This is a genomic window from Roseburia sp. AF25-13LB (assembly GCF_003478915.1).
Taxonomy (GTDB): Bacteria; Bacillota; Clostridia; order Lachnospirales; family Lachnospiraceae; genus Roseburia_C; species Roseburia_C amylophila.
The window spans coordinates 230685-288355 of record NZ_QUFO01000003.1 but is presented as its reverse complement, the minus strand read 5'-3'; the positions used below and the strand labels follow the sequence as shown (position 1 = coordinate 288355).

49 protein-coding genes and 1 pseudogene (2 of these 50 cut by a window edge) are annotated in these 57671 nt (G+C 41.0%); 6 read left to right on the top strand and 44 right to left on the bottom strand.

Going from position 1 to position 57671, the window contains the following annotated elements; genetic code table 11:
* The 19 genes from DWY37_RS06635 to DWY37_RS06540 form a co-directional block, all read right to left on the bottom strand.
* Window positions 1-1146 carry the 5' portion of an APC family permease gene (locus DWY37_RS06635; protein ID WP_118544408.1) on the bottom strand. It extends 378 nt beyond the left edge of the window, so 1146 of the gene's 1524 nt are visible here — the first part of the coding sequence; the start codon lies at window positions 1144-1146; its stop codon lies off the left edge, out of view.
* Window positions 1147-1158: 12 nt separating this feature from the next.
* A complete protein-coding gene (locus DWY37_RS06630; protein ID WP_022243674.1) occupies window positions 1159-1764 on the bottom strand; it encodes a cytidylate kinase-like family protein in 606 nt (201 codons plus the stop codon).
* Between the two features lie 212 nt (window positions 1765-1976).
* A complete protein-coding gene (locus tag DWY37_RS06625) occupies window positions 1977-3194 on the bottom strand; it encodes an aspartate aminotransferase family protein (RefSeq protein WP_118541206.1) in 1218 nt (405 codons plus the stop codon).
* Between the two features lie 442 nt (window positions 3195-3636).
* Complete coding sequence (locus DWY37_RS06620) at window positions 3637-4581, bottom strand: GTP-binding protein (protein ID WP_118541208.1); 945 nt, start codon at window positions 4579-4581, stop codon at window positions 3637-3639.
* A 17-nt stretch (window positions 4582-4598) separates the two neighbouring features.
* Window positions 4599-7208 (bottom strand): ATP-binding protein, encoded by a 2610-nt coding sequence (locus DWY37_RS06615; RefSeq protein ID WP_118541210.1) that lies wholly within the window; start codon window positions 7206-7208, stop codon window positions 4599-4601.
* A 245-nt stretch (window positions 7209-7453) separates the two neighbouring features.
* Entirely contained in the window at window positions 7454-8119 is a 666-nt protein-coding gene (locus DWY37_RS06610; RefSeq protein ID WP_117697233.1) for a cytidylate kinase-like family protein, read from the bottom strand.
* Window positions 8120-8134: 15 nt separating this feature from the next.
* Window positions 8135-8875 carry an amino acid ABC transporter ATP-binding protein gene (locus tag DWY37_RS06605; protein ID WP_022243679.1) on the bottom strand — a complete coding sequence of 247 codons (741 nt, stop codon included), beginning with the start codon at window positions 8873-8875 and terminating at the stop codon, window positions 8135-8137.
* 11 nt (window positions 8876-8886) lie between these two features.
* The gene (locus DWY37_RS06600) at window positions 8887-9642 is read right to left on the bottom strand and encodes an amino acid ABC transporter permease (RefSeq protein WP_022243680.1); all 756 of its coding nucleotides are present in this window, start codon (window positions 9640-9642) and stop codon (window positions 8887-8889) included.
* A gap of 49 nt (window positions 9643-9691) precedes the next feature.
* Window positions 9692-10597 (bottom strand): transporter substrate-binding domain-containing protein, encoded by a 906-nt coding sequence (locus tag DWY37_RS06595; RefSeq protein WP_022243681.1) that lies wholly within the window; start codon window positions 10595-10597, stop codon window positions 9692-9694.
* Window positions 10598-10778: 181 nt separating this feature from the next.
* Window positions 10779-11975, bottom strand: coding sequence for a helix-turn-helix domain-containing protein (locus DWY37_RS06590; RefSeq protein ID WP_242988671.1), 1197 nt, complete (start codon window positions 11973-11975; stop codon window positions 10779-10781).
* A 107-nt stretch (window positions 11976-12082) separates the two neighbouring features.
* Window positions 12083-13270 (bottom strand): elongation factor Tu, encoded by a 1188-nt coding sequence (gene tuf / locus DWY37_RS06585; RefSeq protein ID WP_117697235.1) that lies wholly within the window; start codon window positions 13268-13270, stop codon window positions 12083-12085.
* Window positions 13271-13386: 116 nt separating this feature from the next.
* Window positions 13387-15504 carry an elongation factor G gene (fusA, locus tag DWY37_RS06580; RefSeq protein ID WP_117697237.1) on the bottom strand — a complete coding sequence of 706 codons (2118 nt, stop codon included), beginning with the start codon at window positions 15502-15504 and terminating at the stop codon, window positions 13387-13389.
* A 50-nt stretch (window positions 15505-15554) separates the two neighbouring features.
* Window positions 15555-16025 carry a 30S ribosomal protein S7 gene (gene rpsG / locus DWY37_RS06575; protein WP_207659146.1) on the bottom strand — a complete coding sequence of 157 codons (471 nt, stop codon included), beginning with the start codon at window positions 16023-16025 and terminating at the stop codon, window positions 15555-15557.
* Window positions 16026-16216: 191 nt separating this feature from the next.
* Window positions 16217-16636 (bottom strand): 30S ribosomal protein S12, encoded by a 420-nt coding sequence (gene rpsL, locus DWY37_RS06570; protein WP_022242941.1) that lies wholly within the window; start codon window positions 16634-16636, stop codon window positions 16217-16219.
* 853 nt (window positions 16637-17489) lie between these two features.
* The gene (locus tag DWY37_RS06560) at window positions 17490-18044 is read right to left on the bottom strand and encodes an acyltransferase (RefSeq protein WP_117697243.1); all 555 of its coding nucleotides are present in this window, start codon (window positions 18042-18044) and stop codon (window positions 17490-17492) included.
* Window positions 18045-18080: 36 nt separating this feature from the next.
* Window positions 18081-18782, bottom strand: coding sequence for a DNA/RNA nuclease SfsA (gene sfsA / locus DWY37_RS06555; protein WP_117697245.1), 702 nt, complete (start codon window positions 18780-18782; stop codon window positions 18081-18083).
* Window positions 18783-18810: 28 nt separating this feature from the next.
* Complete coding sequence (locus tag DWY37_RS06550) at window positions 18811-19299, bottom strand: GNAT family N-acetyltransferase (protein ID WP_117697247.1); 489 nt, start codon at window positions 19297-19299, stop codon at window positions 18811-18813.
* Window positions 19300-19537: 238 nt separating this feature from the next.
* Entirely contained in the window at window positions 19538-20302 is a 765-nt protein-coding gene (locus DWY37_RS06545) for a hypothetical protein (RefSeq protein ID WP_117697249.1), read from the bottom strand.
* 139 nt (window positions 20303-20441) lie between these two features.
* Window positions 20442-21527, bottom strand: coding sequence for a serine/threonine-protein kinase (locus tag DWY37_RS06540; RefSeq protein ID WP_117697251.1), 1086 nt, complete (start codon window positions 21525-21527; stop codon window positions 20442-20444).
* Between the two features lie 91 nt (window positions 21528-21618).
* Here DWY37_RS06540 and DWY37_RS06535 point away from each other — a divergent pair, with 91 nt between their 5' ends.
* The gene (locus DWY37_RS06535) at window positions 21619-22041 is read left to right on the top strand and encodes a hypothetical protein (RefSeq protein WP_118541212.1); all 423 of its coding nucleotides are present in this window, start codon (window positions 21619-21621) and stop codon (window positions 22039-22041) included.
* 2 nt (window positions 22042-22043) lie between these two features.
* Here DWY37_RS06535 and DWY37_RS06530 read toward each other — a convergent pair whose 3' ends face one another.
* From DWY37_RS06530 to DWY37_RS06485, 11 genes and pseudogenes are all read right to left on the bottom strand, one after another.
* On the bottom strand, window positions 22044-22520 hold the full coding sequence (locus tag DWY37_RS06530; RefSeq protein WP_117697255.1) for a PTS sugar transporter subunit IIA: 477 nt from the start codon (window positions 22518-22520) through the stop codon (window positions 22044-22046).
* Window positions 22520-23389 carry a PRD domain-containing protein gene (locus DWY37_RS06525; protein ID WP_117697257.1) on the bottom strand — a complete coding sequence of 290 codons (870 nt, stop codon included), beginning with the start codon at window positions 23387-23389 and terminating at the stop codon, window positions 22520-22522. The genes DWY37_RS06530 and DWY37_RS06525 overlap by 1 nt, the downstream gene beginning before the upstream one ends.
* Window positions 23390-23428: 39 nt before the next feature.
* Entirely contained in the window at window positions 23429-24379 is a 951-nt protein-coding gene (locus DWY37_RS06520; RefSeq protein WP_117697259.1) for a nuclear transport factor 2 family protein, read from the bottom strand.
* Window positions 24363-25829: a glycoside hydrolase family 1 protein gene (locus DWY37_RS06515; RefSeq protein ID WP_117697261.1), complete on the bottom strand. Its 1467-nt coding sequence runs from the start codon at window positions 25827-25829 to the stop codon at window positions 24363-24365. The genes DWY37_RS06520 and DWY37_RS06515 overlap by 17 nt, the downstream gene beginning before the upstream one ends.
* A complete protein-coding gene (locus DWY37_RS06510) occupies window positions 25816-27195 on the bottom strand; it encodes a PTS transporter subunit EIIC (protein ID WP_117697263.1) in 1380 nt (459 codons plus the stop codon). The genes DWY37_RS06515 and DWY37_RS06510 overlap by 14 nt, the downstream gene beginning before the upstream one ends.
* A 306-nt stretch (window positions 27196-27501) precedes the next feature.
* Window positions 27502-28650, bottom strand: coding sequence for a glycerate kinase family protein (locus DWY37_RS06505; protein ID WP_117697265.1), 1149 nt, complete (start codon window positions 28648-28650; stop codon window positions 27502-27504).
* Window positions 28651-28668: 18 nt separating this feature from the next.
* Window positions 28669-28854, bottom strand: a complete 186-nt coding sequence (locus DWY37_RS16345) for an HAD-IA family hydrolase (RefSeq protein ID WP_330417563.1) — start codon at window positions 28852-28854, stop codon at window positions 28669-28671.
* Entirely contained in the window at window positions 28851-29300 is a 450-nt protein-coding gene (pgmB, locus tag DWY37_RS06500) for a beta-phosphoglucomutase (RefSeq protein ID WP_330417562.1), read from the bottom strand. The genes DWY37_RS16345 and pgmB overlap by 4 nt, the downstream gene beginning before the upstream one ends.
* A 4-nt stretch (window positions 29301-29304) precedes the next feature.
* Window positions 29305-31611: a glycosyl hydrolase family 65 protein gene (locus DWY37_RS06495; RefSeq protein ID WP_118541216.1), complete on the bottom strand. Its 2307-nt coding sequence runs from the start codon at window positions 31609-31611 to the stop codon at window positions 29305-29307.
* Window positions 31612-31620: 9 nt separating this feature from the next.
* Entirely contained in the window at window positions 31621-32667 is a 1047-nt protein-coding gene (locus DWY37_RS06490; RefSeq protein ID WP_117841454.1) for a Gfo/Idh/MocA family protein, read from the bottom strand.
* Between the two features lie 34 nt (window positions 32668-32701).
* Window positions 32702-33424 (bottom strand): annotated as a pseudogene (locus DWY37_RS06485) (sugar phosphate isomerase/epimerase family protein); the annotation flags it as partial.
* A gap of 292 nt (window positions 33425-33716) precedes the next feature.
* Between DWY37_RS06485 and DWY37_RS06475 the strand changes: the two are divergent.
* From DWY37_RS06475 to DWY37_RS06465, 3 genes are all read left to right on the top strand, one after another.
* Window positions 33717-33956: a DUF6061 family protein gene (locus tag DWY37_RS06475; protein ID WP_005604353.1), complete on the top strand. Its 240-nt coding sequence runs from the start codon at window positions 33717-33719 to the stop codon at window positions 33954-33956.
* A 257-nt stretch (window positions 33957-34213) separates the two neighbouring features.
* Complete coding sequence (locus tag DWY37_RS06470) at window positions 34214-34483, top strand: autorepressor SdpR family transcription factor (RefSeq protein WP_015519847.1); 270 nt, start codon at window positions 34214-34216, stop codon at window positions 34481-34483.
* A complete protein-coding gene (locus DWY37_RS06465; RefSeq protein WP_118541220.1) occupies window positions 34480-35166 on the top strand; it encodes an SdpI family protein in 687 nt (228 codons plus the stop codon). Before DWY37_RS06470 ends, DWY37_RS06465 begins: the two co-directional genes overlap by 4 nt.
* Window positions 35167-35251: 85 nt before the next feature.
* On the opposite strand, the gene DWY37_RS06460 is transcribed toward DWY37_RS06465, so the two are convergent.
* Both DWY37_RS06460 and DWY37_RS06455 read right to left on the bottom strand, forming a co-directional pair.
* Window positions 35252-36778 (bottom strand): MobA/MobL family protein, encoded by a 1527-nt coding sequence (locus tag DWY37_RS06460; protein WP_117690970.1) that lies wholly within the window; start codon window positions 36776-36778, stop codon window positions 35252-35254.
* A 349-nt stretch (window positions 36779-37127) separates the two neighbouring features.
* Window positions 37128-37358, bottom strand: a complete 231-nt coding sequence (locus DWY37_RS06455; protein WP_118541222.1) for an excisionase — start codon at window positions 37356-37358, stop codon at window positions 37128-37130.
* Between the two features lie 175 nt (window positions 37359-37533).
* Between DWY37_RS06455 and DWY37_RS06450 the strand changes: the two genes are divergently transcribed.
* Both DWY37_RS06450 and DWY37_RS06445 read left to right on the top strand, forming a co-directional pair.
* Window positions 37534-38154, top strand: coding sequence for a helix-turn-helix domain-containing protein (locus DWY37_RS06450; RefSeq protein WP_118541224.1), 621 nt, complete (start codon window positions 37534-37536; stop codon window positions 38152-38154).
* 83 nt (window positions 38155-38237) lie between these two features.
* Entirely contained in the window at window positions 38238-39536 is a 1299-nt protein-coding gene (locus DWY37_RS06445) for a tyrosine-type recombinase/integrase (protein WP_118541226.1), read from the top strand.
* A gap of 224 nt (window positions 39537-39760) precedes the next feature.
* On the opposite strand, the gene DWY37_RS06440 is transcribed toward DWY37_RS06445, so the two are convergent.
* The 12 genes from DWY37_RS06440 to rplL form a co-directional block, all read right to left on the bottom strand.
* Window positions 39761-40816 (bottom strand): zinc-dependent alcohol dehydrogenase, encoded by a 1056-nt coding sequence (locus DWY37_RS06440; protein WP_118541228.1) that lies wholly within the window; start codon window positions 40814-40816, stop codon window positions 39761-39763.
* Between the two features lie 23 nt (window positions 40817-40839).
* Window positions 40840-41694, bottom strand: a complete 855-nt coding sequence (locus DWY37_RS06435; protein WP_227709594.1) for a carbohydrate ABC transporter permease — start codon at window positions 41692-41694, stop codon at window positions 40840-40842.
* Window positions 41678-42559, bottom strand: a complete 882-nt coding sequence (locus DWY37_RS06430) for a carbohydrate ABC transporter permease (protein WP_118541230.1) — start codon at window positions 42557-42559, stop codon at window positions 41678-41680. The genes DWY37_RS06435 and DWY37_RS06430 overlap by 17 nt, the downstream gene beginning before the upstream one ends.
* Before the next feature lie 80 nt (window positions 42560-42639).
* The gene (locus DWY37_RS06425; RefSeq protein ID WP_118541232.1) at window positions 42640-43974 is read right to left on the bottom strand and encodes an ABC transporter substrate-binding protein; all 1335 of its coding nucleotides are present in this window, start codon (window positions 43972-43974) and stop codon (window positions 42640-42642) included.
* Window positions 43971-45680 (bottom strand): sugar phosphorylase, encoded by a 1710-nt coding sequence (locus DWY37_RS06420; protein WP_117841459.1) that lies wholly within the window; start codon window positions 45678-45680, stop codon window positions 43971-43973. The genes DWY37_RS06425 and DWY37_RS06420 overlap by 4 nt, the downstream gene beginning before the upstream one ends.
* A gap of 112 nt (window positions 45681-45792) precedes the next feature.
* Window positions 45793-46821 carry a LacI family DNA-binding transcriptional regulator gene (locus tag DWY37_RS06415; RefSeq protein ID WP_117841460.1) on the bottom strand — a complete coding sequence of 343 codons (1029 nt, stop codon included), beginning with the start codon at window positions 46819-46821 and terminating at the stop codon, window positions 45793-45795.
* Between the two features lie 242 nt (window positions 46822-47063).
* Window positions 47064-50735 carry a DNA-directed RNA polymerase subunit beta' gene (gene rpoC / locus DWY37_RS06410; RefSeq protein WP_117946054.1) on the bottom strand — a complete coding sequence of 1224 codons (3672 nt, stop codon included), beginning with the start codon at window positions 50733-50735 and terminating at the stop codon, window positions 47064-47066.
* A 20-nt stretch (window positions 50736-50755) separates the two neighbouring features.
* Window positions 50756-54613 carry a DNA-directed RNA polymerase subunit beta gene (gene rpoB, locus DWY37_RS06405; protein WP_118541234.1) on the bottom strand — a complete coding sequence of 1286 codons (3858 nt, stop codon included), beginning with the start codon at window positions 54611-54613 and terminating at the stop codon, window positions 50756-50758.
* Window positions 54614-54992: 379 nt separating this feature from the next.
* The gene (locus DWY37_RS06400; RefSeq protein ID WP_118541236.1) at window positions 54993-56147 is read right to left on the bottom strand and encodes a DUF4179 domain-containing protein; all 1155 of its coding nucleotides are present in this window, start codon (window positions 56145-56147) and stop codon (window positions 54993-54995) included.
* Between the two features lie 4 nt (window positions 56148-56151).
* Window positions 56152-56703 carry a sigma-70 family RNA polymerase sigma factor gene (locus DWY37_RS06395; protein ID WP_117697282.1) on the bottom strand — a complete coding sequence of 184 codons (552 nt, stop codon included), beginning with the start codon at window positions 56701-56703 and terminating at the stop codon, window positions 56152-56154.
* A 207-nt stretch (window positions 56704-56910) separates the two neighbouring features.
* Window positions 56911-57231 (bottom strand): hypothetical protein, encoded by a 321-nt coding sequence (locus tag DWY37_RS06390; protein ID WP_118056678.1) that lies wholly within the window; start codon window positions 57229-57231, stop codon window positions 56911-56913.
* Between the two features lie 162 nt (window positions 57232-57393).
* Window positions 57394-57671: the 3' portion of a 50S ribosomal protein L7/L12 gene (gene rplL, locus DWY37_RS06385; RefSeq protein WP_117697286.1), read on the bottom strand. Its footprint extends 97 nt past the window's final position; the window shows 278 of its 375 coding nt (coding positions 98-375); its start codon lies beyond the right edge, outside the window; it ends in the stop codon at window positions 57394-57396.

Below are 57671 nucleotides of genomic sequence, written 5' to 3'. Positions count from 1 at the left end.
GGCAAGACAGCATCCAAAGTTACCTGCATCACAAATCCATACCATCATGACACGTCCCGCAAACGGTGCTAACATCGTAAGAATTCCCATCAGGATTAATGCATTTAACGGGGTCTTATGCTTTGGATGAAGTTTTGCAAAAGTTCTTGGAATCATATAGGATTCTGCCATGGAATATAAAGCACGGGAACCACCAATCATAAAGGAATTCCAGGAAGTAATGATTCCGCACATTCCACCAACAATAATTACTTTTGCCATGACCGATGTTTTAAACGCTACTGCCATGGCATCTGCGGTTACAAGACCGGTTCCTGTCTGTGATGCTGCAATGGCATCCGGCTTTAATACCAGACCTACTGCAATGATAACCAGCGAGTAAAACAGCACTGCCAGTACAACAGATAATATCAGCATTTTTCCAATTTTCTTCGGTGGAACATTGATTTCCTCTGCCGCCTGTGGGATAACATCAAATCCGATAAAATAAAATGGAGATAACACCGCAACACTGAGTACTGCCTTGATTCCACCTCCGGTTGATGTGCCGGCAAACATCTGTCCGTTAAGATTATCCACACTTCCATTGATGACGGATGCGACAATCAACAAAATCCCTGCTCCACCAATGATAATAGTAAGAATGGTCTGTAAAATAGCTGCTGTTTTGGCTCCAAAAATGTTTATTATCATAATTAAAAATGCAACGATAATTGCTACAATCAGCCAGGAAGCATAGATATCAAATCCAGCTACCGTATAAAGATATCCCTTTAAAAATCCCGGCCAGAGATAGGTCAGAATCGTTGGAAATGCACATGCTTCAAAGCAGGTAACTCCGACATATCCCAGAACGATTGCCCATGTACAGATAAAGGAACCATTTGAGCCCATTGCACGGTAACTGAACACATGCTCACCACCGCACTGTGGCATGGCTGCTGTAAGTTCTGCATAAGTCAATCCCACAAAGAATATCATGATTCCACCAAGAACAAATCCGAGAGCTGCTCCAAGAACTCCGCCTTTCTGAATCCAGCCACCGGAGGATACGACCCAGCCCCATCCAATCATGGCACCAAATGCAATGACAAGAATATCCCAGGCATTAAATACTTTATTGAATTCTGTTTTCTTCTGTTCCATATTTACTACCTCCTATTCCTGAAATACTTTTCCGGCTACTTCTTCAATCAACTGTGCAGTTCCATCCACACCCAGTAAATCACTGTTAATCAGCATATCCCTGTTATGTCTGTCTCCACGATTGCTTCCGGTCAGTGCCATATGTCTTTTGTGATAACGTTTATCTTTTTCCACAATCAGCAATTTTGCATCATCTGCCGAAAGATTGTGGCTTTCCATTACATTCTTTATCCGGATTTCGTCCGGTGCATAAATGAAAATGCGTAATATTGGTTTCTGTTCTTTTAAAATATAATCAGCAGAACGTCCTATAATCACACAGGACTCTCTTGCTGCGAGTTTTCGAATAATTGTTTTCTGGACGTGAATTGCACGTTCTGTCAAATCAGCGTATTTGGAGAAAGAGCCCCTGACATCGCCTTCTGCTCCTTTACCGGCAATGGTCACTCCTTCTTCTACCTTTTCCATAATATCTTTGGGAATTCCTACTTCTTTGATAATCTCATCTACCGTTTCACGGTCATAAAACTTGATGCCCAAATCCTGTGCAACCTTTTTCCCAATCTGATTTCCTTTTGCGCCATATTCGCATCCTATTGTAATAACAAGATGTTCCATTTTGCTTCCCTTCCTTAATGTATATACATGCGTTTTTTCTCATCTGCAGAACCTGCCACTGACAGCTTCGTATGGATGCCTGACAACTATCTGCATAAAAAAGACGAGGGCGCACTTATTTTCTGTGACATCCTCGTCTTTTCTATTTCTTATTTTTATCTTTCTGTTATTCTTCCGGTGCCCGGTTTGAAGGACACGGATTCCTAAATTTCTTACTTTTCCAGTGATTTTACCGTTTCTTCAATGATTGCATATGCCTTGTCGCATTCTTCTGCGGATACGATAAGTGGCGGCACCATACGAATGACATGTGCACCAATGGCTGTAATCAGAAGCTTTCTGTCTAAGCAGCCATGTTTTACATCTACACCGGAAATGGTATCATCAAATTCCACGCCAACTAATAAGCCCTGATGTCTTACTTCTTTTACATGTGGTAATTTTTCTAATTTTGCTGAGAAATAATCTCCCATCTTCTTTGCATTTCCAGCTAAGTCATTGTCTAATAGCTCTCCTACCTCAGCTAAGGCTGCGGCACAGCTGATTGGATGTCCACCAAAGGTTGTTCCGTGGGAACCAGGTGTAAATGCTTTGGCAACCTCTTCTGTTGCACAGATTGCACCGATTGGCATTCCACCACCAAGACCTTTTGCCATAGATACGATATCCGGTTTTACGCCGTAATTCATATAAGACATTACTGCACCGGTTCTGCACCATCCGGTCTGTACCTCATCTAATAATAAGAGCATTCCTTTCTCATCACAGAACTCTCTTAAGCCTTTCATGAATTCCATGGTTGCCGGATGTACTCCGCCTTCACCCTGTACCGGCTCAATCATAATTGCGATTGTATTTTCGGTACATGCATTTTTAAATGCCTCCAGGTCATTGTATGGTGCATAGGAGAATCCGTAAGTCATTGGTCCGAATCCTACCTGGCATCCATTTCCCGGCTGACCGGTTGCTGACATTGCTCCAAATGTTCTTCCATGGAATCCCATTTTTGCAGTTACGATATGATATTTATTTGGACCATATTTTTCAATTCCATATTTACGGGCCATTTTAATCATTGCTTCGTTTGCTTCTGTTCCGGAGTTCTGATAGAAAATTTTATCCATGCCAAGAGTCTTACAAACTTTTTCTGCTAACAGTGCCTGTGGAATGGTATATGGATAGTTGAAGGTATGCATGATATCGTCTACCTGGTCTTTTACTGCTGCAACAACTTTCGGGTTGCGGTTTCCTGCATTGTTAACTGCTATTCCTGCATAGAAGTCAAGATATGGTGTTCCTTTTTCATCATATAAATACATTCCTTCTGCTGTCTCTGCCAGGAAATCGAAACGCTCATATGTTTCAATCATATATTTATTTACTTTATCCTTAATGTCCTGTACGCTTAATCCTGTGTCTTTTAATTTCATAATCGAATCCTCCTTGACATATTCTTTACTCTTTTTTGTTTTCTCTTTAAACCGGTTTGTTTTGTTCAATCGACGGAACAATGAATGTGCCTCGGCACATTCTCGCGCCTGCGTCGGTCGCTTGCGACATCTACCTTATACGCCACAGTGCGCATCCTCGCGGAGCGTTTTTTACTTTACAGGAAAGCAATTTCCTGTAAAGTAAAAAAGGCACTTACCGATTGGTAAGCGCCTTCGCTTTTGTTTGTCTATTATTTTGAACAGTTATACAATATCACGTCTTTTTTGCTCTGTCAATATTTTTTTACAAAAAGTTGTATTTTCCTATTTTTTCTGCTTTTTTCAGTCTGTTCGTTAGAATTAATAGAATATATTGTGTTACTTTGTGTATTATATTGTACATTTGTATTATTCATTCGTACACTATAGTATCGTTTTGTCTTTATACACTCTCTACTCCGATATATGCATCAATTCTTTCCCGACGCAAATGCTCTCCGATTACAATAATGACTTCCTGACCTTCCTGAATCGGTTCCATCCGCACTCCGTTGTGGGTAGCATTGAGTTGTATCCAGGAATTATCTTCTGCTTTTATAAATCCCTTAATCCGAAATACTGCTCCGCAGGAGCTGTCTTCTAAGATTTCTTTTGCGACCTTCTGCAATTTTTCTGCCGTCATAGGTACATTCATAAAATACTGTGACTCAAAGCCGGAGTGTTCCTCCAGATCCATTTTCTCATAATTTTCCATTACATAGCCACTGCTCATAATCCGATGCAAATCTTCCGAAGTAAGCTGCGGTGTACTCTTACGCAGAATCTCTTTTCCCAGTCTTCTCTTACAGTGAATCTTCTCCAAGGCTTCGTTGATGTGTGCAACCGTTGCATCCATTTCTTCTGCTGTAGCTTCATCAGCATGGCTTAATAGAATGCAGCCTGCATCTGCCACCTCTGATGCCAGAATAAAATCTGCCTCATCAGACAGCTCTTTTTCCAGCTTGGCATCTACGATTGCAATTACATTTCCAATCTCATACCACTGATCCAGCGGTTCTTCCCGCAATGCATCAAAGAATTCGTCCACATCAAAAATTCCGGATGGCTCCACCAGCACCCTGTCATATCCGCACATGCCCATGGCGATTAGCTTTGTCTTAAAACGTCTTCTGTGGCAGTCCTTATCACAGCCTCCGGCTACCATTTCCAGCTCACAGTTATCTCCCATCAAATCCTGCAGCAGCATCATGTCCACATTTACTGCGCCATAGTCATTCTCCAAGATTCCAATATTCATGCCCTGTTTCATCAGATACCGGGCATATTTTCTTATAAATGTTGTTTTACCGGAACCTAAAAAGCCGGTAATTAAGTCGATTTTTACCATGTTTGTCTTCCTCCTTCTCAGACATCCCGCTCCAGCCGCCGCAAGAGCTCCTGGTATGCCTCCATTACTTTATCATGATGACTTCGGATATAATCCGTATCCGGAATGTCATGATTCTTGATGGCATACTCTAATCCCTTAAACTGTTCGGACAACTCCATGGCACCGATATTTGCGGACGTATTTTTCAGTCCATGCACATGAATCTGATACTGCACCCAGTCTTTTTCTTCATAATCCTGCTGCAGGGTATCCACCATCTCATCTTTCAGATAAACTTTTAATATCTTAAAATAAAAATCTTCGTCTTCCATGCATACGGACATTCCCTGCTCGGTGTCAAGGTATGGAAAACGCTCCTGCAATAATTTCTTATTTTCTTCTGCTCCACCGTCAGAATTTTTCTTTTCCACTGCCTCTGTCTGCTTATCCGCCAGAAAACGTTCCAGTATCTTCCACATCTTCTCTTCGAAAATCGGTTTGGAAATATAACCTGCAAATCCATGCTGCAGATACATTTCTTTTGCTCCTTTTACCGCATTGGCTGTCATGGCAATTACCGGTGTAGTTTTATTCTGATGATTCATTCGCTTCATTTCCTCAAATGTGGCAATGCCATCCATATCCGGCATCATCTGATCCATGAAAATAAGATCATAGTGCTGCTCTTTCATCAGAGTCAGCCCTTCTTCTCCACTGCCTGCCACATCCACGATTGCACCAGTCTGCAGCAGCATCTCTTTTGCCACAATGCGGTTCATTTCCATATCGTCTACTACAAGAATATGCGCGCCGGCAAACTGGGGTACCGGCATCATAGCACCGACAGAAAGCTCATAGTTTTCGAAAATCTGCTTCATATCACCAATGCCATCTTCGCAGATGACCTTCTGCGGTATGATTGCCGTAAATGTTGAGCCTTCACCATACTGGCTTTCTACCTGTACTTCTCCGTGCATCATATCTACCAGACGTTTCGTCAGGCTCAGTCCCAGTCCGGTTCCTTCGATATTGCGGTTTTTATGCTCTTCTAATCTTGTAAAATTCTGGAAAAGATTCTCCATATCTTTCTTCCGGATTCCCATTCCACTGTCCTTTACATCGATACGCAGATTAATATTTTCCTCATCTATCCTGCTATAAGAAATTTTTAAAATTACATGACCACGCTTGGTATATTTTACCGCATTGGACAGAAAATTATTTACAATCTGGCGGATGCGGACATCATCTCCATATAAAATGGATGGAAGATTCTCATCAATTTCCATATACAGATCAAGATTCTTTTTCTTGCAGTTAGAGGCAACTATCGTATAGCAGTCATTGATGAGGGATGCCAGCTCATAACCCTCGCAAAGCAGCTCCATCTTTCCGGATTCAATTTTGGAAATGTCCAAAATGTCATTTACAATGGCAAGCAGAGTTCTGCTGGCCCGCTGCATATTTCCTGCATACTCTGCAATCTTCTCCCTTGGCAGCGTATCAATCTGCCGGAGCAGGAGACTGTTCATTCCCATAATACCGTTGATTGGCGTACGGATTTCATGGGACATATTCGTAAGGAAATCGGTCTTCGCCCGGTCTGACACCCGGAGCCGCTCTAAAAGTTCTTCTTCGTAAGTAATATCCACCAGCGTTACGATAGTATTCTGCATCTCGCCATATTCATCGCAGACCATCGAAGAAGTTACCGATAAAATCTGATTGCCCTGCAGGCATTTCACCTTGCAGTGCTCTAATTTTCCCTGATAAAGCTGTTCTGCAAATTCTTCCTTATTGCACTCGCAGGTTACCAGTTCTTCAAAAGGCTGTTCCACATCTGCACCAAACAACACTTCTGCATTTGTATTATGTAAAATATGTGTTCTCTGATAATCATATACCATCACACCATAGTCAATCTGATTAAACAGATAATCTGAAACTGTTAATTTTGATATTCCAAAAGTATCATACCGGATACTAAAAAATACAGTCATTAAAAATGAAACTGTTACACCATAAACCGAACTGGGATAAGATTTAATTCCATAAAATGGCAACACCGTATCCGGAATTGCAGAAAGAAGCATAATTGTATTTCCCAGAATGATATATGCCACATATTTTCTCTGACTTTTACGCATAATTTTCTTCGACCAATATAGTACAATATAGATGCAGCACAAAAAGCAAAGCATAATATACAGCCAGTGGTAAAACACGCTGCCATGAAATTCTGTGGTAAAGCAGGTTCTTCCATTGACCCTGTAAAAATGGCGGATCCGCATACTTCCAAAAGAAACACCATCCACCAGAGATGTCAGTATTCCTAATCCAACCATCAGACCATATCCCTTTATTTTTACACCAGTCAGACACGCCACATAAATTACAATCGCAATGACATATAAATTAAAGCCCACAATTGTCATGCAAAAGAAATTCTGTGCCAATCTGTCATCTGTACAATTTCCATACAATGCTGAACCCAGTGCCCAGATTCCTCCTCCTATTCCCAGAAGCAGGATACAAATCCGCCCCTTGTTTTTCGTATTATTAATAAAAAAGTAAAAGATGCCAACGCCAATACATATAGTTGCACATGCCACCAAAAGCACTGTTGTAATCATTCCTGCTTCCATCAATTTTTCTCCCGAGTTGTTTTACTTCATTATATATAAAATCCAGTTTATTCGCAATAAAACAATCCCTGTGGAAGCTGCCACCAGCATTTTCTTATTGCCGCAAAAAAGCAGGAGCTCCGTTCCAGTTCCGGTGTTCCTGCTTTTTTCTGTCTTTTTCTAATTTTCCAACTCTGTTCCTACTTTGAACTTTTATTTTGAACTTTTATTTCAAACTTTTTACTTCAAACTCTTATCCCAAACTCTTATTTTAATTCTCCTGCCGGATGTATCATATCCGGTGTAATCAGCCCTTTGATAATCAGGTACTGCTCAATCGTTTTTACACAGTTCTGCACGCCAACCCGCTCACTGTTTAATGTCATGTCATAATTGACCGGGTTTGTCCAGTAATTTCCATGGGTGTAATATTCATAATAATCTGCCCGGAATTTATCCGTCCGCTCTATGGTTGCATTAGCGACCTCTTCGCTCACGCCCATATTTTCCATGGTACGGTTCACACAGAATGCTCTCGGTGCTTCAATATAAATACTCACCACATTTGGCTTGCCCTTCAGTACATAGTCGGCACATTTTCCGACAATGACGCAGGACTCTTTTTCTGCCAGATCTTTAATAATTTCACTCTGATATTCAAACAGCTTGTCATCCGATACGAATTTTTCATTTCTGGAAATGTAACGTCTTGACCGTGGCAGTCCTCTTAAAAAGCTGGAAAATCCACTGGTCTCCCTCATTTTTTCATTTACTTCCTGAAAAATATTCTCATCCAGTCCACTGAGCTGGCTTGCCAGTGTTAAGATTCGGTTTTCATAACAGTGAATACCTAACTCCTTTGCCAGCTGGGAAGCAATCGCCTTTCCGCCTGTTCCGAATCCTCTTGCAAAGGTTATTACAAAATTCTCCATATTTTCTGTCCTCCTTTAACCTGCTAAATAACGACTTAAGAATTCCCGTGTTCTCGGATTCTTCGGATTGGTAAACAGTTCGGATGGAGCTGCATCCTCTGCCACATAGCCGGAATCCATGAAAATGGTTCTGGTGGACACATCCCTTGCAAATGCCATCTCATGAGTAACAATAATCATTGTAAGTCCCGTCTTGGCAAGCTCTTTCATAACATTTAATACTTCTCCTACCATTTCCGGGTCCAGTGCAGAAGTCGGCTCATCGAAAAGAAGTACTTCCGGATTCATGCAAAGAGACCTTGCAATGGCAACCCTCTGTTTCTGTCCTCCGGAAAGCTGTGATGGTTTTGCATTGATATAAGGAGCCATTCCTACATCCTTTAAATGTGTGATTGCCCGGTTAAATGCCTCTTCTTTGGAAATATGAAGCACCTTTCTGGTGCAGAGCATGCAGTTCTGCAATACAGTCATATTGTTAAATAGGTTAAAGGACTGAAATACCATTCCCACCCTGGAGCGGTATTCATTGATGTCCTTCTGTACATTCCGGACTTCCTTATCATGGTAAAGGATTTTACCGGAGGTCTGCCGCTCCAGTTTATTGATACACCGCAGCAGCGTTGACTTTCCGGAACCGGAAGAACCCACTATACAGATAATTTCTCCTGCTTCTATATCAATATCTATTTTTCTTAAAACCTCATGATTCCCAAATGATTTGCTCAAATCCTTAATTGAAATTACTGTCTCTCCCATATCCGTTCCTCCTACTGATTATCCATATACTCAATTGCCAGTGCGTAATCTGTCTTGCCCTGCATTTTCTTTTCAATAAATTTGAAAATCTTATCAAAGACAAAGCACAATACAAAGTAAATCACTGCAATTACCAGGTATGACTCGAAGTATTTGTAATAATTTCCTCCAACTGTTTTTGCAGCCATGAAAAGTTCCTGTACTGCAATTACATTTAATACGGATGTCATTTTCAGGTTTGTCAGGAATGTATTTGCCATCTCCGGGATAATATTTTTAAATGCCTGTGGCAATACCACATACAACATTGTCTTAAATGGCGACATCCCCATTGCCCATGCGCCTTCACGCTGGCCCATATCAATGGAGCCGATTCCGGCACGTACTGTCTCACCCATGTAAGCTCCGGTATTTAATACCGTTACCACAATACCTGCAAATACCGGTGTCATTTCTACTCCCAGCATTTTTATTCCATAGTATACAATCATTGCCTGAACAATCATTGGAGTGTCACGGAAGATTTCCACATATACGGTAAAAATGATTTTCAAAAGCCGCATCAGAAGCTTCTTGAAAACATTATCACCCTCGCTGATTTTTGCATCATTTACAAGTCCGACAATATAGCCTAACACAAAACCAACCAGCGTTCCGATTACAGCAATTTCCAGCGTAAGCCAGGTTCCTTTGATAAACATACTTGCATATTTCTGGGCTAAAAATATCATCCACTCTAACGAATTACTCGGATTTTCTACTAACATATTTCTCTACCTCACTTTATCTGTTACTCAGCTCACGCTGGAAATATTTCTAGTTTGCTGCCGGCTGCTGTGTCAGAACAGTATCCATCAGCTCATCCATTTTGGCTTTATCATTCCAGCCAATGGCATCCATAGCATCCTGGATTTTATCTCTTAATGCGGTATCATCTTTTCTGGTAGCGATACATACATTTACCATTTCATCATCACCGGTGAAAGAATCATCTGCATCTAACTGAATAATCACAAGATCATCATTGGTAAGTGCTGCTGACTGTGCGGTTGGCAAATCTACGACACATACATCTGCAACACCATTGGATATTGCCATGAAACATTCGGATGTTGTCTCATAATTTCCTGACTGCTCTGCACCTTCAATCTGGTCCAAAAGAGGTACCCAGCCGGTTCCTAACTGTGTTGTTACTTTACATCCGGTTCCTGCCAGATCAGAAAGTCCTTTTACATTTTCATAAGCACTTCCCTTTTTTACTACGATACAGTTATCTCTGTAATAATATGGTTCTGTAAATGAATAAGAAGCTTCTCTTTCTGCTGTTTTTCCCATTCCTGCAATGATTACATCATAATCTCCTGCATCTAATGAGATTCCAATGGAAGACCATTCTACTTTATGAACCTCTAAATCCATTCCCATCTCATCAGCAAGCTTCTGGGCTACTGCCACATCATATCCATATGCATAATAGTCAGATCCATAAATCGGAACCGCCTTGCTTCCATCCGGTGTTGTATCACTGTCCTGTGTCCAGTTAAATGGAGCATATGCACATTCCATTCCAACTCTTAATACATTCTTATCAGATGTCTCTGCTGTCTCTGAGGTTTTCACATCTGTATCGGATGTTTTTGTATCTGATGAACCACATCCTGCCAATGTAGATATTGCCATAACTCCTGTCAGTACCAATGCTAATAATTTTCTTTTATTCATAATATGTTCCTCCTTAAATGCAAATGTGAAGCCGACTTTTTGTTTCTCTAGAGTATCAAAAAAGACGCTTGAGATTTCTTTCTCTCAAAGCGTCTTTGCTGATAGACAGTATAGTATACTTTCTTTTTCTTCTTTTCAACTTTCAAATTGCACAATTTGATTGTGCATTTTGCACAGTATCTTAATTAAACATCAATCTTTTTACCAGAATACAGTTTACAATATCGAGATATTCCATGGAATCTTCCAGGTCAACCTCCAGTATTTCTTCTATCTTCTTCAGGCGGTACTGCAGGGAATTCCGATGGATATACAAAGCCTCTGCTGTCTTTCCCACATTAAATCCACTCATATAATATGTCAGCAGTGTCTCCACCAGAAATGCCCCATTGGTCTGGTCATACATCTCAAGCTTCTTTAATTTGTCATTGCAGTAGTCCAGTATCTCCTGCTGATTTCCATTGTTAAACATATATTTATAAATGCCCATGGAACTGGCACTAAGCACTTTTTTATTAGTAGGATTCGGCAGATAATCTTTCTTTGGAATCAGATTTTTTGCTTCCTGATAGCTCTTGCCAAATTCAGACGGATCCGTATAAGCTGCGCCTAAAATACAGGTACTGTGTATCAGCCCGGCAAACTGCGGGCGGCTGTCCAGTTTCTTTAGCAATTGTTCAATCTGCCGTTCTGTCTCCTTATCCTCCGTTGCCTCAAACAGCAGCACAAATTTATTTAAGAAACGCATATACATCGGACGATTTTCCATATGCATTACTTCCCGGTTCAGACAGTCCGTATAATAGAGATAAGTATGCTCATCCTGCTCCAGGTTAATTCCATATTTCCGGTCAATTACAATGATTCCAACACGGTATGCCCGGTCAAAAGCCAGTCCAAACTGGCTGGATATTTTTTCAATATATTTATCATTTACTTCATATCCAAACAGCAGATTATATAAATAGTCCCCGGTACGCTTATTTGTAATATTGGTTTCCAGTATCAGCTGCCCGATACTCTGTGCAATATCCACGAAGGTTGCGCCTTCCCAGCGGACATAGAACAGTGGCAATTTCAATTCAACCGCCTTGTCTATCATTTTCTGTGGAATCTTCTCCCGGTCATCCACAATCGATATTGCAAGCCCGGAAATTCCCAGTGCATTCAGTTCTACCATTGTTTCAAAGGTCTTCTCAATGTCAAACCGCAGATAATCCACTACAATCAGTGCGAAGTTGCCAGGATTCATATGCTCTTCATAGGGCTTCGTCTGCACAAAATATGTCCAGGACACCACTCTGTCCAGTCCTACTTCCCCTGTCAGCAATTCTACTCCATCCAGATCCAAATTATTGACGTCTCTACAAGTAACCATAATGTCTCCCTCTGTTGGTTGTGTGCAAGTTGCAAAAAACCCGGAGAAGTGCGGACACTCTCCGGGTTAATTTTACTTATTTTAGCAATTCATTGCAAGAGCAAAGATTACTCGATAACTGTAGCAACACGTCCTGAACCTACAGTACGTCCACCTTCACGGATAGCGAAAGTAAGACCCTGCTCCATAGCTACTGGATGAATCAGTTCGATAGTCATTTCTACGTTATCACCAGGCATACACATCTCTGTACCTGCTGGTAATTCACAAACACCAGTTACGTCAGTTGTTCTGAAGTAGAACTGTGGTCTGTAGTTATTGAAGAAAGGTGTATGACGTCCACCCTCATCTTTTGTTAAAACGTAAACCTGAGCTGTGAATTTTCTGTGGCAAGTAACAGTACCTGGTTTAGCAAGAACCTGTCCACGAACGATCTGGTCACGGTTAACACCACGAAGAAGTGCACCGATGTTATCACCAGCCTGAGCCTCGTCTAACTGTTTACGGAACATTTCGATACCAGTTACAACTGTCTTCTGAACATCTTCCTTAACACCAAGGATTTCAAGTTCGTCATTCAGATGTAATGTTCCTCTTTCTACTCTACCTGTTGCAACAGTACCACGACCTGTGATTGTGAATACGTCCTCAACTGGCATTAAGAAAGGTTTATCTGTATCACGCTGTGGATCTGGGATATAGCTATCTACAGTATCCATTAATTCCATGATCTTGTCGCCCCATGGTCCGTTAGGATCTTCAAGAGCTTTAAGAGCAGAACCCTGGATGATTGGGCAGCCTTCAAAACCATATTCCTCTAACTGCTCTGTAACTTCCATTTCTACTAACTCAATTAACTCTGGGTCGTCTACCATATCACATTTGTTTAAGAAAACAACGATGTAAGGTACACCTACCTGACGAGACAGAAGGATGTGCTCCTTTGTCTGAGCCATAACACCATCAGTTGCAGCAACAACAAGGATAGCGCCGTCCATCTGAGCTGCTCCGGTAATCATGTTCTTTACGTAGTCAGCATGTCCAGGACAGTCAACGTGTGCGTAATGTCTCTTCTCTGTTTCATACTCAACGTGAGCTGTAGAGATAGTGATACCTCTTTCTCTCTCTTCTGGAGCTTTATCGATGTTAGCGAAATCTGTAGCTGTATTACCTGCAACTCTTGCTGCTAAAACTGCTGTAATAGCTGCTGTTAAAGTTGTTTTACCATGGTCTACGTGACCAATGGTTCCGATATTACAATGTGGTTTGGTTCTTTCAAACTTAGCTTTTGCCATTTTAAAACGTCCTCCTTAATTTTATGCCCTTTCTGGGCGCTTATTTTTACATTTTAATAAGTCACTCGGCTATTTCTGATTATATAAAAAACTTGCGAGTTTTTCAAGCATTTTTATTATTTTGCTTTAGATGCAACAATCTTGTCCTGTACAGACTTCGGAACCTGCTCATATTTCTCGAAGAACATTGAGTAGTTACCACGTCCCTGAGTTCTGGAACGTAAGTCTGTTGAGTATCCAAACATCTCAGCAAGTGGAACATATGCTTTAACCATTTTTCCACCACCGATGTCATCCATACCTTCGATACGTCCACGACGAGAGTTAATGTCACCAATAACATCTCCCATGTACTCTTCCGGCATAGTAACTTCAACTTTCATGATTGGCTCAAGAATTACAGGAGCTGCTTTTGCCATAGCCTCTTTGAAAGCCATGGATCCGGCAATGTGGAATGCCATCTCAGATGAATCGACCTCATGGTAAGATCCATCATATACGGTAGCATGAACACCTACTACTGGGAATCCTGCAAGGATACCAGCTTTGGTAGCTTCTTCGATACCTTCGCCTACTGCAGGGATGTATTCCTTAGGAATAGCACCACCAACAACTGCAGAATCAAACTTGAAGAGTTCATCTCCGTTAGCATCCATCGGCTCGAATTTAACTTTACAGTGTCCGTACTGTCCACGTCCACCAGACTGTTTTGCATATTTGTATTCCTGATCAACTGGCTTTGTAAATGTCTCTTTGTAAGCAACCTGTGGAGCACCTACGTTTGCTTCTACGTGGAATTCACGAAGCAGACGGTCAACGATGATTTCCAGATGGAGCTCACCCATACCAGCGATGATGGTCTGTCCTGTTTCTGTATTTGTATGAGCACGGAAAGTAGGATCTTCTTCTGCAAGTTTTGCAAGAGCTTCACCCATCTTACCCTGTCCAGCTTTTGTCTTAGGCTCGATAGCAAGCTCGATAACTGGCTCTGGGAATTCCATGGACTCTAAGATAACCGGATGCTGTTCATCACAGATGGTATCACCAGTAGTTGTAAACTTAAATCCAACGGCTGCTGCAATATCTCCAGAGTAAACTTTTTCAAGCTCTGCTCTCTTGTTTGCATGCATCTGAAGGATACGGCCTACACGTTCTTTTTTATCTTTTGTTGCATTCAGTACGTAAGATCCTGAGTTCATTACACCAGAGTAAACACGGAAGAATGCAAGTTTTCCTACGAATGGGTCAGTCATAATCTTGAATGCAAGAGCGGAGAATGGTTCATCATCAGATGAATGTCTCTCTACTTCATTTCCTTCAAGGTCAACACCCTTAATAGCTGGGATGTCTGTTGGAGCTGGCATATATTCTACGATAGCATCCAATAATTTCTGAACACCCTTGTTACGGTAAGCAGAACCACAACATACCGGAACTGCTGTACACTCGCAGGTACCTTTTCTGAGGGCAGCCTTCATATCTTCAACAGATGGCTCTTCTCCCTCTAAATACTGCATCATAAGGTCGTCATCTAACTCACAGATTTTCTCAACCAGTTCGGTATGATATAATTCTGCGTCGTCTTTCATATCGTCCGGAATGTCTGTTACGGAGATATCATCTCCCTTATCATCATTGTAGATGTAAGCTTTCATTTCAAACAAATCGATAATTCCCTTGAAATCATCTTCTTTACCGATTGGTAACTGAAGAACGATTGCATTTTTACCTAATCTTGTACGAATCTGATCTACAGCTCCGTAGAAGTTTGCACCTAAGATATCCATTTTGTTAATGAATGCCATTCTAGGTACGTTGTATGTGTCAGCCTGACGCCATACATTTTCTGACTGAGGCTCTACTCCACCTTTTGCACAGAACACGCCGACAGCGCCGTCCAGTACACGAAGTGAACGCTCAACCTCAACCGTAAAGTCTACGTGTCCAGGAGTATCAATGATATTGATACGATGCTCTAAAGCACCTTTCTTTGGCTTTGTAAACTCTTCCAAAGTCCAGTGACATGTCGTAGCGGCTGAAGTAATGGTAATACCTCTTTCCTGCTCCTGCTCCATCCAGTCCATGGTAGCAGTACCTTCATGAGTATCACCAATCTTATAGTTAACACCGGTATAATAAAGGATACGCTCTGTCAACGTTGTTTTACCAGCATCGATGTGCGCCATAATACCAATGTTTCTGGTTCTCTCTAACGGATATTCTCTTCCAGCCAAGGTTTTTTCCTCCTAATTTTCTTAACCGAAAAAATATGCTCTCGTTCTGATTAGAAACGATAGTGTGCGAAAGCTTTGTTTGCTTCTGCCATCTTGTGCATATCTTCTTTTTTCTTTACAGATGCACCAGTATTGTTTGCTGCATCCATGATCTCATTTGCCAGTCTTTCTTCCATTGTCTTCTCGCCTCTCTTGCGTGAAAACAGTGTAAGCCAACGAAGAGCCAGAGCCTGACGACGGTCCGGTCTAACTTCGATAGGTACCTGGTAAGTTGCTCCACCGATACGTCTAGCCTTTACCTCAAGTACTGGCATAACGTTGTTCATAGCTTCCTCGAATACTTCAAGAGCTGGTCTCTCAGTCTTCTCTGCAACTCTGTCAAATGCACCGTATACAATCTTCTGTGCAATACCTTTCTTACCATCTAACATAATGTTGTTGATAAGCTTGGTAACCACTTTGTTATTGTACATCGGATCTGCTAATACGTCTCTTTTCTGAGTATGTCCTTTACGTGGCACGTTACTTCCCTCCTTAATCATGTTTTGCATCACAGGTCATTGTGCCTGTCATGTAGTATTTGTTTCGATTAATTCAACGGTACTCACATGTGTCTCTCTAAAATGTGTTCGTGCGGAAATATATCGTATGTGACAATAATTCCAACACTTACCTTTAGCTCTGTTTGTGATACTATTGGTGTGCGCTAAGCTTATTTAGCGTCTTTTGGTCTCTTAGCGCCGTATTTGGAACGAGCCTGTTTTCTGTTAGCGACTCCTGCTGTATCAAGAGTTCCACGGATAATATGGTATCTTGTACCTGGTAAGTCCTTAACACGACCACCACGGATAAGAACAACGCTATGTTCCTGTAAGTTGTGTCCCTCTCCTGGAATGTAGCTTGTTACTTCGATTCCGTTGGAAAGACGTACTCTGGCGATCTTTCTAAGAGCTGAGTTAGGTTTTTTAGGTGTAGCTGTCTTAACAGCGGTACAAACACCTCTCTTCTGAGGAGCAGAAGTATCAGTTGCTTTCTTCTTTAAAGAATTGTAGCCCTTCTGAAGTGCAGGTGCAGTAGACTTCTTAACAGATGTCTGACGTCCTTTTCTTACTAACTGGTTAAATGTTGGCATTATTTTCACCTCCTGTGCTATTATTTGATAAATGTGCATTTGTATGCACACTAATTCAGTATATAAGCCGATTCGCCACTTGTCAAGCAAATTTTTCGTGTAAGCTACGAGCCAGAGAAAAAAAGAAGGCTTTCAGCTGTTCAAATTTATTTGATAACGGCTGAAAGCTTTCTTTTTGATGTGGCGACAGCCACGACTGAGATGGAGCGCAGCGGAATCGAAGTTCTCTGGCTCGCTGGCTGGGGCTTTCTGATGATGTGGCGACAGCCACGACTGAGATGGAGCGTCAGCGGAATCGAAGTTGCGGTTCTCGTTCTTATGCCTGAATCTTTCCGTTCATGTGGCGACAGCCACGACTGAGATGGAGCGTCAGCGGAATCGAAGTTCTCTGGCTCGCCGGCTGGGGCTTTCTGATGACGTGGCGACAGCCACGACTGAGATGGAGCGCAGCGGAATTGAAGTGGCATCTTTTCACACTAAATGCAGCAACATATTCCTTTTAGTATGATTTTTCCGCAACTTTTCTTACTTTTCTCATACTAAATCTGTCTTTATCTTCTTTTAAGTATGATTTTTCTGCTTTATAGCTTACTTTTCAAGAGATTTTCCCTCATTTTTCATACCATTTCTTCTATATTATTAGCGTTAGTATGATATTTCTGTTAACCAACTATTTTTCAGCTATCATTCTTCCTCCTAATTATGCTGCTTCTCAGTAAAAAATGTCATCGAAGCGTAGTACCCTTTTCCCGACTATGTAGCCCGGTTGCGATGGGAACCCACCATTACAATATTGAAGCGCAGCACTCTTTTCCTGGCTATATATTGCCTGCCATCCCATAAAATCTATTCCTTATATCTCTTCGAAACGGCTGGCATCCAGATACTTTATTACCCTTGCCGGATTTCCGACTGCGACTGCATAGTCCGGCACATCTTTTGTCACTACTGATGCTGCCCCGACGATGGCATGTTTTCCAATGCTTACCCCCGGCAGGATGCTTGCGCCCGCGCCAATCCATGCGGCTTTTTTAATTAGCACCGGCTTGCAGGTCAGTATCGACAAATCATAAGGATCATGATTATTCGAAATCAGCTGGACATTAGCTGCAATCTGCACGCCATCCTCTATGGCGATTCCACCACGTGCCATTGCCAGCAGCCCAGAATTAATATAAACATTTTTTCCAATTTTCATGGTACTGACACAGGCACCACTGATTGGTGCTGCAACGTAGCTTCCCTCTCCAAGGTTCTCTCCAAACAATTCTTTTAAAAGTGTCTGATATTCTTCCGTAAAAGGCATCGTATGGTTCATTTGAAACATAATCTGCGCCGCCCTTACATTTTCTTCCCGGTCTTTTGGATTTGGTATTCTCATATCAACTCTTACTTCTTTGCAATCCATTCGCCGTATTCTCCTTAATTATTCTTCCTTTGGCAATTAACCATTTGAATGCAATCGTGTGTCCGCTGTTTCTGCACGCTGAGCCCAGTCTTTCACGCTGAGGCCGTCCTTTTCTACTTTACACATAAGAAACCATATCTTTACGCCTGCTGCACCTGCCTCTTCCAATGCTTTTCCAAACTCAGGATGGGTCATTACATTTGCCCGCACTTCTTCCACACCTTCCATCTGAATTACAAATGCCAATATACATTCATAGCCAGCCTTCCTTGCTTCTGCCAGCTCCCGCAAATGTTTCACGCCACGTTCCGTCGGTGCATCCGGGAAATAACCAATGCCATCACGTTCCAAAGTACAGCCCTTTACTTCCATTAAATATTCCTGCTGTCCTTTTTTCATATAAAAATCTATCCTGGAATTTCCATATTTATATTCCGGTCTGATCAAATCAAACGATTGTGTCTCAAGCCATTCTTTTGCCACCTTGTTAGGCGCCTGACTATCTATATTAATAAGCCCGAAATTTTCTTTATATACAGCAATCAGATCATATGCTGTCTTTCGTTTTGGATTGTCTGCCACTTCCAGATAGACCGCTGCATCCGGAAGCAGCAGTTCCTTGCAGCGCCCGGTATTTTTTACATGCACCGTCTGAAGTTCTCCATCAATTTTAACATGCGCAATAAAACGGTTGGGACGGTCTACAAATTTTCCCTCTACCACTTTTTGATATTTCATTTTCTATATCCTCTGATTCCTGTTTATCTTATTTTTGAAAAGTCAGACGCATCTGGTTCCAGACCACATCACCATGAGTGGATTCTGAAATGCCTTCATTTTCAAATCCAAATTTTGCATAGTAATGTATCAGCTTATCCTTGCAGGTCAGCACCAGCCCTTTTCTTCCCTGGGCTTTCGCATCCGCAATAGCTCTTTTTAATAACTGTTCTGCACGACCGTGTCTTCGGTATGCAGGAATGGTATTCACACCGAAAATCATCTGCCAGTCCCCCTGCTCCTCATGCAGGTCTGCCTTTTCATACATTTCATCTGTAAGGTCTTTCTGATTAGTCACCATGCCATCAACAAATGCCACCAGATGTCCCCCATCGAACATCAGCCAGAAATGGTCTTTATAATATTTTAAACGTTCTGCGAATTCTTCCCTCGTTGCTGCTTCTGCCGGTGGAAAACATTCTGTCTCCACTGCTGTAATTGCATCAATATCTTCCATCTGCGCGGTACGGATTGTCATTTTGTGTACTCCTTTTATAACTCTTTATAACTTTTTAATTCTTTTATAACCTTTTATAACTTTCTCTTATTGTATAATCCCTTATGATTTTTCTCAAGAGACGAATTCCAGTTCTCGTAGTATTTCCTGTGAAACAGGAAAAGCACAACAGCCTTGTCCTTTATCAAAGACATTTTCCGTTGTGCTCTTCTGTTCTGTTTTTTATTATACTTTTCTGTTCTGTTTTCTGAAATCCAAACTATTCTTTCACTGGCACCAGGCGAATGTTTACTCCGCTCACCTTCAATTCCACGCCATCACTCAGTTCCACATTTTTCACTTCTGGTGTATAAAGACCATTTCCATCGTCTACTCCAAACATCTCATTCATTCCACCATCATATAAATTTGATGTGCTGACGTTTCCGGTTCCATCCACAGCTGTTACGGTATACGTTCCTGCCGGGAAATCTGTGCCTGCCGTATAATTGCCACTGCCTAATTCCACTGCCGCTGATTCATCATATTCTCTTCCACTCATGCCTCCGGTTACTTCTGTATAGCTGACCTGTACTACTACATCTCCTGAAATCTTAAGTTCCACGTTTTCCTTTATTTTCAATCCATTAAAAAAGGATTCATAAAGTCCGTTCCCATCATCCACGCCAAACATTGCATTGATGCCGCCATTAAACATATTACTGCTGCTGACATTTCCATTTCCGCTTACTGCTGTCAGATTGCACTTACCAACTGGAAGGTCAACACCTGCTGTGTAATGTCCTGCTCCAAGGGTATAGTCCGTCTCGATTTGTGATAAATCTTCTTCCGGAGCATCTTCCTTCCCAGCATCTTTATCAGTATCTTTGCTCTTGCCGCTCTCTGCCTGTTCTGTGTCTGTAACAGAATTCTTATCCGAATCCTTCTTGCTGCTTCCACCGCCTGCTGCAATTGCAAATACGACTACAACGATAATTACCCAGAACCACCATTTCTTATAAATTGGTTTCTTTACTTTTTCCATCTTATGCCTCCCGTTTTCATAAATCTTATGTATGAGACAATCATATATGAGTCGGAAGGTTTTGTGGTATGCTGACGGCATACATTTTTAAATCGTTTTTATGTCAATCATTTTCCTGTCTCTTCCTGCCAGGCAATTTCTATTGTGGTGTCAGCCCAAGCAGCGTAAATTTTACATAATTTTCCAGTAGCATTCCAAAATAGAAAAGGATAAGTGCCAGGATAATCCGGATGATTATCCGTACCGGTTTCTGAAGCGAACGGATTCCCGGGACTTTGGTATCCCACAGCAGGAAATTGAATCCCACCGCGCAGGACAGCCATGCATAGATAAGTACCGCAATTGCTTCCAGTCCAAAAGCGGCCGGCGTTTTACCATACATCATCATAAACTGTATACTGCCTATAATCAGAAACAGATAAATAAAAACTGCCAGTATCTCTTTCCAGACAACTCCGGTCCGGAAGCCCGGAAGAATCGTCTGCTTCCCCTGGGGCATTTGTCTCTCCGGTTTAAATGCCAGCCTGAGTTCACTGACACTCTGGTAGCGGTTCTGTGGGTCAATCTCTATGCACTTTTTTATGATACCCTGGAATGGTTTTTTCCCTGTCAGCCGTACATTCGGCAGCACGCCCTCTAACATCACATTCATCAGAACACCCACTGCATAAATATCTGCCGTTGCATCTGTCTGAAGGAAACCATACTGTTCCGGAGATGCAAAGCCAGCCGTTCCAAGAATCGTTGTGTCTGCATTCCGGTTCATTTTCCATTGCCGAGAAATGTCAAAATCCAGTAATTTTACAACTCCATCTGTGGAAATCAATATATTTTTCGGTGAAATATCCCGATGTACAATTCCCTGTGCATGAATCTGCTCCAGCACCTCCAACAGCTGCTGTGCATAATTTCCGACAAGTTCCGGCGGCATTGTCCCATATCGCCGCAATTTTTCATCCAGTGTTTCTCCGCTGATATATTCTTCTAATATCACGCCCACATCCTGCTGCTCTTTGCAGCTTATGATTCTTACAAGATGTGGACTTTGCAGGTTCTGTAATTTACAATAAATGGGAATATTTTCTTTCTTTATAATTTTTTGAACCAGAATCCTTCCCGTGGAAGTGTCCTGCACCAGCTGCGTCTGATAAGGCATCTTACCTCCCAATATCGTCAATGGCACCTGCTGTTTTCTTTGAAACTCCTGGTATAATTTTTCGCTCATTGCTGTCAGACTCCCTTTTTCTCTTGCATTTTTATCTTCTGCATTCTATGATAATCAATATCACTATAGCAGAAATGGGTGGATTCGCCAAATGAAAAAATCAACGCAGGAACTTTTAGATATTTTAAAAAATACGCCTTCCTTCTCCGATTATACCGAGCAGGAAGAACCAGAGCTGGTACAGGTCTCTGTTTCCGATTATCTCAATCAGCTGATTCATACAAAAAATCAAGACCTGCCTTCTCTCATTCGGAAAAGCGGTCTTGACCGTAACTACTGTTATCAGATTTTTGATGTACGCAAGCGTCCTTCCAGAGACAAAGTGCTTGCTCTCTGCTTTGCCATGCATTTATCCTTTACGGAAGTACAGAATCTTTTAAAAGCCACCGGATATCCCATTCTCTATGCCCGTATAGAACGGGACAGCGCGATTATCTTTTCCCTGCAGCGGAACTGTGCACTCTCAGATGTAAATGAATTACTGTATGAATTAGGATATAAGGAACTCGCCTGAAATTATTTTCTTACTTCGCCCAGCAAAGCTGTGGCAGGAAATGTTTTTCCTGTTTCAAAATAAATTTCATTAAATTCAGCAGCATTGGTGACAACCAATGCGGTAACTGTAGAAAATCCTTTTAATTTCACAAATTCCAGATCACAGCTTATAAGTTTCTGTCCCTTTGTTACCTTGTTCCCTTCTTTTGCAAATACTTCAAAGCCCTGTCCATTCAGTTCCACTGTATCCATACCTATATGAATCAGCAGTTCTGCACCCTTTGGTGTCTCTATTCCAATGGCATGTCCAGTTTCTGCCACAGAAACGATTTTACCATCTGCCGGTGCATAAACGGTGCCATCTTCCGGGCAGATACCACATCCTGTTCCCAGCATTCCTTCTGCAAATATTGCATCCGGAATCTGTGCCTGTTCGATATATTTTCCATTCATCGGAGCAAATATTTCTTCTCCACTTTCTTTTTTCTTAAAAAACATTATCTATTTCCTTTCCCATCCTCTGTTTCTTCTGCACATTTTTCCTTACTGCAAATCCGGTTTACATGCAGAATCAGATACATTTTTTCCTCTTCTGTTACTTCACAATCTAATTTCTGATTCAGATATTCTATAATACAGTCCACACATCTGGAAATATCCGCAAACTCTTCCCTGAGATTCTGATACAGTGTGATATTATCCGTATCAATATATTGTTTACTGCAAATCCGGTCCAAAAGATATTTTATATGAGTTGCAAATCTGGCATAATCAAAGGATTCTTTATTTACCACGATATGAAGCTCCTTTTCTATAATCCGGCCGATATCCTTCAATACGCCTTCGAAGTCAATCTTATCCGTTCCATTTGTCTTCTGCTCGGATGTAATCTTTGCACTTATGATAGACATGGCAATTCCTGATAATTCATTTCTTTTTAATTTCACATGAAATACTTTGTCCATTTGTGCCACAATATACCGGCTCAATTTCATTTCCATGGGATACTGCTGCTCCATGTCATAAATAAGCGGCATCTCAATATAAATTTTCTTCCTCTCCCGCTCCATTGCAAATGCCAGATGGTCCGCCAGTGTCAGCACAAGATTTGGATTTAAATCATAATCCAGCTTGCTCTGTACCACCGGCAGTATTTTCATTGTAAATTCTATGATATCCATCGGCAGTTCATTCATCAGTCCCATGTACTGTGCGCTGATATTGTAAAATGTCCTGTCTATATTTTCCAGTTTTATCTCATATGGCATCTGTGGAAATCCAATTCCCTTTCCAAAAGCAATTAATTCACAACCATTCCCATCTTTACATACTGCTACATTATTATTGATTTTCTTAATTGCAAGCATCGCTTTTTCCTCCACATGAGTTTTCTCTATTATACTACGTTACTGATAGTATCTTCCATCATCTTTTTCACCAAATACACCAATATTATAATCGATTCCTGTTACCAACCACCTGCCATCCTCTTTTTTCAGGTGCCACAGGTAGTCTACCGAATAAAACATAGTATCAATATTACCAGCATGGGTAAATTTTGTGCCGATTCTGTGCGGTTCATACCGCCATACCACCATTTCTGCTTCATTGCCGGTTTGCTTTATCGACACAATCTTTCCCACATGCGACATACTGTTTTCCTTTTTCCGCTTTCCCTGCAGCATAGTGAGCAGTTCCTTTTTTCCTTCAAAGGAGTTTCCCGGTATATTCGACTGAATCGTCTCTGTCATAACCGATGCTGTAATCTCAAAGTCATCCTCATCAATCCCCCATGCATACCGGCAGAACAGATCTGCAATCTTTTCTTCCTCTGTCCAGTCTTCCCCATTGTCCATTACCCGCCATGGTGCTTCCTCTTTTGAAATAACAGGATGTTTTTTATAGCCGGTCCAGATATCATAATCAATTAACTTCCACCATCCACGGACAAAGGATGTATTTCCGCATTCCATATCATGGCAGTATTTCAGACTACTCATTTTCCATATCGCATCTTCCTTTATCCAGTTTATCAGATAGTGTCCGCCAAATGTAAACCAGTGTAAATAATAATCTTCCTTCACTCCCACTGTTGCAATCACATATGCCGACTGCACCGCCTGATCCTTTTCCTGAAAAATACATGTATTGTAAATCCGGTACCGGCTGAAATCCAGCTTTGGTCCTCTCCAGACCAATTTCTCTTTGACTGCATCAAATCCCTCCGCATCTCCAACCGTTTCCGACTGCATTCTGCAATCTTTGGCAATGACCACCTCCCAGAACTTCGCATCATTCTTTTCCAGACCCTGGACAAAATATTCAAACTGTTGCTTTATTTTATCTCTTTCTCTCATATGATAAACTCTCTTTTCCCCCGCTTTCTATAACCTGACGGTACCAGTAATAAGATTCTTTTGGAATTCTCTTTCCACTTCCATTTCCTTTGTTATCAAAGTCTACATAAATAATTCCATAGCGTTTATCCATTTCACCTGTACTCACACCTACTAAATCTATACATCCCCACGCCGTATAAGCCTTCACATCCGCACCATCTTCCAGTGCTTCTTTTACGGCATTTATATGTTCCTTTAAATAGGCAATGCGGTAGGTATCCTGAATTTTTCCATTTTCTATATGGTCTCGTGCTCCCAGACCATTTTCCAATACCATAAGCGGGACTTCATACCTTCCATACAATTCATTCAAAGCAATCCGAAGTCCCTCTGCATCAATCTGCCAGCCCCACTCACTTTGTTTTAAATATGGATTCTTCACTCCTACCATCAGGTTTCCCATGGAGGACTCCAATCCCTGCTGTCCACTGATACAATTCGAAAAATAATAACTGAATCCACAAAAATCGGCTGTTCCTTTCTGCAAAAGTTCTTCCTCTTCTTTACTGCATGTTATCGAAATCTTATTTTTCCGGAAAAACTTTTTCATATACCATGGATACTTTCCTTTTAACCGCACATCCAGGCAAAAGAGATTGTGAATCTTATGATGCTCCTGTGCCATTCTTACATCCTCCGGTCTGCAGGAATAAGGATAGGTACAGTAATAGGCAATCATTGTACCAACCCTGATATGTGGATATTTTTCATGTGCATATGCACTTACCCATGCTGCCGCAAGAAACTGGTGATGCAAACACCGGTATCTTCTTTCCATGTCATCCTGTTCCGGTAAAATATTGCATCCTTCTTTTTCGATTATTCCACCGCCAAATACTGTTCCAAGCGGCAGTGTCAGGCAGTTTATCTCATTAAAAGGAATCCAGTAAACCACCAGATCTGCATATTCATCGATTATGGTTTTTGCATATTTTTCATATAGCGGGATCAGCTTTGGATTACTCCAGCCTTCATATTTCATTGCAAGTGCCAATGGCAGATCATAATGCAGAATTGTAACTATCGGCTCTATCTTATATTTTCTGCAGGTTTCAAACACGCTTCTATAGTAGTCTAAGCCTGCCTGATTCGGAGTTTCTTCCTCTCCCGTTGGGAATATTCTTGTCCACGCAACAGACATCCGGAAACATCGAAATCCTGCTTCTGCAAATAATTTGATATCTTCTTCATAATGCTCATAAAAATGATTTCCATAATGAGATGGATAAATATATTTTTTATCTAAGGAGGGGAAGCATTTTCTCCCCTCCTCCTTATCTCCCAATGCCATACAGTCTGCTATGCTGGCTCCTTTTCCATTTACATTCCAGCCGCCTTCTGTCTGACACGCTGAAACAGCACCACCCCACAGAAAATCATCTGGAAAGCTTCCTTTATCTTGCTGCATCCTTTCTCTCTCCTTTACCAAATCCAAACACTGCCATCAAAATAAATCCTGCGACCATACTTACTGCTGCTGCCAGTAAATAGAATCCAAATGTATCTGAAAAATATCCGGATAATCCTAAAATTCCTGCATTGACAAATCCCATTGCCTTACATCCGAAAATTCCCATTATCATACCGCCCAGGGCTCCGGCAATACCAATCACTGCATAAGAACGTTTATATTTCATACATACGCCAAAGAGAATCGGCTCTGTCACTCCGGCAAGTAATGCGGTAATTCCGCTTGCTCCTGCAAGAGATTTTACTTCCTTGTCTTTGCTTCTGAACCAGATAGCAAATGCCACTCCAATCTGTGCATAACAGGTTGCACTCATAAATGCCAATACCGGGTCAGCTCCCATATTTGTAAAATTCAACATGATAATAGGTACCAGTGCCATATGTACACCAAGAATAGTCAGATATCCAACAGTTCCACCTACCAGAATTCCAAACAAAACTGCATTGGTATCATTCAGCCAGTTACTTGCCTTTCCAATCAGATTGGACAATTCACTGGATGCCGGGCCAATTACCAATACACTCAATACCACCATAACAAAAATGGTAATCAGTGGCACAAATAATAACTGGATTGATTTGGGAATAAACCTCTTCAGTAATTTTTCCAGCTGAGCCTGTATAGGTACTATAATTAATGCTGGTATAATCATGGAAGAATATGTTATTACCGTTAACGGCAGTCCAAATAATGTTAATGGGTCTTCTGCTCCTGCCAGTGCCGTAAAATTCGGTTCCATCAACGCTCCCATGATAACCATTGCAACAACAATATTTGCTTTTAAATATTTTGCTGTATTATATGCAATTAAAAGCGGTATAAAATAAAATACTGCATTTCCTGCTGCTGACAATACAGCATACGTTGCGCTGGTTGCATCCAGCCAGCCTAAATAAGTAAACAAGGACAGGAATCCCTTTAACATACCGGAACCAACCAGTGCCGGAACCAATGGTATGAATGCATTGCTGATATAATCTAATATCTGCTGTCCGATTTTTTTCTTTTCTCCAGCCTCTTCTCCATCTGTAATATCTAATTCTGTAGTTTTGATATTTGCAATTTTGCAGACACAGTCATAGACATCATTCACATCTTTTCCAATGATTACCTGAAATTGTCCTCCTGCATTTTTTATGCCCAGTACTCCCTGTAATGCCTCTATTTCCTCTGCTTTCACCAGGCTGGTATCTTTTAATGTAAACCGCAGTCTGGTCATACAATGTGTGCAATTACTTATATTTGCTGCTCCCCCTATTCTTTCCAGTATTTCTTCCGCTATTTTTTCAAATTTACTCTGCATATGAAACACTCTCCTTTCTGCTGCCTCGTTTTATAACAATCATTTTTAACAAAAAATACCCAAAACACATAGCACGCGCTTTACTATGTCCTTTGGGTAATGCTCCTGTTTCCAGGATAACAATCCTCTCGGAAATTTCCATTTGCTGCAACAAAAAAGCTCCTCTTTGGCACCATACAACGAAAAGCTGTACAAGTAATGCCTCCAAGGAGTTACAATCTTGTTCTCAATTGATATATTTATGGTACCATGCAAATCCAGCAATTACAAGCCGTAATATTTGCCAAATTATACCGGAAAATTTCGTCACTTCTGACAATTTCCAATCACCCGGAATACCTGCTCTGCCGTATAGCTCATATTCTCATATGCCACAGTCTTCTGCATGGCTTCTTCCAATGTCATCACACCCGGCAAAATTGGAAATGCTCCATCGATAAGCTGCATATCATCCTGCACTTTCCGGACGCCCTGCGGTTCAATGCTTCCGGCAAATACCAGTACCATGCAGCCCTTTTCTTTTGCCCGCTTTGCAATTCCAACCGGCGCTTTTCCCATAGCAGTCTGTCCGTCAAATCTTCCTTCTCCGGTCACTACGATATCGGCTTCACTTAATTCTTTCTCCGGCAATACCGCATCTAATACTATCTCTACGCCCGGACGTAAATCCCCGCCCAGATAGGATGCAAATGCAAAGCCCAGTCCGCCTGCTGCTCCGGCTCCCGGCATGTTCCGGTTGTCTACTCCTAAAGCCTTTTCTGATACATCAGCAAAATGAGATAACGCCTCATCCAGTTTTACCAGCATTGCTTCATCTGCACCCTTCTGTGGTGCAAACACAGCGCTGGCACCTGTTGTGCCACATAATGGATTTGTCACATCACAGGCTATTTCAAAGGTACATTCTTTCAGCCTCTTATCCAACGCCTCCGTATCTATCGTTTCCAGGTCTTTCAGTTCTTTTGCTCCAAATCCTATTTCGATTCCATCTTTTTTATAAAAATGACAGCCTAATGCCTGCAGCATTCCGGAACCGCCATCATTGGTGGCACTGCCGCCAATTCCAACGATAAACTTACGGCAGCCTCTGTCCATGGCATGGCTTATCAGTTCCCCCACACCATAAGTAGTGGTTTCCATTGGATTTCGTTTATCCACCGGCACCAGTGGCAGACCAGCTGCTTCTGCCATTTCTATTACAGCAGTTTTGTCCGGAAGAATCCCATAGACCGCCTTTACTTTCTGACCAAGTGGTCCTGTCACTTCTGCTTTTTCCAATCTGCCATTCAGACCGCTTGTCAGCGCAGATACTGTTCCTTCGCCACCGTCTGCTACCGGCTTTATAATTATTTCTGCTTCAGGCATCGCCCTCTTTATTCCTTCTTCTGCGGCTTTTCCCGCCTCTAAGGAACTTAAACTGCCTTTTAATGAATCTATTGCTACGATTACTTTCATTGGATTTTCCTCATTTGCTTATTCTACTACCTGAAGTATGTCACAAAAATCATGAATTGAAAAGTCTGAAATATTACATTTCGCAGCACTGCCTATGGCAATTGCCACCATTCCGGCTGCTTTTGCTGCCTGTATACCAGCCTCTGCATCTTCTACCACATAACAGAGTTCCGGTCTCACCAACAGCATATCTGCTGCCTTCAAAATACTTCCGGATTCGGTTTGGAATGCTGTAATCCATTTCCGTCTGAAATTGCATCAAAATATCCCGTCAATGCCGTTCTCTCCAGAATATATTTTGCATTTTTGCTGGAGGAACCGACCGCAAGAAGATAACCCATACTTTTTAACCGTGATAACGCTTCCCTTACTTCAGCTTTCACATCCTGTGGAGTCATCTGTGATAATAACCGGCGGTATATTTCATTTTTCTTTTCTGCCATATGCTCCTTCTCTTCATTGGTGTAAGTCTTATCTGAGTCTTCTAATACAATCTCAAGACTCTCCATACGGCTGATTCCACGCAGTCTGTCATTTTTCTTTTCATCAAACGGAAGATTTAATTCATCTGCAAGACTTTTCCATGCCTGATAATGATACTGGTCTGTATGCACCAATACTCCATCCAGATCAAATATGATTGCCTTCATATCCTTATTCCTTTCCATATTTCAAATGCAGGTCATCTTTCAGAATATATTTTTTTCCCTGGACTTTTATGGTTACCGGTTCCTTGCTTTTTCCGCTGTTACATAAATGGAGCGAAATATTTTCTTTATCCATAAAGCAGTCCATTTTTTGTCCTTGCACCATAACAGAAAATTTTATGGAATTCCAGTGTTCCAAAAGATGTGGAGCTAATATAATACCATCTTCATCACAGGATACTCCTGCAAATCCTGCAATAACACATTTCCAGATTCCGCCTAAGGATGCTGCATGAATACCATCTACAGAATCCTGCGGGTTGTCGCATAAATCCGTTTCCAATGCCTTGGCAAAAAATCTTTCTGCCATCTCCATCTCCCCTATTTCTGCGCAAATCTGTGCATGGGCGCAATAACTTAAGGAGGAATCATGCAAAGTCCTTTTTTCATAAAACAGAACATTTTTCTTTACAACATCTGCTGGAAACAGTCCCGGAAAAAGTGTAAACAGCATTACTAAATCTGCCTGTTTCAATACCTGCATATCTACCACTTCATCTCTGGAATAATCCAGCAAAACGGATTGTTTCACAGGTGATTGTCTGTATTTTTCAATATCCTTTAATTCTTCTTTGCCAAGAAATGCATCATCTTGCGGAATAATTCCATTTTTATCCGGCTTTGGAAGGTAAATGTGTTCCAGAAAATACTGCCACTTTTCCTGCATGACTTTCAGGGTTCCATTTTCCTTCATCTTTTTAACATATGGACTATCTAATGCTTCCTCTGATGCTTTCAGGGCAAGTTTTACATTATATGCTGCCATATAATTGGTATAAGCATTATTATCAATATGCTCATTATATTCATCCGGTCCGATGATATTGAGAATTTCCAGTCTTTCATTCCGTTCTTCTGCTCTGGATACCCAGAAATTTGCTGTTTCACAAAGTATTTCTGTTCCATACTGATTCAAAAACTCCCTGTCATTACTCCAATAATAATAACGGCTTATTGCAAATGCAATATCTGCGGTTACATGATGCTCTTTGATACCCGACCATACTTTATTTGCCTTACCGGTATGTATATTTAACGCTGCATAAAGCGGTGTTTCTTCAAAGCCATCCTTTGCACATTCCCAGGGATACATAAATCCCTGAAAGCCATAATCTTCTGCTTTTCTTTTTGCACCGGCTTTTCCTCTATAGCGGTACTCCAATAACTTTCTTGCCGCCTCCGGAAACTCAGCGACAAAAAATGGCAGGATGAACAATTCTGTATCCCAGAATACATGTCCTTTATAACCTTCACCGGTTAACCCTTTTGCCCCTATGCTATACCGGTTGGTATAAGCCGGATCCATGCCATACATCTGATACTGTGCATATGCAATTCCTGCCTTTTCCTGCAGACTGGCTCCATCAATTTCAATTGCAGCTCTTTGGCAGAACCCTTCCATACTTTTTTTCTGGTTTGCTATTGCCTGCTCATATCCACGCTTTAACTGCTGCTGTATTTTTTCTAATTTTTCTTCCAGAACATCTTTACATTCTGCGGAATCTTCCTGTATATGAGAAATCCGAAACAGAGTTATCGCATCTCCCTTTTCCATTAAGATGCTGTTTTTGGCGTAGATACTGCGTCTCTTTAAATGATAGGAGCAGTCCTGCTGTTCCTGATTTTTTTCAAAACAGGTTCCTGTCAGTATTTCCAGTCCATCATCCTGCAGTGCGCCATGATATGCCATAATCTCTTTTCCATAGACTCTGCATTCTGTTTTTTGAAAATGAGAAGTTCCGGAATTGGTTATCTGTCCATTAATTCCATATTCAAATGTAACTGTTGTCTTATTTCCATCCAGCAATGTTACTTCTGTCTTATGGTAAAATAGGGTTTTTTCAAAATCTGCTGCAAAACGTTTTGACCGGAGTAGAAAACGTAGTCCATTTTGTGTCCGGAACAGAATATTTATCCACAGTTCCCCGGTATAAAGATTTAATTTTCTTTGAAATTCCTCTACCCGGACATTGTCAAGGTTCACTGACTCTCCCTGTATATACATGCCTAATTCTACCACATCAGGACAGTTCACAAGTTCTGTTACTTCACCATCCTGTGCTTTCTGGTATAATCCGCTCACAAACATACCGGGAGTTGCATCAATGCCTCTCAACTCCAGCATTGCCCTGACTCCAAAGTGACCATTGCTCTGTGCAAATACTGATTCTGTTTTTGCTATGTAACGTCTGTTATAATGCTCTTCCGCCAGCCAAAGCCCCTCTTTATTTTTGATTGGTTGATAATAGAACATACTCCACTCCTATTCTTCCAGCATGACAGGTTCTCCACTCTCCGCTGAACGATACAATGCATCGATTAATCTCTGCACATAATACCCTTGTTCTGCTGTTACCAGCAATTTTTCTTCACCTCTTACCGCCTTTATAAAATTATATAAAGCCTTTGTATGAAGCTCCATTTCTTCTATAAACGGATAGGATGTATTGCTCATTTCTGCACCCTGATAAATCTCCAGTGGAAAAAGTGATAGTCCACTCTTTTCTCCACAAAGTTCAACATTCCGCTTATCCTTTTCTTTTATATTTAATGCAAAAGCTGTCTCCAGCTGCATAACTCTTCCGTCAGTAAAACTGATGAATCCAAACAAACTGTCTTCCACACTATATTTATCCGGATTCCATTCTCCCATAATTCCTTTTCTTCCAGTCTTTCCGATTTTGTCAAAACTGCCGGCACACACATATGCTATTTCCGGATAATCCAGAAGATAACAGGCAAGATCTAACATATGGGCCCCAATATCAATGAGCGGACCACCGCCCTGCATTTCACGATTGGTAAAACATCCCCATCCCGGGATTCCTCTTCTGCGCACCCAGGAAGCTTTGGTATAATAAACGGTTCCCAAGTCACCTTTATCTATTTTTTCTTTGGCAATTGCTGTATTTCTTCCATGCCGGAAATGAAAATCATAGGTAAGGAGCAATCCATTCTTTTCTGCAAGCTGCCACATTTCCAAAGCTTCCTTTGGGTTCATTGCAGGAGGTTTCTCACAAAATACATGACAGCCGGCATTTAAAGCTTCTATTGTCAGTGGATAGTGAAATTTATTTGGAACACAAATGCTCACTACATCCGGTTTTACTTCCCGAAGCATTCTGGTACTGTCCTGATAATATGCAGGAATATCAAAATCCTCTGCAAGCCTTTGTGCAGCTGCCTCATTTGCATCACTTACTGCCACGATTTCCACATTTTCCATTGAACGGTATGCCGGAATATGGGAAGTTCTTGCAATCTGACCTGATCCTATAATTGCGGCTCGAATTACTTTCTTTTCTTCCATTCTCTTTCTTCCCTTCTGTCATGTATATCTGTCTTTAAATAAACTGTTTCATATAAGTTACTGATTTCTGATATGCTTCCAGTGGATTCTCTCCACGGATCCTTCCTTCATTTACTACAGCACCATCAAATCCAATTTCTTTTAATGTCTGCATATGACGTTTAAAATCAATAGAACCGGTACCCGGCTGATAACGATGATTTTCTGCAATATGTACATGACCGATATAATCTTTGTATTTTCTTAAGGTCTCAGAAATATCATCCTCTTCAATGGACATATGATAAAAATCTGCTGTAATCTGGACATTTTTGAAATGTCCCATGTCAATCATGTCTACACCGTCTTTGGTTGTATTTAACATATGATCCTGGTAACGGTTTAACGGTTCAAGATAAATTTTCACACCATATTCTCCAGCTACCGGATCCAGTTCTTTCAGGGAATCCTGGATGGCTTTCACATCACCTTCATGACTTCTTGGTGAAACCATAGGTGGCAGACGATAGGTAAACATACCCCATGCTGCCGGAACGACAACGCCTGTTCCACCTACTTCTGCAATATTTTTTAAAATAACTTTTAAATCTGCGATTCCATTAAGACGACGCTCTTCTATAAAGTCACCAATCCAGCCACGATATCCGCCACACGCAGAAGATACCGGAAGTCCAGACTCTTTGATTGCCTCTTTTAATTCATCCTTCTGTTCCATCAGAACTTTTCCATCGATTTCAAAGCATTCAAATCCCATTTCTTTTGCAAATGTAAGTTTTGATTTGACTTAATTCATAACATTTATTAACTGTTATATCTTATCCTCGTGAAGTCCGCAACCCCTTGAAAATGCTAAATTTGTAGCAAGTGAGTTTGCCCTTATGCTTTCCCTTGTGTTATATCCTTTTCCCTCATGTTACGAATGCTCGCAAGGGCAAAATCAAGGGAAAGAAAATCCAGTAACAAATTATAACATGAAATGAAAATGGCAGTAAGAACGGATTGAAATGCTTTCAAAACTTTTAGAAAATTAAGGAAAGGACAGATAAGATATGAGATTGATTTATGCAAGATATAATCCGCAATGTAATAGCATAGATGTAACCACGTTTGAAAATGTAGTGCTTAGAATTGATTGCAATAAGGCAGAGGAAGGATTGAGAACTACTCCCGGCTCCCAGTGTTCGTTGAATGCTTTGGCTATTGATAATCCATTAGAATATGCAAGATTATACTTGGATGGAGAAATGCAAGTATGGGTTGATGCAGAGGATCGTTTAGATACGTGGTGATTTTGCTAATATAATATCATGATAGAGGTCTAGTACTAAAAATTCCAGAAAAATATATAGAACGTACGGTTATTCCATAATAAGAGGCAGGAATCTTAAGTTTCTAGATGTTTGAATTTTGCCTTAAGGTAAATAGAGAGGACACATTGATTTTTCAGTGTGTCCTCTCTATTTAAAAATATTTTTAAATAGTCCTTGTAAAAAGACAAAACGTATGCTAAAATCTATTTAAAGAGATTTTTAAATAGGTAAAAGATATGAGAGAAACTAACATTTTTAAAGTGTTGGCAGATAGCCAGAGAAGAGCCATTCTTATGATGTTGAGAAATGAGCGATTAAATGCCGGAGAGATTGCTGAAAAATTACAGATCACACCGGCTGCTCTTTCTTATCATTTAAAATTATTAAAAAACGCAGATTTGATATCTGAATATAAAGAGAAAAACTTTGTTTATTATGAAATCAACACTACGGTTTTCGATGAATTAATTATATGGGTTAACCAGTTTGGAGGAAAAAAAGTATGAAAAAAATAATGTGGACAGTAGCAATGATTCCAGTTGTAGTTACAAGTGTGGTACTACAGTTTATGCCTGATATTATACCTATGCATCATGACTTGGAGGGAAACACTGACAGATGGGGAAGTAAAACAGAAAGCTTTATTTTTCCGGTAATTATTTTGTTTATTACACTGTTTTGGCACTTGCTAATCTATGTGTTTGAGGAAAAATCAAAAAATGCAAATACAGAAAAGGAACAGATGGAAGCAAAATCTTCTGCAAAGGTATTATGTGTGGTAGGAATTTCGCAAGCAATCATGTTCGGGATTATGCATTATTTTATTCTTTATTCTTCTTGGATACAGGCAAATGCAGGTGGTGAACATGCGGTTATTGACATTGCAAAAGTTTCATGTATTTTGTGTGGTATTGTATTTATTGTATTAGGAAATTTTATGACAAAGGCAAAACGAAATACAGTAGTTGGACTTCGAACCGTTTGGAGTATGCACAATGATAATACATGGAGAAAGAGTAACCACTTTGGTGCAATATGTATTATTATTACGGGGTTATTAACTATTATTACAACCGCATTTACAAGTGGGATGACTGGCACAATCTTTATGCTGATTTATTTGTTAGCAGCAACGCTTGTTGCTGTAGTGTACTCAAAAAAGGTATATGATAAGGAAATAGAAAAATAATTTGTGTCTTTATGCGAGAGGGTGAAATTCCAGTCTTTTACGGAGAGATAACAAACGAAGGGAGGCAATTGCCTCCCTTCGTTTGTTATCTACTCCTTCCACGATTTGGTGGAGAATATGGTCTTGTTAACTCTCGCTCCTTTATGTCCTGTTTCTTAGATTTAAGCTTATCGTGTAGTGATTGTGGCTTCTCGCCATACTGCTGTTCCCAGTTCTTAAGGCTATCCTGATAATCCCCATAAGCTGTCTCTGCCTTATGAAATGCCTTGTAGAAGGCTTCCGCATTCGGATACCCGTATTCCTTTACGATTTGGGATAAGCGAACTTTCATTCGGGAAATACGTTCCTCCAATCCGGCTATCTCCGTTGAAAGTTCGGAACGCCTTTTTGCTTTGAAGATACCTTTGCTGTCGGACAGTTCAATTTCAAGGTCACTTCGCTGTTTCTCAAGTGCAAAAATTGCTTTATTCTGTTCCTGCAGCTTTTGATAAATCTCGCATAAGTGCTTGTAAGAAACTGCTTCCGGTGACGGCTGTGGTCTTGGCGGTATGGCAGGCTTTGGTGTATCTGCCTGCTTTCTGCTTTCTTCCGGTACAGCTTTCTGCTCCTTGAAATCTGTGTTCTCCGGTTCTGCCTCAAGCTCTTTGGAAATCACTTTGTCTGCAAGTTCCAGAGTTTTCAGTAATACTTTTGAAATAAGCAGTTCCAATACTGCAATGGCAGTACCGATAATGGAAGATAACAGATTGGGTCTGTTTCCGTAAATCCATACGGATTCAGCAATCCTATCTGTTATCCGTTCCTTTTTTATCTGCATAATCTCGGATTTGGCAACACCCGTTACAATCGCTCTGTCTACCGTCTGATTCCATAAGGTACGCTTGGCATTATCTGCTTCCATCTCTGCGGCTTTCGGATTGTTCTTGCCAATCTTCTTGGTGGCAAGATACATGCCGCCTCGTTCAAAGACCTGTAATCGCTGCTTCTCGTCCTGCACATACTGATTGATAAGATTGGTATAATCCTGCTTGACGGTATCAAGGAAATTTTCAGCCTTGAAGCGTTTATCCTTAATGGAGAAAATCTGTCTTTCGTATACCTCACCTTTGTGAATCACCTTGCACCTTTTACGGATATTTCCATCTTCATCAAGTATCTCTTTTTTGGTGCGTACATGATTTCCCTTTTCGTCATAGAACATATTGCGGGTGGCAACCTTTTCTATGGGCTGTTCCAAGAGTGTACGCTCCGAAAAAATGAGATGGATGTGATAGTTGGTTTTCCGCTTATTGTGATGCAGGGCTGCGATACAATCCGTTCCGTAAGTCTGTCTGAAATGGTCTGTAAATATCTGCAACAGTTTGTCTGGAGGATACTCCGTAAAAGATTCCGGCAGGGCTATGATCAATTCCCTTGCCTCAATACATTTCCCCTCCGTACCACTTTTTTTAAATTCTGCATGATTACATTTTGCAAGGTCACTCCAGAAAGAACGTTCTGTGGTTTCATATACTGCATACAGATTTTCCTGCTTCTTGGGGCTTGAAATATAATAAATTCTTCCCCGGACATTGTGGAGCTTCGTCATCTGAATAAATGAATTTCTTGGCATGTGCTTCCCCCTTTCTGTATCTGCCAAGTACGAAGCTACAAGAAATGAGGATGAGATACTTTCTTATATGAAGTGAGTAGGCTACATAGGTAGCCCGTCTACGAACATATCCGCCTGTCGGCGGAAGCTCCCTGCAAGGGCGAAATACACAGAGAACAAATCGAAGATTTGTGCGATGGGTGTATTTCGCTCTCAAACGCCGAGGGCTTGTATAAAAAAGTTTCTTCCCCACTTCTTAAATTTCCGGTTGTATCTTAGAGGAAGCACATGGTATAATCTATTTGCGTGTAGGTATATCATGGCTTCGGTCAGATACATACCTTAGGGATGGTCTTAGGACTGTCCCTATTTAATTTGTCACATTTCTTGTGACAGCTCTGACATTTCCTTTGTCCCTTAAGTCCCTGCCTTCATTGGCGGTCATGAACTTTTCAAGCATATCCGTTTTGATAAGGACTTTCCGTCCTACCTTCAATACCGGAAGCTTTTTCCATTCTACCAGTTTCCGCAGGATATTTCTGCCGATACCCGTATAGTCGGCAGCTTCCTCAATGGACAGTGCAATCTTCACTTCTGTCATTAAAACACCTCCTCTTGAATTGCATAATGCAATTTTGTAACTATGCCTACTATATAACTTTTATATCTTCTTGTCAAGCGTTACGAAATTTTAAAAGCAATTATTAACTTGCATATTGCAATACTATTTTTACTGTGTTATACTTTAGCCATACCGAAAAAGGAGGCGTATCAGAATGAAAGATAAAGAATTACGCAAGTTAATCGGTAGCAGGGCAAAACAACGCAGACTGGAATTAGGTGTCAACCAGCCTTATATAGCAGAAAAGATGGGAGTTACCGCTTCCACCATACAGCGGTATGAGGCAGGAACGATTGACAACACCAAGAAGCTTGTTCTGGATGGTCTGTCGGAAGCACTTCATGTATCAGTGGAGTGGTTGAAGGGCGAGACGGAAGAAATGACAAGTGATGTTACGGATAAAAGGGAATTACAGATTCGTGATACCATGACTTCCATTCTCTCCAAATTTCCTTATGATATGAAGGCAGACGAAGCGGATTTTTCCAAAGATTTACTGCTGCTGATGTTGAAGGAATACGAATTATTCGTTGATTCCTTTCAATATGCCTGTAAGAATTTTAAAGGGAATACGGAAGATGCCACAATCGCAAAAGTAATGGGGTTTGAATCCAATCAGGAATATAATGAGATTATGTTCCTTAGGGAAATCACCCATACGGTAAATGCACTGAACGACATGGGCGACATTGTAAGGCTCTATTCCAAGAATCCCGAAACGGCAGCCGTAAGGCTTGCAAATCTTCTTTCAGAGAAAGACTCCGAACCGGTATAGATAGACAACCGGAGTTATGATATACTTACACGCAGAAAGCATTTCATCAGTTCCGATTGTCGATATCGAAAGGAGAAACGATTATGGCAAAAGGTTCTGTAAGAAAGAAAGGCAAGAAATGGTACTACCGCTTCTATGTGGAAGATGCAAGCGGTAACCTGGTACAGAAGGAATTTGCTGGTACGGAAAGCAAAAGCGAAACGGAAAAGCTGTTAAGGCAGGCAATGGAGGATTATGAAGCCAAGCGGTTTGTTGCAAAGGCTGACAACATTACTCTCGGAGAGCTGCTTGACCTGTGGGCTGAGGAAGAATTAAAGACAGGCACATTAAGTAATGGAACGGTCGGCAATTATCTTCAGACAATTGGGAGAATCAAACAACACCCTATCAGCAAAAGGAAACTGAAAACGGTGACTTCGGTACACCTGCAGGAGTTTATGGATTTGCTCTCATTTGGAGGCACTGTGGGAGATTTTATATCAAAAGGATATTCCATTGATTATGTAAGGTCATTTTCAGCAGTATTGCAACAGTCATTCCGGTTTGCGGTATTTCCGAAACAGTTTATTACCTTCAATCCAATGCAGTATGTGGTGATGAGGCATAAAAAGGAAGAAACGGATTTGTTTGCGGATGAAACAGCCACAGACAGAGACAAGGTTAAACCGCTTTCCTTTGAAATGTACCGGAAACTGATTGAACAGCTTGGAAAACGAAGTGGGGATGCGATTCTTCCGGTTCAGATAGCATACTTTACAGGTCTCAGACTTGGAGAGGTAGCAGGTCTGACATGGCAGGATATCAACCTTGAAGAACAGTATCTCACTGTACGCAGGAGCATCCGCTACAATGGTGCTACCCATAAGCACGAAATCGGTCCGACAAAGTGGAAAAAGATCAGGGTTGTTGACTTTGGCGATACTCTCGCAGATATTTTGAGGAATGCAAAAAAGGAACAGCACAAAAACCGTTTTCAGTATGGGGAACTCTACCAGCGGAATTTTTACAGAGAAGTAATGGAAAAGAATCGGGTGCATTACGAGTATTATCATTTGGGAATGACAGAGAATGTGCCGGAAGATTACATCGAAATCTTCTTTGTATGCTTAAGGGAGGATGGCTGTCTGGAACTTCCGGCAACCATAGAAACAGCCTGCCGGACAGCAGGAAGAAAAGTACCGGAACTTGAAGGCTTCCATTTCCACACACTGAGGCATACCTACACGACTAACCTCTTATCCAACGGGGCACAACCGAAAGATGTGCAGGAACTGTTAGGCCACTCAGACGTGAGTACCACCATGAATGTCTATGCCCATGCTACAAGGGAAGCAAAGCGGACTTCCGCAAGACTTCTTGATAAAGTGGCAGGCAACGATTAAACAACTGAATAATGAATTTTCCCTTGTAATTATCCCATAAGGGCAAAAACAAGGGAAAAGGATACATATATAGAATTTTCAATGGCGGGAAGCCTTGAAAATACGGGAAAGTTAAGAGAGTTAATAGATAAATTCAAGTTTCTCAACTAAATCTTTTGGAAAAAAATCTCTATCCTGTGTTCCAAGTAACATATTCTGTTCCTCCTTTTCAATAAAGCCCTTTGTTATTTAAATGTTACACCAAGCTTGATGCTCTTATCCGGTTCTCTGTCTACATATTTGCAGAATCCTTCTGCACTTTCTTCAAATGAAATAATCGGATATACAATATCACGGCAATCTAAATATCCATTCATCAGCATATTCCATACCACATCTTCAATTCTCTTTCTTGTCCATCTTGGATATTCTGGCAATGGCTCTGAGCAGGCTCTGGAAAATACAATTTTTGCCTGATTAAAATGACCTTCCTGTCCTAACCAAAGACCTGCCGGAAATGGTTTTGCAAATGCTGCATAGGCAATGGTTCCATTGTATGCAACTCCTTTTAATGCGGACTGTAATGCCTGCATGCTTCCACTGGTTTCAATAATTCCATCTGCACCCATTTTTCCGGTTGCTTTTTTAATTTCATAACCAACATCACACTGTGTCGGATCAAAGGTGAAATGAGCGCCCATTTTCTTTGCTACTTCTCTACGATGTTCAATCGGGTCTACACCAATTACAACTGCTGCACCAGCTTTTACTGCAAGCTGTAATGCAATCAGACCAATGGCGCCAAGACCAATAACTGCTACACAGTCTCCCGGTCTTACTTCCGCATCACGGACCGATGCCAAAGCAAACTGAGCCGGGTCATAGCATACTGCATTTGCTGCAGAATCTGTCGGTTTCATTTTACGGAGCTTATAATTATTAACTGCTTTTACAATCTGGGTCTCCTTAATCTGTCCATAAGAACATACTCTGTCACCTACTTTATATTCAGTAACATCTGCTCCTGCTTCGATAATGGTTCCAACAAACATATTTCCAAGTGGTAAATCACCAAAGACAATTCCTCTTGGTTCATCTTTATCTCTTTGTACAAACATTCTCCACTCATCATCAAATTTTCCATCAATAAAAGGAGTGGTTCCACGAAAATCTGCCAGCTCTGTTCCATGCTTCGGGGCTGCAAACTCAACCTTTACCTTTACTTCATCTGATGCGATTGGTCTGTCTTCATACTCTACCAGTTTTGCCTCTCTTGGGGCTGTTGCGACTAATTTTTTCATATTAATATTCTCCTTTTTCTATATTAACCTTTCACGCCGCCTTCTGTTGCGCCGCTCTTTATGAGGTTCTGACTAAATGCATACATAATTACAATCGGCAGTGAAGTTACAAGCGATGCGGCCATCATTCTGCCCCAGATATAATCCGGTGTATTAAACAGTGAATTCAATCCGATTGTAATCGTCAATTTATCCGGTGAATCTAAGAATATGGATGCAAATAATACATCATTCCATGCAATCATAAACGCATATACAAATACGGAAATCAGACCCGGAATCGACAATGGTGTCATAATACGGAAAATAATACCCATTCGTGACAAACCATCTACCCTTCCTGCCTCTTCCAGCTCATATGGTACAGTTTCAAAATAACTTCGTGTCATATAAATAGCTGTCGGCAATGTCTGGATAATCATACAGATAATTACTGCTTCTCTTGTATTTCGTAATCCGATAGATGCAAGCATCTTATATAATGGTACAATCAATAAAATTCCGGAAAACATATATACAAAGAAAAACATTTCTGTCATTACATTTTTTCCTTTAAAGCGAAGTCTTGCCAGTGCATAGCCTCCTAAGATTCCAAGGAACACTACCAGCACTGATGTAATCAACGCTATGTACATACTGTTTTTAAAATACTTCATAAACGGAAAAATACTCTCATTAAATATGTCTGCAAAATGCTTTAATGTAAAACTTCTTGGTATTATTGTCGGTGGATATCCAATTGTCTCTGAAGTTTCTTTCAGAGAGACGCTCAGCATCATAATCATTGGAAATACTAATACCGCCAGAACTGCAATGAGTATTACATAAAAGACGATATTCTTACGAATTTTTCTCGCATTCCTATTCTTCTTTCTCACTGCGGAGCACCACCTTTCTAACCATTATTACACAGGCAAATATCAGTACAAATAACAGTAATGATATTGCTGCTGCCTTTCCAAAATCATGTGTTGCAAATGCCATGTCATACAGATATACACCGATAACATCTACCTGTTTCGTCAACAGATATACTTCTGCATAAATGTAGAATACCCAGATGATACGCAGGCTTACTACGGTAACCATTGTTGATTTTAATGCCGGGTATGTTACTACCTTAAACTTCTGCCATGCTGTTGCTCCATCTATATCTGCTGCTTCATACAATGATTTATCAATGGTCTGAAGAATTGCAGTAAAAGAAAGATATGCATACGGGAAGAAGCGCCAGATACAAAACAGTGCAGCCAGTATAAAAGCACTGACCGGCTGGTCAAACCAAAGCGGCACCTCTTTTGCAAGATGTAACACATCCACCACAATATAATTTATAATTCCATAAATATTATTGAACATATAACGCCAGGCAAAAATCAGACATACCGACGGAATTACATAAGACAATATTATTAAAGAATTTACCAGTTTTTTACCTACAAATTTACGGTTCAAGAAGCACGCCATTGCAAGTCCAACTGCCGTACTAAGTACAACTACTACAAATGTAAACACAAGTGTTGTAATTACACTGTGATAAAAGGATGGATCCGTTAATACAGATATATAATTATCTAATCCCACAAACACGGAAGGCTTACGTGGGTTTACCGGAACGTCCAGAACACTGATATACATGTTATAAAGCATTGGATAGCCAATTAATGCTGCTAGCAGAATCAAGCTTGGGGCTAACAGCAGATATGCAAATTTTGTATCGCTTAATGCTCTTCTTTTCCTCATCTTTTCTACCTCATTTTATCAGGAAAGTGCTGATATTTCCGGGGCACATAATATCCTGTGCCCCTTCCATATCATTTTTCTTATTTCAGCATTGCTTCAACTTCTGCCTGAGCATTTGCCAGCTCTGTCTGAGAGTCGCTTCCCTGTACTACTACGTTGTTAATCATCTTGCTTAAAATTCCTTTGTTGGTAACATCACCCATTACCATGTAATTTTTACCATCTACACATCCGAACAACTTAAGATTATCAAATGCTACTCCAACTTCGTCTAAGAGATGTGCCAGTGGAACAATTGCTTCATTCTCTTTGTATGCTGCATCTTCTGCTACTTCACCTAATACCGGCTGGATTCCACCAGGAGCCATCAGAAGCCAGGATTCATTGTTTTCTTTTTCCAGCATAAAGGATACAAATTTCTCTGCTGCTGCTTTCTCTGCATCACTTAATCCGGAAGCAATGGATAATACGATAACGCAACCATATGCTGCCTGCTGTGTCTTATTTGGTAACGCCAGTTCTACATCATCCAGGAAACCTGCTTCCTGAACAGCACTTAAAATATAAGTAGAATACAGGCATAATGGTGCATTCTGATTTATAAATGCATCTTTTACATCTGCAACTTCAGTAGAACCCGGCATAGAATAAGATGAAAGCTCTTTATAGAAATCTAATGCTTCTTTCATTTCCGGTGTATCAATGGTTACATTTCCATCTGCATCAAATACATTTGCTCCATTGGAAATTGCGAACTGTGAAAATACCTGTTCACTAAATGCAGATTCTGATGTAGGTAATGCAATTCCGTACTGTTTGTTGTCCGGATCATAAAATGCTTTTGCAATTTCTAATACATCATCCCAGTTCTGAGGTACATCAAATCCTTTTTCCTTTAACATTGCTGTATTACACCAGATTCCCTGTACCCATCCGGAAACAGGAACTCCAACATAGTCATTTCCATCTTCTGTTTTAATTACGTTTAATGCTCCATCAAAGAAAGCATCTTCACCTTTTCCGTCAATAACCTCTTTATTTGCTTCCAAATCAATAAAATCATTCGTTACACTTGTCTTTGCCTGATCCTGTGAGAATTCCATAACTGCCGGAAGTACACCGGTTCCACCAAGGGATGTGATTTTTGTATCATAATCATCCTCATTTGTAGGCATCTGTTCTACCTTAATTCCAGGATTCTCTGCTTCAAACTCTTCAATCAGTTTTGCAATTACATCCTGTCTTTCCTGCTCTACCTGCATATGCATAAACTGGATAGTAACCTCTTCTCCTGCATCTGCTGTCGTATCTGTTCCTTTTTCAGAATTTCCATTTCCTGAATTGCTGCCGCAGCCAGCCAATGTTCCAACGGTCATTGCTGCTACTAACATCATGCTTAAAATTTTCTTCTTCATATTCCTTCTCCTTTTCCTTTATTGTGTGAGTTATTTTCCAGAATCCATGCTGCTTCATAGCCAGAAAGTACAAGTGTTCCTTTTATCTCCTTACCGGTCAGAAGATTTTTTCCACTCACTTCATTCTCACCACTCTGCCACACTTCCTCTGAAATATTAATATATATGGTAAGCCGTTCTTCCTCCGTAAATCTTCTGATGTGAAAGACCTTGGAAGAAGTCTGGATTACTTCCTGTTTTGCCTCCGGTGCAAATGCCGGATGTTCTTTCCGGATATTAATTCTCCGGATTAGTTCTTCGAATATTTTCTTCCGGTTTGTTTCTTCTGTAAGCTGTCTCTCCAGCCAGCTTACGTCCAGCTGTTCCCGGTTTATTCTTCTGTAAATTCCAGATACTGCCTTATCATAATAATCATTTCTGGAACCCAGAAGACTATGAATATAAATTGCAGGAAGTCCCTGCATACTAAGTAAAATTGTTTCTGCTGCAAGAAATCTTTTTATTCTGATCTCATCCGAATCTTCCGGGGAGGCAAGTGCATCCTGATAATTGATATTTAATTCATATGGACTTTTTGTTCCGTCTCCATTATCTTTATAAGAGACTTCTCCACCATTCCGAAGAGTTGCATCAACCATAAGCTGAATTTCTTCCTTTGTTAATATTCCCTCTACCGGACGGACACCAATTCCATCATGGGAACTCAAGAAATTAAAATAGGTACATCCCACCGGTGGTTCCGATAAATTTTTTGCCCATTCTGTTAATTTTTCAGAGTTCCCTGTAAGAATCGAAAACATAACCAATGGTGGCAGTGGAAACTGGTATACCATATGTGCTTCTTTTTCGCCCTCACCAAAATAACTGATATTTTCTTTATGAGGCACATTTGTCTCCGTAATAATCAATGTTCCCGGTGCTGCTTCATCTAAAATTTTGCGGAAACTCTGCACCACCTTATGTGTCTGCGGAAGATGCATACATGTTGTTCCAAGTTCTTTCCACAAAAAACCAATTGCATCCAGCCGAATCATTCTTGCACCATTCTGTGTATAGTACAAAAGAATAGATAAGATTTCTTTGTATAAATCAATACTCTGATAATTTAAGTCAATCTGATCCGTACTAAATGTTGTCCAATAGCTCTTTTTCCCTTCCTTAGTGTCAAATTCTGTCAGCAAAGGAAGTGCTCTTGGTCTGGTCACTTTGCTGTAATCAGCCTTTGGATCTGCTTCTATAAAAAAGTCTTTATATGGTTTTTCTCCTTTTAAACATTTTTGAAACCATTCATTTGATTTTGAACAGTGATTAATTACTGCATCAAACATTAAATCATACGATTCACCAAGTCTGTTTACATCTTCCCAGTCACCCAGTGCCGGATTTACTTTTCTGTAATCGCTCACCGAAAAGCCATCATCTGATGTATAGGGAAACATCGGCAGAATATGTACTATACTGATAGCATCCGCTACATGCTTTTTCAAAAAATCATTTAATACTTTAAGTCCCGGTTCTTCTTTATCTGTGATAGAATCACCATAAGTAATCAGAACTGCGTCTTTCTGTGTAAGCCATTGCTTTGTATTCTTCTGCGGACTATTTTTTATCAATTCATCCACATCCTTCAACAGCTGTTCTGCTTCCTTTTCTCCATATATCTGTCTATATAATTCTCTTAATTCTTTTTCCAGTTCCTGTCTCATAATTTTCTCCTATGTATCAGGTTGTTAAACAATTTTGTCATTTGTTGACAACGTTGTCATTTTATGCTAAAAAAATAATTTTTTCTGCCGGAGATTTCTCCCCGGCTTCGTATTAAGTTGACTCTCTTTCTAATACTTCAGGCTGGAACTCTATTACTTTTCCACCTTCTATTTTTTCACCTCTAATTAATTTTACCAGCCGGTCAATACACTCTTTTGCCAATTGTTCAAAATTCTGATCAATTGTTGATATTCTTGGATAATAATATTTTCCAATCGGAATATTGTCTACACCTAATACCGCAACATCTTCTGGAATCCTCAGCCCATGTTCATGTATTGCCTGATAAACACCGAGTGCTCTTTCATCTCCTGATATGAAGAAAGCGTCCACATTTCCTTCTGCCAGCAATTCATTGGCTTTTTCATACGCAAGCTGTATGGAATTTACACCAGAATAAACTCTGTATTTTCCCTCTTTTCCTTTTACGGAATCTTCAAATCCTTTTATACGGTTCTGTGTAGATAAGAACTTTGCTTCTCCGACCAAAAATGCTATATTGCGGTATCTGCAGCCAGTCAGATATTCACCGCCTTTATATCCTACCTGATAGTTATCCAGACTGACGGCGTAGGTCTCATCATCATCCGGTTCTCCAAACATTACATACGGAATATTGTGTTCCCGGAAATATACTGCCCTCGGGTCACTGTGTACATTTTCCAGCAGGATTGCGCCATCTGCCATTCCATTTGCCAGCAGAGTAAATCCGTCTGTATCATCATCAATACACCTTGTACTGTTAGATGGTGACATCACAACCTTCATTCCACTTTCTTTTGCATAGCGGAAAAGGTATTTCAGCATCAAAGTATGCCAGTTGCTCAAATGTTCTTCTCCATGCCGGTCGGTAAATATCATGATTATATTGGTTTTCTGTCCTTTCAATCCCCGGGCAAACATATTTACCTGATATCCCGTTTCCTTAATTGCATCTAATACTTTTTTTCGGGTGCGCTCCGATACATTAGAGTCCTGATTTACAACTCTTGATACTGTTTTTACGGAAACTCCACACATATCCGCCACATCCACTATTGTTACATTACTTGATTTCTTCTTATTGTCTTTCGTTGTCATATGCACTTTTCACAACCCATCTTTCTTTGTCTTACGTTGTCATTATACATAATGTTAGTGATTTCGTCAACATCTCTCTTCATAAAATTATACACAAAATGTATTTTCCATTTTTGTTCAATCTATCCAAGTCTGCATCTTCATCCGGTGAATCTATTCTTATATATGTCAGGAAGGGAAACTCCGGCCTATCAAGCCAGAGCTTCCCTTCCATTAGCTCTGCCAGTTCACAGAACTGACTCTTATTCTTCTGTAGAAGCAGTTACTTCTTCTTTTGCTTCTGTCTCTTCGATTTCATCTGTCACAGGTGCTTCATCGAATCCGTCAAAATCATCAAAGGAGAGTTCTTCCTCTTCGTTTACATCTGTGTTCAGTTTGATGTTACGATAACGCTTCATACCAGTACCAGCCGGAATCAGCTTACCGATAATTACGTTCTCTTTCAGACCAATCAATGGGTCAATCTTGCCCTTGATAGCTGCTTCTGTCAGAACCTTAGTTGTCTCCTGGAAGGATGCTGCTGATAAGAAGGAGTTGGTTGCCAAAGATGCTTTGGTAATACCAAGTAATACCTGTTTACCTTCTGCCGGCTCTTTGCCTTCTTCCTCTAACTGCTCATTCATCTCTTCGTAATCCAGATTATCTACTAATGTTCCTGGCAGGAACTCAGAATCTCCGTTATTTTCAATACGAATCTTCTTTAACATCTGACGAACGATAACCTCGATATGTTTATCATTAATCTCAACACCCTGCAGACGGTATACACGCTGTACTTCCTGAATCAGGTAATCCTGTACGGCACGTACGCCCTTAATCTTAAGGATATCGTGTGGATTTACAGAACCTTCGGTCAGTTCATCACCAGCCTCTAATACTGCGCCATCCATAATCTTAATTCTGGAACCGTAAGGAATCAGATAAGTCTTAGTCTCACCTGTTTCATTGTTTGTTACAATGATCTCACGTTTCTTCTTGGTATCTTTAATGGTTGCAACACCACCAAATTCTGTGATAATTGCAAGTCCCTTAGGCTTTCTTGCCTCAAACAGCTCCTCGACACGAGGAAGACCCTGTGTAATATCGTCACCGGCAACACCACCGTTGTGGAATGTTCTCATGGTAAGCTGTGTACCAGGTTCTCCGATAGACTGAGCTGCGATAATACCAACCGCTTCACCAACCTGTACCGCCTGACCGGTAGCCATATTGCTTCCATAACATTTTGCACAAACTCCGATGTGGGAACGGCAGGTAAGAATGGTACGGATTTTAACCTTGGTTAATGGTTCTCCATTCTCATCTACACCCTTGCTCATAATTGCTGCAGCACGTTTTGGTGTAATCATATGGTTTGCTTTTACAAGCACATTACCATCTTTATCGCAAATTGTCTCACAGGAGAATCTTCCTGTAATACGCTCTTCGAGACTTTCGATTTCTTCTTTTCCATCCATGAATGCTTTGACATACATACCAGGAATCTCTCTTCCTGTGCCTGCACAGCAATCAGATTCACGGACAATCAGATCCTGTGATACGTCTACCAGACGTCTGGTTAAGTAACCGGAATCGGCGGTACGTAACGCAGTATCGGACATACCTTTTCGTGCTCCATGCGCAGACATAAAGTACTCCAATACTTCAAGACCTTCACGGAAGTTTGATTTGATAGGCAGCTCGATTGTTCTACCGGTTGTATCCGCCATCAAACCACGCATACCTGCTAACTGTTTAATCTGTTTATCAGAACCACGGGCTCCGGAATCTGCCATCATGAAGATGTTGTTGTATTTATCCAGACCGGAAAGCAGTGCTTCTGTCAGCTCATCATCAGTCTCTTTCCATGTTTCAACAACTTCTTTGTAACGCTCTTCCTCTGTAATAAGACCACGTTTGTACTGTCTTGAAATGCGGTCTACCGTATCCTGAGCCTTTGCAATCATTTCCGGTTTCTGAGGCGGTACTGTCATATCTGAAATAGATACGGTCATAGCTGCTCTTGTAGAGTACTTGTAACCCATGGACTTAATATCGTCTAATACCTCAGCGGTCTTGGTTGCTCCGTGTGTATTAATAACTTTTTCCAGAATCTGTTTTAACTGTTTCTTTGCTACATGGAAATCGATTTCCAGTACCAGTTCATTTTCAGGCTTGCTTCTGTCTACGAAACCTAAATCCTGAGGAATGATTTCATTGAAGATAAATCTTCCCAGTGTGGACTCAACGACACCAGTCTTAACAGTTCCATCCGGCATGGTCTTATGAACACGCACATGGATTCTGGAATGTAAGGTCAGTGCCTGGTTCTCATATGCCAGAATTGCTTCGTTTACACTCTTATAGTATCCGCCTTCTCCTAAGGAACCTGGTCTTTCCTGTGTCAGATAGTAGATACCAAGAACCATATCCTGTGAAGGAACGGCTACAGGACCTCCATCAGAAGGTTTTAACAGGTTGTTCGGTGAAAGCAGCATGAAACGACATTCTGCCTGTGCTTCCTGTGACAGTGGTAAATGGGCAGCCATCTGGTCTCCGTCGAAGTCGGCGTTGTATGCGGTACATACCAATGGGTGAAGCTTAATTGCTTTACCTTCTACCAGGATTGGCTCAAATGCCTGAATACCAAGTCTATGCAGTGTAGGAGCACGGTTCAGCATAACCGGATGCTCCTTGATGACATCTTCTAAGACATCCCAGACTTCCGACTGTAATCTTTCAACCATCTTCTTTGCACTCTTAATATTGTGTGCAGTTCCGTTTGCAACCAGCTCTTTCATAACAAACGGTTTAAACAGCTCGATTGCCATTTCTTTTGGCAGACCACACTGATAAATCTTAAGTTCCGGTCCTACGACGATAACGGAACGTCCAGAGTAGTCTACACGTTTTCCAAGAAGGTTCTGACGGAAACGTCCAGATTTACCTTTCAGCATATCGGACAGAGATTTCAGAGCACGGTTACCAGGTCCGGTTACCGGTCTTCCTCTTCTACCGTTGTCAATCAGGGCATCTACTGCTTCCTGCAGCATTCTCTTCTCGTTACGAACGATGATATCAGGTGCACCTAACTCTAACAATCTTCTCAGGCGGTTATTTCTATTGATAATTCTACGATATAAATCATTTAAATCGGATGTTGCAAAACGTCCACCATCCAGCTGTACCATAGGTCGTAAGTCTGGTGGAATAACCGGGATAACGGTCATAATCATCCACTCCGGTTTATTTCCGGATTCACGGAAGGATTCTACCACTTCCAGTCTCTTGATGATTCTTGCACGTTTCTGGCCGGTAGCATCTTTTAATTCTGCTTTCAGCTCTGCTGCATCTTTCTCCAGGTCAATTGCCTGTAATAACTCAAGAATGGCTTCTGCACCCATTCCAACACGGAAAGAGCTGCCATATTTTTCCCTTGCATCCTGATATTCCTGCTCGGATAATACCTGCTTTACAGATAAATCTGTAGAACCTGCATCCAGTACGATATAGGAAGCAAAGTACAGAACCTTCTCCAATGTTCTTGGAGAAAGATCTAAGATTAATCCCATACGGGATGGAATTCCTTTGAAGTACCAGATATGGGATACCGGAGCTGCAAGCTCGATATGTCCCATACGCTCTCTACGAACGCTGGCTTTGGTGATTTCAACACCACAGCGGTCGCAGACAACACCTTTATAACGAATCTTTTTGTACTTACCACAATGACATTCCCAGTCTTTGCTCGGTCCAAAAATCTTCTCACAGAATAATCCGTCTTTTTCCGGTTTCAAAGTTCTATAGTTAATGGTCTCAGGTTTCTTAACTTCTCCTCTGGACCACTCTCTGATTTTCTCAGGTGATGCCAGACCAATCTGAATTGCATCAAACTGTATCGGCTGGTAAGTTTCCTGTTTTACTGTTCCTGGCATTAATGACACTCCCTTCCTATTTATTCTTCGTCAAGAACTTCATCGGCAGCATCGTCAAAATCGAAGCCTGCGTCATCATCCTCTTCCTCTTCTTCTACGTTGTTGAGTTCTCCACTCTCAGAATCAAATTCCTGTTTGGTAAAGCCCATCTTTCCGAAGGACTCGCTGTCTTCAAACGCGAAATCTTTATCGCCTGAGATAATGGAATTCAAATCTGTGTTACCATATTCGCTGGTCTCCATCAGTTCAACTTCGTTACGGTCTTCGTCTAATACTCTGACATCAAGACCAAGGGACTGAAGTTCTTTGAGAAGTACCTTGAAGGATTCTGGGATTCCCGGTTCAGGGATATTGTCACCCTTAATGATTGCTTCGTATGTCTTCACACGGCCAACCACGTCGTCGGACTTCACAGTCAGAATCTCCTGTAATGTGTAAGATGCACCATAAGCTTCCAGTGCCCAAACCTCCATCTCTCCGAAACGCTGTCCACCAAACTGAGCTTTACCACCCAGAGGCTGCTGCGTTACTAAGGAGTAAGGACCGGTAGAACGTGCATGAATCTTATCATCTACCAGATGATGCAGTTTCAGGTAATGCATGTGGCCAATGGTAACCGGTGAGTCAAATTCTTCTCCAGTACGTCCGTCACGAAGCTGAACCTTTCCGTCACGGGAAATCGGAACGCCCTTCCATAATTCTCTGTGGTCTCTGTTATCGGAAAGATACTGCATTACATCTTCACGCAATGTATCTTTATATTTTGCTTCAAATTCTTCCCAGGTGGAGTTGACATAATCATTTGCCAGTTCCAGGGTATCCTGAATATCAATCTCTCGTGCGCCGTCAAATACAGGAGTCTCAATGTTAAATCCAAGTGCTTTCGCTGCAAGACTTAAGTGAATCTCCAGGACCTGACCGATATTCATACGGGAAGGTACACCCAATGGGTTCAATACAATATCCAGTGGACGGCCGTTCGGCAGGAATGGCATATCTTCTACCGGAAGTACACGGGAAACAACACCCTTGTTACCATGACGTCCAGCCATCTTATCTCCAACGGAGATTTTTCTCTTCTGTGCAATGTAAATACGAACTGCCTGATTTACACCAGGGGATAATTCGTCACCATTTTCTCTTGTAAATACTTTCGCCTCTACAATGATACCATATTCACCATGTGGTACTTTCAAGGAAGTATCTCTTACTTCTCTTGCTTTCTCACCGAAGATGGCACGTAACAGTCTCTCTTCTGCGGTAAGCTCTGTCTCTCCCTTTGGAGTAACCTTACCTACCAGAATATCACCGGCACGAACTTCTGCACCGATACGGATGATTCCTCTTTCGTCAAGGTCTTTCAATGCATCATCGCCGACACCAGGAACGTCTCTTGTAATTTCTTCCGGTCCTAATTTAGTATCACGGGCTTCTGCTTCGTACTCTTCAATATGGACAGATGTATAAACATCATCCTGTACTAATCTTTCACTCAGAAGAACAGCGTCCTCGTAGTTGTAACCTTCCCATGTCATGAATCCGATTAACGGGTTCTTTCCAAGAGCAAGCTCACCATTAGCAGTAGATGGTCCGTCAGCAATTACTTCGCCAGCTTCTACATGATCACCTTTGAACACGATTGGTCTCTGGTTGTAGCAGTTGGACTGGTTGCTTCGTGAGAACTTGGTCAGTTTGTATACGTCTCTTGTTCCATCATCATTCTTCATGGTAATCTGGTTTGACTCAGATTTCTCAATAGTACCGGATTTCTTTGCAACTACACATACACCGGAGTCTACTGCAGTCTTGGTTTCCATACCGGTTCCTACTACAGGAGCTTCTGTGGTAAGAAGAGGTACTGCCTGACGCTGCATGTTAGATCCCATCAGCGCACGGTTCGCATCATCGTTCTGCAAGAACGGAATCAATGCGGTAGCAACAGAGAATACCATCTTAGGAGATACATCCATATAATCAAACATCTGCTTGTCATATTCCTGTGTCTCATCTAAGTAACGGCCGGAAACGGAATTTCTTACGAAATGTCCTTCTTCATCCAGTTTTTCATTCGCCTGTGCTACATGGTAATTATCCTCTTCATCTGCGGTCATGTATACAACATCTTCTGTAACACGCGGATTCTTAGGATCTGTTTTATCAATCTTACGATATGGTGCCTCAATGAAACCATATTCGTTAATTCTTGCATAACATGCCAGTGAGTTGATAAGTCCGATGTTCGGTCCTTCAGGAGTCTCAATCGGGCACATTCTTCCATAATGGGAGTAGTGTACGTCTCGAACCTCGAATCCAGCACGGTCTCTGGATAAACCACCTGGTCCTAATGCGGATAAACGTCTCTTATGTGTCAGCTCACCCAGCGGGTTGTTCTGATCCATGAACTGTGACAGCTGGGAAGATCCGAAGAACTCTTTCACTGCTGCGGTTACCGGTTTGATATTAATCAGGCTCTGTGGAGAAATTCCTTCCTGATCCTGGGTGGTCATACGCTCACGAACCACACGTTCCATTCTGGAAAGTCCGATTCTGTACTGGTTCTGTAATAACTCACCTACGGCACGGATACGACGGTTACCTAAGTGGTCGATATCGTCATCATTTCCAATGCCCCACTCCAAGTGCATATTGTAGTTAACGGATGCAAAAATATCTTCCTTGGTGATATGCTTCGGAACCAGTTCAGATACGTTTTTACGAATTGCTTCCTTGATATCTTCCAAGGATTCATTTTCATCCAGGATTTTCTTTAATACCGGATAATATACCAGCTCAGTAATACCAACTTCCTTCGGTACTACATCAACATAGGTAGTGAGGTCTACCATCATATTAGAAAGAACTTTTTCATTTCTTTCTTCTGTAGCAATATATACCGCCGGAACAGCTGCGTTCTGAATCTCTTCTGCAAGCTCTCTGGTCAGCTCTGTTCCTTTTTCGATTACCTCTCCGGTAGTCTCAAGAACAACATCTTCAGCCAGCACTTTTCCGCGTAAACGGTTCTTAAATGCCAGCTTCTTGTTAAATTTATAACGACCTACCTTTGCCAGGTCATAACGTCTTGGGTCGAAGAACATTGCGGTAATCAGGCTCTCTGCACTATCAACAGAAAGAGGCTCGCCCGGACGAATCTTCTTATATAATTCCAGAAGACCTTCCTCGTAGCTTGTAGCAACGTCTTTTCCAAAAGATGCTAAAATCTTTGGCTCTTCGCCAAATAAATCTATAATTTCCTGGTTGGTTCCCAGTCCTAATGCACGCAGTAATACTGTGATTGGCACTTTTCTGGTACGGTCAACACGTACATAGAAAATATCATTAGAGTCTGTTTCATACTCTAACCATGCTCCACGATTCGGGATTACGGTACAGGAATAGAGTTCCTTACCTACTTTATCATGCGCAATGCCATAGTAAATACCAGGGGAACGAACCAACTGGCTTACGATAACACGCTCTGCTCCATTGATAACGAAGGTTCCTGTCTCTGTCATGAGAGGTAAATCGCCCATAAAAATCTCATGTTCATTAATTTCATCTGTTTCTTTGTTATACAGTCTGACTTTTACCTTCAAAGGAGCTGCATAAGTTGCGTCTCTCTGTTTACACTCCGGAATTGTATACTTCACATCATCCTCACATAATGTGAAATCCACAAATTCCAAGCTAAGATGTCCGCTATAATCCTCAATCGGAGAGATATCTGCAAACACTTCTTTCAGGCCCTCGTCTAAGAACCACTGATAGGAATCCTTCTGGACCTCAATCAGGTTTGGCATTTCCAATACCTCTTTTTGTCTTGAGTAACTCATACGTATGCCTTTTCCAGCCTTCACCGGACGTATTCTGTTTTTCTCCATTGACGTTTCACCTCTCGTTTTTTATTCTCAATCCACTAAATTTCAGCAAATTATATTCTTTGGGCTTCATTTCCTAAAAAAGGATATAGTAAAGCCACCTCACCACAATAGTGCAACGTATATGATACCACAAGTAGTTTTCTAAAGTCAAGCATTATTTTCGCACAATATGCATATATTTTTCAATATTGGGGAATAATTTTCATCCTCGCAGTGATGCAGCCTGCCATCTGCGTTTTTTATAGCTGCCTAACATCAGAAAAAGCAGCCATGAAATGCTTTTTTTCTTTGCATCCCATAGCTGCTTTTTTCTTTACCCTTTTTTCTTTATTTTTCTATTCTATTACATATTTCATTATCTATTTTATTGATTCCGGTTTTATTTTAAGTCCACATCCAGTTCTGCAATACTTTCACCTGCACCATTTTTGTTGGTTACGGATATATGGATTGTACTCTCTCCATTATAAAGCAGCATAATCCGTTCACTCTGGCTTCCATCCTCATTTGGGGTAAACTGGCCGCCTAACCACCACATTGCATTGCCTGCTTCGTCGGTAATAAATATATCCGGGTCATTATGTGGGTCATTGTACGGTGCGCCGGTAATATCCGGGAGCTGCATGTCAACGATCAAGACGGCACCGGTTTTGATCACCTGACTTACTGCAACACCATTATCTTCTTTATTTACTGCGATAGTCTCATTCTTGTAAGTATCCACATGCACCGGGAAGGAGAGCTGCCAGTCTCCGCTTACTTTTGTGGTGGTCTGATATTCTCCATTTTCATCCCATGCATCGGAAAGATAGCCTTCCAAGGTGTCTATGCTCCAGGTTACGGTAAAATCTTTCAAGTCCGAAACATCAATCGGATTATCATTTTCATCAGTCAATGTTGATAAATCAATTTGTTCCATCTTCACATAGCTTCCGTCCTCTGCCTTTTCAAAAGGCTGCCCGATTGCCGACTGAATCAGTGTTTCATTGATAGAAACATTTTCCATCACCTTATCACTCTGCGGTCCCATAATCCAATCTGATTCATTCAGTTTTTCATTGTCTGTGCTAAGGGTGGTTGTGTAGTAAAGCAGGTAACCATCGCAATACACATCCGAAACGCTTATCTTTACTCCACTCTGGTCTGTTTCCAGCACACACTGATTATCCGAAACCAATTCCGTGGACTCTTTTCCAATGGTAGAATAGATATCCGAAAGTTCCTTTTCATCTTTATCTCCCTGTGTTGCGCCAATCAGTTTTCCGATTGTGTTGCTGTAGATGCTGTCTGCCAGTGCAGAATTAGAAAATCCTGCTACTCCTACTGCAACCGCACAGGCTGCTGCCATTCCTGCCGCAATTTTTCTTATATTTTTATTTTTCTTATTCCTTTTTTCCATGTTCATACGTTTTACCTCCATCCGGATTCTCGTTTTATACCGTTCCTTTTCTTCGGAGGATAACTCTTCTACTTCATATTCATTCAAATCAATTTCCGCATCATTTAACATTTCATAGATTTTATCGTCTTTCATCTCTTCATGCCTCCTTCTGTTTCAAATACATGTTTCTCATTTTCCGCTTTCCTCTGGATACCCGGTTGTAAATGACATCTCTCGGAAGTCCGGTATCTTCGCTTATCTGCTCTACAGATTCTTCCTCTACAAATAATTTCATAAATATTTTCCGGTCAAGAGGTTTCAGGCACAAAAGCAATTGTTCTACTTCATGGCTTAATTCCCCTTCTATCAGTTGTTCTAACATCCTGTCATTTTCCGCCGCTGTCACATCATCCATACAAAGCTGTTCCAAGTCCCGCTTATATTTTCTAAGATAGTCGATGGCTTCGTACCGGGCAATGGCTGCCGCCCAGTTCTTGAAGCTGTTCTTCTTATCATCAAAGGATGCTGCGTGTTCCCAGATGGAAAGCAGCACATCGTTCATGCATTCTTCCTGTTTCTGTGGCATGGTAAATAAGTGTTTCCGGATGACCGCCTTAAGCAATCCACCATACATATCTATGACATAAATCAATGCTTCTTCATTATGCAATTGTAATTGCTGAATATAATTCTTCTCTGTTATCTTCATTGTTATCCTGCCTTTTGCTTCATGCACCATGGTTTGCATTTTTGCAGCTACACTTATTATTACGAATCTGATGTCTTAAATCTATCACTTTTATAAAAATATTTTCTATAAAGCAAAGAACCTTCCAGCATTTCTGCCAGAAGGTCTCTTCATTGTCCATCATCCATAAAAGCTGCCAGTGCCAGCTTCTTCAGGTGGAGTTCATTTTTACCGGAAGCTGTCCCAGTCTTTCTGCATAAATAAGTATGTAATTAGTGGGCACAATACTGCGCTGATGATACTTTTTACCACTCCAACCCCGCCAAAGATATTGATTACCAGACCGATTGCTGCACATGCAATCATCAGATAGAATCCAACCTTCTTCTGTGCAAACAAAATCAGGCCGGCACCTACGATAATAAGCACTTCTGCAATGAGGCTGACAATCAGCAGTGGCTGAATGAGCATTAACGGAATCATCATTACTCCGGAAATGATATTGATTACAAATACAATCCAGAGCCATACCTTAAGTCCTGTGTTCATAACTAATCTCCTGTTCTTATATTGTTTTCAAGTTACGCTACTATTATTACATATTTCCTTTTTTCGTCAATAGGTCTAAAGTCCTATAAACTACAAGAAAATCGGATCCATATTTCTATGAATCCGATTCCTATCATTTCTAATTCAGTTGTGAATCAAAAATTATTTTAATGTTACTTTAGCACCTTCAGCTTCTAATTTAGCTTTGATGTCATCAGCTGTAGCTTTGTCAGCCTGCTCTTTAACGATCTTAGGAGCGCCATCTACTAAGTCTTTAGCTTCTTTTAAGCCTAAGCCAGTAGCTTCACGAACTACTTTGATAACCTTAACTTTGTTTGGTCCAACTTCTGTTAACTCTACGTCAAACTCAGTCTTCTCTTCTGCTGCTGCTGCGTCTCCACCTGCTGCTGCAACTACAACGCCTGCTGCTGCGGATACAC

Excerpts from the sequence above, each read along its gene's own strand:
- DWY37_RS06630 (WP_022243674.1), bottom strand. The coding sequence starts at position 1,764 with ATGGAACATCTTGTTATTACAATAGGATGCGAATATGGCGCAAAAGGA.
- DWY37_RS06625 (WP_118541206.1), bottom strand. The coding sequence starts at position 3,194 with ATGAAATTAAAAGACACAGGATTAAGCGTACAGGACATTAAGGATAAA.
- DWY37_RS06620 (WP_118541208.1), bottom strand. The coding sequence starts at position 4,581 with ATGGTAAAAATCGACTTAATTACCGGCTTTTTAGGTTCCGGTAAAACA.
- DWY37_RS06615 (WP_118541210.1), bottom strand. The coding sequence starts at position 7,208 with ATGGAAGCAGGAATGATTACAACAGTGCTTTTGGTGGCATGTGCAACT.
- DWY37_RS06610 (WP_117697233.1), bottom strand. The coding sequence starts at position 8,119 with ATGGAGAATTTTGTAATAACCTTTGCAAGAGGATTCGGAACAGGCGGA.
- DWY37_RS06605 (WP_022243679.1), bottom strand. The coding sequence starts at position 8,875 with ATGGGAGAGACAGTAATTTCAATTAAGGATTTGAGCAAATCATTTGGG.
- DWY37_RS06600 (WP_022243680.1), bottom strand. The coding sequence starts at position 9,642 with ATGTTAGTAGAAAATCCGAGTAATTCGTTAGAGTGGATGATATTTTTA.
- DWY37_RS06595 (WP_022243681.1), bottom strand. The coding sequence starts at position 10,597 with ATGAATAAAAGAAAATTATTAGCATTGGTACTGACAGGAGTTATGGCA.
- DWY37_RS06590 (WP_242988671.1), bottom strand. The coding sequence starts at position 11,975 with ATGGTTACTTGTAGAGACGTCAATAATTTGGATCTGGATGGAGTAGAA.
- tuf (WP_117697235.1), bottom strand. The coding sequence starts at position 13,270 with ATGGCAAAAGCTAAGTTTGAAAGAACCAAACCACATTGTAATATCGGA.
- rpsL (WP_022242941.1), bottom strand. The coding sequence starts at position 16,636 with ATGCCAACATTTAACCAGTTAGTAAGAAAAGGACGTCAGACATCTGTT.
- DWY37_RS06560 (WP_117697243.1), bottom strand. The coding sequence starts at position 18,044 with ATGGATTGCAAAGAAGTAAGAGTTGATATGAGAATACCAAATCCAAAA.
- sfsA (WP_117697245.1), bottom strand. The coding sequence starts at position 18,782 with ATGAAATATCAAAAAGTGGTAGAGGGAAAATTTGTAGACCGTCCCAAC.
- DWY37_RS06550 (WP_117697247.1), bottom strand. The coding sequence starts at position 19,299 with ATGACAATCCGTACCGCGCAGATGGAAGATATTGATGCAATTACAGCA.
- DWY37_RS06545 (WP_117697249.1), bottom strand. The coding sequence starts at position 20,302 with ATGGAAAAAGTAAAGAAACCAATTTATAAGAAATGGTGGTTCTGGGTA.
- DWY37_RS06540 (WP_117697251.1), bottom strand. The coding sequence starts at position 21,527 with ATGAGCGAAAAATTATACCAGGAGTTTCAAAGAAAACAGCAGGTGCCA.
- DWY37_RS06535 (WP_118541212.1), top strand. The coding sequence starts at position 21,619 with ATGAAAAAATCAACGCAGGAACTTTTAGATATTTTAAAAAATACGCCT.
- DWY37_RS06530 (WP_117697255.1), bottom strand. The coding sequence starts at position 22,520 with ATGTTTTTTAAGAAAAAAGAAAGTGGAGAAGAAATATTTGCTCCGATG.
- DWY37_RS06525 (WP_117697257.1), bottom strand. The coding sequence starts at position 23,389 with ATGCTTGCAATTAAGAAAATCAATAATAATGTAGCAGTATGTAAAGAT.
- DWY37_RS06520 (WP_117697259.1), bottom strand. The coding sequence starts at position 24,379 with ATGAGAGAAAGAGATAAAATAAAGCAACAGTTTGAATATTTTGTCCAG.
- DWY37_RS06515 (WP_117697261.1), bottom strand. The coding sequence starts at position 25,829 with ATGCAGCAAGATAAAGGAAGCTTTCCAGATGATTTTCTGTGGGGTGGT.
- DWY37_RS06510 (WP_117697263.1), bottom strand. The coding sequence starts at position 27,195 with ATGCAGAGTAAATTTGAAAAAATAGCGGAAGAAATACTGGAAAGAATA.
- DWY37_RS06505 (WP_117697265.1), bottom strand. The coding sequence starts at position 28,650 with ATGAAAGTAATCGTAGCAATAGATTCATTAAAAGGCAGTTTAAGTTCC.
- pgmB (WP_330417562.1), bottom strand. The coding sequence starts at position 29,300 with ATGAAGGCAATCATATTTGATCTGGATGGAGTATTGGTGCATACAGAC.
- DWY37_RS06495 (WP_118541216.1), bottom strand. The coding sequence starts at position 31,611 with ATGTTCTATTATCAACCAATCAAAAATAAAGAGGGGCTTTGGCTGGCG.
- DWY37_RS06490 (WP_117841454.1), bottom strand. The coding sequence starts at position 32,667 with ATGGAAGAAAAGAAAGTAATTCGAGCCGCAATTATAGGATCAGGTCAG.
- DWY37_RS06475 (WP_005604353.1), top strand. The coding sequence starts at position 33,717 with ATGAGATTGATTTATGCAAGATATAATCCGCAATGTAATAGCATAGAT.
- DWY37_RS06470 (WP_015519847.1), top strand. The coding sequence starts at position 34,214 with ATGAGAGAAACTAACATTTTTAAAGTGTTGGCAGATAGCCAGAGAAGA.
- DWY37_RS06465 (WP_118541220.1), top strand. The coding sequence starts at position 34,480 with ATGAAAAAAATAATGTGGACAGTAGCAATGATTCCAGTTGTAGTTACA.
- DWY37_RS06460 (WP_117690970.1), bottom strand. The coding sequence starts at position 36,778 with ATGCCAAGAAATTCATTTATTCAGATGACGAAGCTCCACAATGTCCGG.
- DWY37_RS06455 (WP_118541222.1), bottom strand. The coding sequence starts at position 37,358 with ATGACAGAAGTGAAGATTGCACTGTCCATTGAGGAAGCTGCCGACTAT.
- DWY37_RS06450 (WP_118541224.1), top strand. The coding sequence starts at position 37,534 with ATGAAAGATAAAGAATTACGCAAGTTAATCGGTAGCAGGGCAAAACAA.
- DWY37_RS06445 (WP_118541226.1), top strand. The coding sequence starts at position 38,238 with ATGGCAAAAGGTTCTGTAAGAAAGAAAGGCAAGAAATGGTACTACCGC.
- DWY37_RS06440 (WP_118541228.1), bottom strand. The coding sequence starts at position 40,816 with ATGAAAAAATTAGTCGCAACAGCCCCAAGAGAGGCAAAACTGGTAGAG.
- DWY37_RS06430 (WP_118541230.1), bottom strand. The coding sequence starts at position 42,559 with ATGAGGAAAAGAAGAGCATTAAGCGATACAAAATTTGCATATCTGCTG.
- DWY37_RS06425 (WP_118541232.1), bottom strand. The coding sequence starts at position 43,974 with ATGAAGAAGAAAATTTTAAGCATGATGTTAGTAGCAGCAATGACCGTT.
- DWY37_RS06420 (WP_117841459.1), bottom strand. The coding sequence starts at position 45,680 with ATGAGACAGGAACTGGAAAAAGAATTAAGAGAATTATATAGACAGATA.
- DWY37_RS06415 (WP_117841460.1), bottom strand. The coding sequence starts at position 46,821 with ATGACAACGAAAGACAATAAGAAGAAATCAAGTAATGTAACAATAGTG.
- rpoC (WP_117946054.1), bottom strand. The coding sequence starts at position 50,735 with ATGCCAGGAACAGTAAAACAGGAAACTTACCAGCCGATACAGTTTGAT.
- rpoB (WP_118541234.1), bottom strand. The coding sequence starts at position 54,613 with ATGGAGAAAAACAGAATACGTCCGGTGAAGGCTGGAAAAGGCATACGT.
- DWY37_RS06400 (WP_118541236.1), bottom strand. The coding sequence starts at position 56,147 with ATGAAAGACGATAAAATCTATGAAATGTTAAATGATGCGGAAATTGAT.
- DWY37_RS06395 (WP_117697282.1), bottom strand. The coding sequence starts at position 56,703 with ATGAAGATAACAGAGAAGAATTATATTCAGCAATTACAATTGCATAAT.
- DWY37_RS06390 (WP_118056678.1), bottom strand. The coding sequence starts at position 57,231 with ATGAACACAGGACTTAAGGTATGGCTCTGGATTGTATTTGTAATCAAT.